Origin of the sequence: Streptomyces sp. NPDC096136, from assembly GCF_044763325.1 — a bacterium.
Classification (GTDB): domain Bacteria; phylum Actinomycetota; class Actinomycetes; order Streptomycetales; family Streptomycetaceae; genus Streptomyces.
The window spans coordinates 1-55,884 of sequence record NZ_JBIWFZ010000025.1; the positions used below are offsets into that span (position 1 = coordinate 1).

The following is a 55,884-nucleotide window of genomic DNA, read 5'->3' on the forward strand; positions in this document are numbered from 1 at the left end:
GTGTAGCTCGCGTACCCGTCCGGTACGCCGTCGGCGTCCCGGTGGAGGGCGACGTACCGCGGCGCGGGCGAGATCGGGGGCTGTCCCGCACGCAGGGACCACCAGCGGTGGGGGCGCGACAGCGCGCCGGGCTGCGCGCGGCGGTACCGGTCGTAGACCTCCTCCAGGACCTCGCCGCAGCGTCCGCTCCGCACCACCTCGACCGAACCGTCCGGCGTGCCCGTGAGCGGTTCGCCGTTCCCCCCGCGCGCCCGGGGAGCGGCGAGGGCCGCCCGGTGGCGCGGCACCGTCAGCCCTGCCGTGTACGTCGCCGGTCCGTAGCCGAACCTGCGGTAGATCAGGGCCTCGGAGGCCAGCAGCACGGAGAGGAACTCCCCGCGGGCGCGCAGCTCGGCCAGCTGATGCCGCATCAGGGAAGTGAGCGCGCCCTGCCGCCGGTGGGAGGGCAGGACGCCGACGGCGCTCACCCCGGAGACGGGGACGAGGGTCTCGCCGGGCAGGGTGAGCTCGAAGGAGTACGCGCCGGCGGTGCCGACGGGCTTCCCGTCCGCCGTCACGGCGAACAGGCACCGGTCCATCTCGAGCGCCGACCACCACTGCCCGCCGCCGTCGACCGGAGGCTGCGGATAGAACCCGAACGCGGCGAGCATCGTCTCGACGAAGGCGTCGAAGTCCTGGTCGGTCGTATGACGGATCTCCATGTGCGCCGCTGCCTCCCCCGGATGCCGGCACCGCCGCTCGGCGCTGCCCCGCCACAGTGCAGCGCCGACCCGCGGCCTGGTCAACCGAATTACGGCCAGGCCGGCATCCCGGGGGTCTCCGGCCCCGTACGGCGGGGGACGGCCTTCGCCGGCGTGGTGGACATCGGGTCGGTTCCGGTCAGGTCGCGGCTTTCCGCCCACAGACGTGCCGCGGCCGTGGTGTCGGTCAAGTGCCCCCAGAGGGGCTCGGTCCTCGGCGCACCGCGCAGTCCGAAGGCGCGGGGGCCGAGCATCTGGCCGCCGCGCACGCCCGGGTCGAGTACGGCCCGGACAGCGGGCCAGGCGGCGCTGTCCTTGCCCTGGACGACGAGGCGGAGCGGCAGGTGGCCCAGCCGTGTGCCGGTGGTGCGGACGTGGAACGGCGGGCGCGAGGGGGTGAGGGAGTCGAGTGCGCCGCCGGGATGGACCAGCACGCTCAGCGTCGTGCTGCCGGCGGCCCGCAGACGGCGGTCGAGTTCCAGGGCGAAGAGCATCTGGGCGAGCTTGGAGCGCGCATAGGCGCGTTTGGGCTGGTAGTCGTGCGTGCTGTGGAGATCGTCCAGATCCAGGCGTTCGGACTTGGCGGCGAAGCTGCCGGTGGTGACGACCCGGCTCCCCGGGGTGGCCGCGAGCAGGGGGGCCAGGTGGTGGGTCAGCGCGAAGTGTCCCAGGTGGTTGGTCGCGAACATCAGCTCGTGGCCGTCGCGGGTCGCGCGGCGCGGTGGGTGGTCGAGCGCCACGCCGGCGTTGTGGACGACCGCGTCGAGGCGGTCCAGCCCGAGCGCGTCCACGGACGCCCCGAGCGAAGCGGGATCGGCCAGGTCCAGGGGCACGCGCCGCACGTCGGCGCCGGGGACGCGCGAGACGATGGAGGCGATCGCCGCTTCGGCCTTCGCCCCGTCGCGGCTGCCGAGGACGACCGTGGCCCCGGTTCCGGCGAGCTGCTCGGCGACGAAGTACCCGATGCCCGCGTTGCCGCCGGTGACCAGGACGGTCTTCCCTTGGGCGCGAGGCAGCCGGTGGACGTCCCACCGCGGGGTCTGGGGTACGGAGGGTGCGGACGGCACGAGGGGCTCCCGGAAGGTCGCAGGGGTCTGGAGGGCGGGCGGGGCCGCACGTCCACGGCCGGCCACGCCCGGTTCCCACACTCCCGGAGGCCACCCGCAGCACGCCGACAAACCACCGTCGCCAGCGACAGCCGACCGACAGCGCCAGGGCCCGGCGGCTGCCGGACGCCGGCTGCCCGGCGGCGCCGTCATGACGCCGGCCGGTCCGGCGTCATCAGCCCCTCACTGGACCAGGTCGGTGTGCGGGTGGCCTCCGTTCGCCGGGCAGGCGTACAGCTGGAGGCGATTGACGTCCAGCACGGTGATCCCGGGCGGATTGGACCGACTGTCGTCGGACGCACCGGGGACCCGGTCCTCGTAGGGGATCCAACTCGTGCTGTTGCGGTGCCATTCGGACGAGGCGATGGTCAGCAGCGGCGCCATCGCGGTACCGCAGGCCACGCAGAACCGTGGAACGGGGTCGGTGAGCCCCCAGGCGGACCAGCCGCCGATCTTCCAGCCCGGGGCGTGGCACAGCGCGTGGTGATAGAGCTCCTGAGGGTGGGCGTCGTCGACCACGATGCCCGCCGCCCGCCAGGGCGCGGGGTCCGAGACCTGCTGCTTCAACTCCTTCGGCAGTTCCAGGAAATCGGGGTACTCGGTGACCTGCTCCGGCGCCAGCACGCACGGCTCGGGCACGTAGGAGTCCCCGTCCGCGTCGAACGGCTCGGGCGGCGCGGCCAGGACGTCGGTGACGTCCGCCGCCGTCCTCCAGGACAGCTCGATCGGAATGCTTGAGTCCGGCGCGTGCTCCGAAGGGCACCACAGAACCTGTAGCAGGTCGGTCCGCCCGGGCGGCCGCAGCAGGGGTATGTCCCGCGCGTACAACTGGGCCACGGGTACCAGGGGGTGGAGGCCGTCGTGTTCGATGCGGCAGTACCGCCAGGGTTCCTGCGCCGGCCACAGCAGGGGCCCGCCGATCGAGCTGTCGTGCACCGTGGGAGAGCCGGGACGCGGGTGCAACCGGACCGCTGGGCGGGCCAGCGGGGCCAGCGCGGGGAAGACCGCGGCGATGTCGACCGGCCGCGGCGGGGTGGTACGTGTGCCGTTCATGGCGATGATCTTGCCAACACCCTCTGACAGCGGGCCTCACCCCGCAGGACGCGCCGCGTCCGCCCCGCGTGTGGCACACCCCCTCCCGGTGCGTGGCGCACAGCGGCCCCTCCGGCCGGCCCCCTCTCCCGGTGGACGGCCGCGACCCGGCTGACCGGCGAGGATTGATATGTTCGGGCCGGGCCGTCGGGCCCGGTGGGTACTCGGGGGTGGGGCAGTGATCGAGGTCGGGCAGCGGGGCGCCTTCAGCGTGAACAGTGTCGGGTTGGAGCGCTTGCCGTTCCCGCTGGGCTTCAGCGTCCGCGAGGCCGAGGGGCTGTGGAGTGTGAGCGCCGCTGCGGCCCAGGCGGGCGAGCTGGCCGACCTCCTCGTGGCCGTGGCGAACGACGCGGTGGCGGTGGTGTCGCTGGAGACCAACTCCTATCTGGACGAGGACTGGCAGTCCCTGCGGCCCTCGCTGATCGCGGCTGAGCTCGGCGTGCCCTGCACGGTCCACTCCGTCGGATCCTGGGCGTCCGGTACGAACGGACTCGCCGAGGAGTTCCTGGTGATGGAACGCGGCCTCCTGCCCCGCTTCCTCGACGGGACCTGGTCGCCGTACGAGCTGGCTCTGGTCGACGTGCCCGTCGATGCGACCGCGGAGCAGCTCGACGAGCTCGCCCTCGTGCTCGGGACGACCGACATGGACGAGCCGCTCCTGAGCCGCCTGGGAGCCTCGCGCGTCTGGTTCTCGGGCCACGACGACTGCTACGTGTGGGTGGAGACCCGTGATCCCGCCCTGCCGGCCGCGGTCTTGGCGCGCCTGCTGACCCTGCTGGCCGGATCCGCCCTCGCCGAGCGCACCGAGGAGCCCGTCTCGCGCGTACCCGAGCCCGAGCCCTGGCTGCCCGAGCAGCTGATCGCCACCGCACCGCACTGGATCGGAGCCCTGGACGACGTCACCGAGGACCTGGTCGCCATCAGGCTGGCCGCCCTGCCGGAGCCGTGGCGGCTGGGCCTCCCGTTCCCGCAGCACGCCGACCTCACCGCGACGCTCGACCTCCGCCGCGGCTCCTGGCGGCTCACGGCCGCGCGGTAGCACGAGGAGCCACCCCGAACGGGACGCAGGGCCGGCGGACCGGCACCCCGGCGGTCCGATAATCCGTAGGGACGGGACCGGGCCCTCGGGCACAATGCCCGCGATGACCTTCACCGCCGGCGAGCTGCTCGCCGCCCTCGAGCCCCTGTCCCATGCCGACCGGCTCCGGCACACCGCCCTCACCGCCCACCGGCTCGCCCGCCGGGGGGAACTGCGGCCCCTGCTCGACGCCCTGGACGCGCTCGGCCCGTACGAGCGCCGCCTCGCCGCGCTCGCCGCCCTCGTCGGCGGCGAGGCCGGCCACCTGGCGGCCCGCCTCGCCGACCCCGATCCGGTGGTGCGGCGGTATGCCGTGCGGGCGACGCGGGGGCTGCCCGTGCCGGACGCCGCCGTCGAGGCCGCGTACGACGACGCCCCCGCCGTGGTCCGCGCCGATCTGGCCCGGCTGCTGCGCGACGGGCGCCGGTCCGGGCTCGCCGAGCGGCTGGTGCCCCGGGTGCGCACCGAGTACGGGGACCGGGACGCGGCCCGCCTGCTGCCGGGCTGCTCGCCGGAGTTCACCGCCCGGCTGCTGCCCGAGCTGGCCGGGGCGCTCGCCCCCGAGGACTGGAACACCCTGGCCGTCCGCCACCCCGCCGCCGTCCTCGACCAGGCGGAACGGGAACTGGGCGACCTCCCCGAGCAGTTGCGCGACCGCTGGTGGAAGCAGCACGCCACCGGTGTCGCCGCCGCCCTTCCGGCCGCGCCCGGCCGCGTGCTCGACCTGCTGGAGCGGCACGGACCCGGGTCCCTGCCCGGCCCGGTGCACGACCGGCTGGTCGACCTCGTGGCGGTGGACGCCGAACGCGTCGTGCGCTGGCTGTCCCACCCCGCCCGGACGCACGAGCGGTGGGAGCGGCTGCCCGGACGGGCCGTCCTGGTGCGGCTGGCGGCGGCCGGTTCTCCGTCCCTGCCCGGCCTCGCGGCCCGCTGGTTCCACCGGGGCGCCTTCCCCGAACTGCTGCGGTCACTGCCCCCGCCCCGCCGGCCCGCCTTCCTGGACGCCGTCCTCACCGCGCGGGGGCCGCGCGCCGGGCTCCGCGCGCACGAAGGGCTGCTGGCCCTGCTGCCCGCCGACGAGCGGTACGCCCGGGCCCGCGCCGCGCTCGCGGAGCTCCGGGCCGGAGGGGGTACCGCCTGGGACGTCTGGGGCATGATGTCCCTGCTGCCGCCCGCCGAGGCACGCCCCGGGCTGCTGGCGGCCCTCGGCACCGGTGACGCCGATGCCCGTGGGTCGCTCTGGATCCGGCTCGTCCTGAACGCCGACCGCACCCGCGTGCCGGGCGAGGTCGCGCAGGTCCTCGTGGCGGCCGCCGGACGGCTGGCCAACGAGCGCGATCCGGTACGCCAGGAGGCCCTCGACGCCTTCGCGGACCTGCGCCCGTCCCTGCTCCTGGCGGCCCTCCACGAGGTCGTGCCCACCGCCGGCGCCGGGGAGCGGACCGCGGCCGCCCTGCTGGAGCGGCTGTGCCGGGACGCCCTGCGGGCCCGGGACTGCTCACCGGCGACCCGGCGCACGGTCCGCAGGCTGGCCCTGAACCTGCTCGCGGCCTCCGCCGAAGCCGCCGAACTCCCCGAAGCCGCCGCACCCACCGCACCCGCCGGGGCCGCCGCACCCACCGCACCCGCCGGGGCCGCCGCACCCACCGCACCCGCCGGGGCCGCCGCACCCACCGCACCCGCCGGGGCCGACCCCGCCGACGGTGCGGGCGCCGCGCGGACCGCCCTGCGCCTCGTGGAGGCGCTGACCGCGCACACCGGCGCGGTGGACCTCGGCGACCTGGGCCGCGACCTTCCCGTGCGCGGGATCCGCGCGCTGCTCGGCGTCCTCGGGCCGTGGCTCGACCGGGCCGCCGGCCAGGGGGACTTCACGCCCCTGCTCGCGCTCACCGCCTCCTGCGGGAACCGCGCCCACCGGCTCCCGGAACTCCACGACCGCCTCGAACGGGCCCTGCACACCTGCCCGGACGGGGCCTTCGGGGCGCTCGCGGCGGCCTGGCTGGCCGCCCCCGCGACCCGGCGCGCGCGGGTGGGCGTACTGCTGGAGCGGGAGCCCTCCGCGGTCTTCGTGCCGGAGGTCCTGGCCGTCCTCGCCGCCGAACGCACCGACCTGCTGGACCCGGTGCTGACCGGCAACCCGCCCCCGGACGGACGGTTCCCGGCGGCCGGGCCCGCCCGCCCGCTGCCGCCCTTCCGCCACGCCGACCGGTGGCTGCCCCGGCAGCAGCGGGCGGCCGTCCGGCTGGCCGCCGCCGTGGTCGCCGATCCGGGCCGGGGTCTCGACGAACGGGCCGCCCTGCTCCGCGCGGTGGCCCCCGTACCGCGGTACGGGCGGGAACTGCTCCGGCGGTACGCCCCCACCGGGGCGGCCGGGACACGGCTCGAGGAGGGTGACGGGAGCGCGGCCGGCACGGTGCTGGGCATGGCGGCCCTGGACGCGGCCGCCCGCACGGACGACCCGGCCTCGGCCCTGGAGGACCTGCTCGCCCTGGCTGGGGACGACCGGGCTTCGGCCGCCTGGAGCGCGGCGGGACGCGCCGCCGCCCACGCCCGGCCCACCCGGGTCGCGGCCCTGCTCCGGTCGGTCCTGACCTGCGAGAGCGGGGTGAAGGTCACCGTACGGAAGGCCGCCGCGCGCCTCGCCGTGCACCATCTGCCCCCGGGCGCCGCCACCGCGCTGCTGACCCGGGTGGGCCGCACCCCGGGCGTCCATCCGGACGTGCTGGCAGCGGTCCTCGGCCTGGCCCCGGCGCTCCTGCCGGCCGAGGAGGTGTGGGAGCTGCTGGAATCGGCGGCCGCCGACGGACCGGAGGCGGCCCGGTCCGTGCTCCTGGACCCGGGACCGGCGGACCTGGCCCCGGCCCACCGGGCCCGGTACGGGGAGCTCGTCGCCCGGCTGCCCTTCGTCTCGCAGGAGCCGACGGCGGGACGGGCCGTGTCCCTCCTGAGCGACTGGGCGCGGTACGCGCCCGCGGCCGGTGCGGCGCTGGCGGAGGTCTACACCGACCTCTCCACATCCCGCGGCGCCACGCGGGCGGGCTACGGGCTGAGGAACCTGGCCGGGTCCGGACTGTCCCACCCGACGGGCGGCGTGCAGCCCGGCAGCCTCGTGCACGGGGTCGTGGAACGGCTCCTGGAGCTCGTCGCGGCGGGCGAACCGGAGGGCGCGGGGCCCGGCCGGGACCTGCCGGCCCGTCGCCGCCTGGAGGGCCTCGTCGGTCCGGGGCTCGGCGATCCCCGGACGTGCGCCGCCCTGGCCCGAAGGCTGGAGGTCGAACCGGCGCTGGCCTCCACCCGCACGACCCTCCTCGTCGGGGCGGTGGACCTGACGGCGGACGGACCCGAACTGCTGGGCGCACTCCACGAGTTGGCCCGCGCGGTGCGGGGACGTCCGGTCCTCGCCGCCCGGGCGGCCGAGGTGCTGGAGACGATGCACCGGTACGGCGACCCGCTGCCCGACCCCGCCGAAGCCCTCGACGCCGCCGGCCGGCTGGCGGACGGCGGCGCTCTCGCGGAGGGCCTCCTCGCCATCGCCCTCGCCAGGGCCGTCGGGGTCCGCCAGCAGTGGCCGGACGCCTGCCGCGCCGTCGTCCTGGCACTGCGCCGCCATCCGGACCGGGAGGTGCGGGAGACCGCGTACGCGACGGTGCTGGGCGGCAACTGACGGGCGAGGACGAGGTCCCGTCCGCTCGCGGATCGGACGGGACCTCGTCCTCCTTGTCGCGCGTGGCGGCCCCCCTTGCGAGGTGAATGGCGTTCACCTAGGTTGGTGAACGCCATTCACCTCGGAAGGGGCTTCGCTGTGCCCGCTGATTCGCGTCCGTCGCCGTCTCCGGCCGCCGACCGTGGCGTCATGGCCGTGCTGGCGGCCGGCGGCATCGTCACCACACTGGTGCAGACCGCCGTGGTGCCGCTGCTGCCGCAGTTGCCCCGGCTGACCGGTGCCGCGCCCGTCGATGTGGGATGGGTGGTCACCGTCACGCTGCTGACCGGTGCGGTGGCCACGCCGCTGATGGGGCGGGCCGGGGACATGTACGGGAAGCGGCGGATGCTGCTGCTCGCGCTGGGGGCGCTCGCCGCGGGGTCGCTGGTGTGCGCGTTCGCCGGCACCCTTCCGTGGCTGCTGGCGGGGCGGGCGCTGCAGGGGGTGGGTGCGGCGGTGGTGCCGCTGGCGATGAGCTTCCTGCGGGGCGTGCTGCCGCCGCAGCGGACGGGGTCCGCGGTGGCGCTGATGAGTTCGACGGTGGGCATCGGCGCGGCGCTCGGGCTGCCGCTGGCCGCGCTGCTGGTGCAGTACGCGGACTGGCACGCGATGTTCCGGGCCATGGCCGTGCTCTCGACCGCAGTGCTCGCCCTGGCGTGGCGGCTGCTGCGCGAGGAGCCGGTCCGGTCTCCGGGGCGTTTCGACCTGCCGGGGGCGTGCGGGCTGAGCGCGGGGCTGGTGCTCCTGCTGCTGGCGCTGTCCAAGGCCGGCGAGTGGGGCTGGGGCAGTGCGCGGACGCTGGGCCTGGCGGGGGCGGCGCTGCTGGTCCTGACCGGATGGACCGTCCACCAGCGCCGTGCGGCGCGGCCGCTGGTGGACGTACGGCTGGCGACGCGCCCGGCCGTGCTGCTGCCGCACCTGGCCGCGCTGCTGGCCGGATTCGCCTTCTACGCCAACTCCCTGGTCACCGCACAACTGGTCCAGGCGCCCCGGGCCACCGGCTACGGCTTGGAGCTCTCGGTGGTGGCGGCGGGCGCCTGCCTGGTGCCCAGCGGTGTGATCATGGTGTTGTGCGCCTCCCTGTCCGCCCGCCTGTCCGCCGCCCGCGGGGCGAAGGCCACCCTCACCCTGGGCACGGCGGTGATCGCGGCCGGCTACGGCCTGCGCTTCGCCGACAGCAGGCAACTGTGGGTGGTCATCGCGGGCGCGGCCGTGGTCTCGGTCGGCACGGCGCTCGCCTACTCCGCCCTGCCCCTGCTGATCATGCGGGCGGTGCCGCTGGAGCAGACCGCCGCGGCCAACGGCCTCAACGTCCTGATGCGCACCATCGGGCAGGCCCTGTGCAGCGCGGTGGTCGCCACCGTGCTCGCCCGGCACACCCGCCTGTTCGCCGGCACGGCGGGCCCGGCCGTGGCGGCGCCGACCCTGGCCGGCTACCGCACGGCCTTCGCCGCCGCAGGCGCGGTCGCGCTGCTGGCCTGCGCGGCGGCCTGCCTCATCCCGCGCGGGCCGCGACCCGCGCCGTTCCCCCTCCAGCCCCCGGAGACTGAAGAAGATGCCCGACCCGAGCTCCGCCTCCCCCCGCAGTGCCCGCCCGCGAACGACCTCCGGCAACCCGCCGGCGACGCCCGACCCGGCCCCGGGCCGGCCGGCACGACCGCGTGACGCCGACGCGCGCCGCACGGACATCTTGGCCGCCGCCCGCCGCGCCTTCGCGCGCCACGCCTACGCCGACACCACCATCGCCGCCATCGCCGCCGAGGCGGGCGTCAGCCCGGCGCTGGTGATGAAGTACTACGGCACCAAGGAGCACCTGTTCACCCAGGTCTTCACCTTCGACGCCGACGCCACGGCCCTCTTCGACGCCCCCCTGGACCGCCTCGCCCGGCACATGGTCCTGCACCTCCTCGCCGTCCAGCGCAGCCAGACCCGCGACCCGATCCTGCGCATCGCCTTCTCCCGCCACCACCTGGAGCTGGGCGGCCAGGCCCGGGCCAACTTCCGCACCCAGGTCGTCGACGCGCTCGCCGCCCGCCTCCCCGGCCCGGACGCCCCGCTGCGGGCGGAGATGGCCATCGGCGTGCTGCTCGGACTCGGCGCCCTCTACGCCACCGTCCAGGCCGACCGGCTCACCCGGCTGGACCCCGACGTGGTCGCCGACCTGTACGTCCCCCTGCTGGAGCCCCTGCTCCGCGGCGACTCCCCGGCCCCACCGGCCGAATAGCCTCATCCCGCACACGACGAACGCCGACACGCGGCTTCGCGACACCGGAGGTTTCCATGCCCAAGGGCTACTGGGTCAGCGTCTACCGCACCATCTCCGACCCCGAGAAGCTGGCCGCCTACGACGAGCTGGCGCGTCCGGCCGTCCAGGCCGCGGGCGGGCGGGTCCTCTCCCGTGGCACCCGGGTCGCCGTGTACGACGCCGGCATGGCCGAACGCACCATCCTGGTCGAGTTCGACAGCTTCGAACAGGCCGTCGCCGCACGCGAGAGCGAGGCCTACCAGGAGGCGCTGGCCGCCCTCGAGGACGGCGTCGAGCGCGACTTCCGCATCATCGAAGGCCTCGACTGACGGCGACACGGCGTGGACCGCCGGCGGCACCGGGCGGTTCACGATTGTCACGATCCCGCCACAGAGATCAATTGAATGTGTTCAAAACCCTGGGCGGCGGGCCTACTCTGGCCCCTCCGCAACAGGGGGAGGGACCCGATGTCCGAGAACGCCGCCGACCACGCCCAGCAGGCGGACCCGGGAGGACCCGCCCAGGCTCCGCCCCCGCCGCCCGCCCCCGGCCTGCCGGGACACGACCGGACGGCCTGGCTGCTGTACCAGCACCAGCTGCGCCAGCGGCAGCTCCAGGAGGAGGCCGCCGCGAGGGCGGCGAACTCCATGTGGCGGCGGATCCGCCCGGCCGACGCCGCGCCGGTCCGCACCGTCACCCTGGCCGCCGCGCTCGCCGCCGGCCTCGCCGCCGCCGTCCTCCTCGGGGACGGGGTCGGCCCCGGGCTGCTCCTCGCCGCGCTGCCCGCCATGGTGGCCGCGTACGCCTCGGCCCGCGCCGCCGGCCGCAAGGCCCGCCCCTGGAGCCTGGCCTGGGCCCTCGGCTGCGCGGCGCTGCTCGCGGTGCCGGCCCTGCGCGACTCCGCCTGGCCCTCCACGCTGGCGGTGCTGGCCGCCGTCCCCCTGGCCGCCCTGGCCCTGCACGGCACCCGCAGATGGCCCGGCGTCGTGCTCGGCCCGCTCGGCTTCCTCGACAGCGCCGTCAGCGGGGTCGCCTGGGCCTGGGCGGGCGTCCGGGCGCGCGGCGGCGGAACGGGCCGGGAGCACTGGCTGCCCGTGGCCAAGGCGGTCGTGGTGGGGGCGGCCCTGCTGCTCCTGTTCGGGGCGCTGTTCGCCTCCGCCGACGCGGCCTTCGCCGACCTGCTGGGCGGCCTGACCCCCGACGTCTCCGTGGGGGAGGGGCCCCTGCGGATCCTGCTCTTCCTGGCCGGCACCGTCCTCGCACTCGCCGCCGCCCGCACCGCCGCGGCCCCGCACCGCTGGGACCGGATGAAGTCCCGCCCGGGCACGCCGCGTTCGCGCGTGGAGTGGAGCCTGCCCCTGATCCTGCTCAACCTGCTCTTCGCCGGCTTCAACGCCGTACAGCTGGCCGTGCTGTTCGGCGGCTACGACAAGGTGCTGGAGAGCACCGGGCTCAGCCACGCCCAGTACGCGCGCCAGGGCTTCTGGCAGCTCCTGTGGGCCACCGTCCTCGTCCTCGGGGTCATCGCGCTCGCCCTGCGCTGGGCACCCCGGGGCACGGCCGCCGACCGCCGCCTGGTCCGCGCGGTGCTGGGCACGCTGTGCCTGCTGACCCTGGTGGTGGTCGCCTCCGCCGTGCGCCGGATGGACCTGTACGTCGCCGCGTACGGACTGACCAGGCTGCGGCTCTCCGTGGTCACGACGGAACTGTGGCTGGGCCTGGTGATCGTGCTGCTGATGGCGGCCGGGGTGGCCGGCGGCCGCTGGCTGGCCCGCGCGGTGGTCGCCAGCGCGGCCGCGACCGTCCTGGCCTTCGGGCTGGTCTCGCCCGACGGGATCATCGCCGAGGCGGGCGTCACCCGCTACCAGCGGGACGGCGGGATCGACGTGGTCTACCTGCGCGGGCTGTCGGCGGACGCCGTCCCCGCCCTGGACCGGCTGCCCGAACCCCAGCGCTCCTGCGCCCTGTTGGACATCCGCGACGACCTGCGCCGGGCCGCCGGGGCCCCCTGGTACGCCACGAGCCTGGGCGAGCACCGGGCCCGGAGGATCCTGCGCGAACGGCCGCTCGCGGCCGACCGGAGCGAATGCGTCCGCCGCGACGCGCACTCCGTCCGCCGCCCGTAGCCCGCCTCGTACGGATCCTGCCGCCCCGCCAACCCCTCCGGCGTCGGCGGCGATGACGGGGCCATGGCCGTGCCGGCCGCGTCGGTCAGAGCCTGCGGCGCAGAGGAGCGGACGGGGCCTCGGCCGTGTCTCGTCGCGTGCGGGCTGAACGAGCTGAGGCCGGGAGCGTTCGAGGGCGCGGACCTGGCGAGCAAGACCACCGCCTCCCACGCGCCCTGCGGCAGGAACGCGACCGGCTGCGCGTCGAGTCGGCCCGGCTGCGCGAGGACCTGGTGGGCGTGCAGGCGGAACCCGCCGCAGGCCTGGCGCTCCTCGCGCTCGGCGGTCGACGTCATGTCGAGCTGCCGGGCCTCCTGGTCGGGGTGGGGCCCGGGATGCGCTTGACCCTCACGTGACGTGATGCCGCATAGTCGCCGGTGTGGGAGAACACGAGCACCTGACCGTAGGACGTGTGGCCGAGTTGGCCGCCGTGAGTGTCCGTACCCTGCACCACTACGACGAGATCGGCCTCGTCCGCTCGTCCGCGCGGACGAGCGCGGGGTACCGGGCGTACTCGGCGGGCGACGTGGAGCGCCTGCGGGAGGTACTCGCTTTCCGGCGGCTGGGTTTCGGGCTGCGCGAGATCGCGGATCTGGTGGACGACCCTGCCACCGACGCGACGGCGCGCCTGCGCCGGCTGCGCGGCCTGCTGGTCGAACAGCGGGACCGCACCGCCGTCATGGTGACGGCCATCGACAAGGAGCTGGAGGAGTGGGCCATGGGGGTCAGGACGACGCCGGAGGACCAGTTGAAGGTGTTCGGCGCGCAGTTGTACGAAGCGATCGGATTCGCCTACCCGGCGACCCGGCGCACCGAGCCGCGGATCGCGGCGAGGATCTGGGAGGCGCTCGGGGACGCGCGGACCGTGCTGAACGTCGGGGCCGGCACCGGCTCCTACGAGCCGCCGGACCGCGACGTCACGGCCGTGGAGCCGTCCGCGGTGATGCGGGCGCAGCGCCCGGCGGGCGCGGCCCCGTGCGTGGCCGCCGGCGCGGAGCGCCTGCCGTTCGCCGACCAGTCCTTCGACGCCGCGATGGCGGTCAGCACCGTTCACCACTGGCCGGACCCCATCGCAGGGCTGCGCGAGATGCGGCGGGTGGCCCGGCGCGTGGTGGTGTTCACCTACGACGCCAGTACGACCGGCTGGCTCCAGCGGTTCTGGCTCACCCGCGACTACCTGCCCGAATTCGCCGGCCTTCTCGCCGACTGGCCGTCGCTCGCCGACATGACCCGTGCGATCGGGGGCCGCGCGGAGCCGGTGCTCGTCCCGTGGGACTGCGCCGACGGCTTCTTCGAGGCGCACTGGCGCCGACCCGAGGAGTACCTGGACGAACGGGTGCGCCGCGCGGTGTCGGTGTGGACCAGAGTCGGCCCGCAGGCCGAGCAGCGGGCGGTGGACATGCTCCGCGCCGACCTCGCCTCGGGCCGCTGGACCGAGCGCAACCGCGACCTCGTGGCGCTCGACGCGGCCGAGCTGGCCTGCGCCTTCTCGTCGCCTGAGCCTTCGCTCCGCGAGGCCCCGTACCGGGTGCGGGCTTGAGGGCCCGCCAGGAACGCCGTTCTCGCGCAGCGGGGCGTGCGTGGATGCAACCGTCCTGGGATGTTTCGCGTGTTTCCTCCCGTAGTGATGATCAACGGTGAGGAGACGATGTGAAGCGCGTGGCGAGCAGTCCGTCCCGGCGTACGGTCCTGGCTCTCGGTACGGGAGGCCTGGCCGCCCTCGGCCTCGGCGCCGCCGGCCGGGCGTCGGCGCAGGCCCGGCCGGGAGCGGGCCCGGGCACTCTGCGCCGACTGGGGGACATGGAACGGGAGCACGGCGCCCGTATCGGCGTCTACGCCCGCAATCTGGACACCGGCCGTACGGTGGTCCACCGGGCGGGGGAGCTCTTCCCGGTCTGCTCGGTGTTCAAGCCGCTGGCCGCGGCGGCCGTCCTGCGGGACCTCGACCGCGACGGCGAGTTCCTGGCCCGCCGGATCCACTACACCGCGGCCGAGGTCGAGGCGGCCGAGTGGGCCCCGGTCACCAAGGAGCACGTGGCCGACGGGATGACGGTCGAGGCCCTGTGCGGGGCCGCAGTGAGCCAGAGCGACAACCTCGCGGGCAACCTGCTCCTGCGCGAGCTCGGCGGGCCGACCGCGATCACCCGCTTCGCCCGGTCCCTCGGCGACCGCGTCACCCGGCTCGACCGCTGGGAGCCGACCCTGAACTCCGCCGAACCCTGGCGCACCGAGGACACCACCAGCCCGCGGGCCATCGGCGAGACCTACACCCGGCTGCTGCTCGGCGACGCACTGCCCCGCACGGACAGGGACCGGCTCACCGGCTGGCTGCTCGCCAACACCACCAACACCCAGCGGTTCAAGGAGGGGCTGCCCGGCTGGCGGCTGGCCGACAAGACCGGCGGCGGCAGCGCCTACGGCGTCGCCAACGACGTGGGTGTGGTCTGGAGCCCTGCCGGTGTGCCGGTGGTGATGGCGGTCCTGACGACCAGGCCGGAGGCGCCACAGGGACCGAACGACAGCAAGCTCGTCGCCGACACGGCCCGCCTGCTGGGCGAGGCCGTCCTGGGCTGATCCGCTTCGTTGCGCTCGGCGGGAGCGGGAGCGGGAGCGCAGGCCTGCCGGGAGCGCGGCCGTCCCCGGGGCACCGAGGCCGGCGGTTCTCGGTGCCCTGCGGACCGCGGGCGCGGGGCCGGGCGCGGGGCCGGGCGCGGGCGGCATGCGGCCGGAGCCGGCCCGGCCCGCCGCCCTGCGGGCCGGCGGTGGAACCCGACCATTCCATAGGCGGTTTCGGGCGGTGGCGTCATCGTCGTCGACCGAGTACACCGCCGCCTTTCAGGCGAAAGAGCGAAAGAGAGGCCCACGGCCCACTCGTCCGAGGAGGCCGGGCAATACCTGAGGGCGACAGCCCCGGAACCCCGCCCACCCCCACCTCGGGAGGAACCCATGGCACACCGCGCCGACAGCTCCACCCCGGACTTCGTCCCCCAGGCCGCCGAAGCCGTACGGGAGCACCTGGCCGCGGCCACCGGACTGCCCGCCTTCCTCGCGGGCGCCGGCACCCTGACGCTGGCCGAGCGCCGGCTCATCGTCGACCAGGCGCTGCTCATGCTGGACCAGAACTACGTCCACCTGCCGCTCAAGTCCGCCATGTACGCCGTCAACCCGGTGCAGCGCCTGCGGGTGCTGCGCCGTCGGCTGGAGCAGCAGACCGAGGAGACCGAACCCGTCGAATGGCTGTTCCATGCGGAGATGTCCGAGGTCTTCCACTCGGTGCGGGACCTCCATACCAACTACCTCCTCCCCGACCCCTACCGGGGCAAGATCGCCTTCCTGCCGTTCCTCGTGGAGCGCTACGAGGACGCCCAGGGGGAGCACTTCATGGTCACCCACGTGGCCCAGGGCTTCTCCGCCCCGGGCTTCGGGCCCGGCGTCGAGATCACGCACTGGAGCGGAATCCCCATCGCCAAGGCCGTCGACCTCAACGCCGCCCGCTTCGCCGGCAGCAACGCGGCCGCCCGCCGCAGCCGAGGGATCCAGTCGCTGACCCTGAGACCTCTGGCCATGCACCTGCCCCCGTTCGAGGAGTGGGTCACCGTCAGCTACGTCGACTCCGGTACGACTGCGACACCCCGCGAGCTGCGCGAGAGCTGGCGGATCGTGGAAAACGCCCTCCTCCCGCCGTTCGTGGGCGCGGCGGCACCGACCGGCGCCGCGCTGGCCATGGGCCTGGACCTCGACATGGACGAGGCCAACCGCGCCAAGGTGATGCTGTTCGCGCCGAAGGTCGTCGCACGGCAGAAGGCCCTCGAAGCGGGCGGGGCCGCCCCGGAGGTCAGGGCCGGCGAGATCTCCACCTCGATGCCCAAGTCGTTCCGCGCGCAGGAGGTGCAGACGGCCTCCGGAACCTTCGGCTACATCCGGATCTTCACCTTCAACGAACCCGATGTGCAGGGGTTCGTCAACGAGTTCATCGGCCTGCTCCGCCGGATGCCGGACCGCGGACTGATCCTGGACGTCCGCGACAACGGCGGCGGCGTCATCTGGAACTCCGAACTCGCCCTGCAGACCCTCACCCCCCGCCACGTCACCCCGGAGCCGACGCAGTTCATCAACACCCCGCTGAACCTGCGGATCTGCCGCAGGAACCAGCAGGAACTGGGCGCCTGGCTGCCCTCCATGGAGCAGGCCGTCGAGATCGGCAGCACCTACTCGAGCGCGGTGGCCCTCACGCCCGAGGACACCGCCAACGCGATCGGCCAGCAGTACTTCGGCCCGGTCGTCCTCATCACCAGCGCCCGCTGCTACTCGGCCACCGACATCTTCGCCGCCGGCTTCCAGGACCACCACATCGGCCCCGTCCTCGGCACCGACGAGAACACCGGAGCCGGAGGCGCCAACGTCTGGGAGCACCGGCACCTCGTCGAGCTCCTCACGGGCGACCCCGAGACACCGTACCGGCCGCTGCCGAAGGGAGCCGGCATGCGGGTGGCGATCCGCCGCAGCCTGCGGGTGGGCAGCAACTCCGGTACACCGGTGGAGGACCTCGGCATCACCCCGGACGTCCCGTACCGGATGACCCGCCGGGACCTGCTGGAAGGCAACGCCGACCTGTTCGAGCGCGCCGGGGAGGTCCTCAAGGGCCTCACGCCGCACGTCCTGGACATCACGGACGCGACGGCCGCCGCCGACGGCGGCCTGCGGCTCAAGGTCAAGGCCACCAACGTCGAACGGCTGGACGTCTACGTCGACCAACGCCCGCGTGCCTCCGTCGACCTCGCCGACGGCCAGGCCGACCTCACCGTCCCCGACGCGGCCACGGCCCACTCGGCCCGGGTGGAGGGCTTCGTCGGCGGCGAGCTCGTCGCCAGCCAGACCGCACGGCTCAATTAGCGGCGCCGCCCCGGGAGCCCTCACCGCGCCGGCTCGCCCGAGCGGCATTGCCCGGTGGCATGGCGGAGTCGGCCGCCGTCATGACATCGTGAACGCCTGTTCCGGGCGAGCGGTCACGGGGGGCTTGGATGGGTTCAACAGGGGTGCCGGTGAGCGGACGCCGCGTGCGGGACATCGTCTGCGACGTGGTGGCGCAGGTGGCGCCGAACGAGGTCGTGCTGGTGGACGGGCTGCTGGCGCTGGACGACGCCGCGGTGGTGCGGCGTCTGTCGGGCCGGGGCCGGCGGGATCCGCTCGGGTTCGGCGTGACCGAGGTGGCCGCGCTGGTCACAGCGGTGGTGTGGCTGGTGCTGGACCAGGTGGCCGCGACCCTCGTCGGCGCGGCCGTCGAGCGGGCCGGCCGGCGTTCGGGCGCCTGGTTACGGCGGCTCTCGCGCCGCCCCCCGCCGCCGGCCGTTCTGCCGCCGCTGGACCGGGCCCAACTGGCCGAGGTCCACCAGCGTGTGGTCGAGGCCGCCACCCGGCGGGGCCTCACCGCCGAACGCGCGGCAGAGCTCGCCGATGCCGTGGTCGCCGCATCCGTACTGGCGGAACCGGCCTCCGGGCCTCCGGAAGAGGGGGAGGAGGCGGACGAACCGGCCGGCGGCGAGCCGCGGTGAACGCCGCTCCCACCCGGCCGCGCATCGACGAGCGGGCCCTGGGTGCGGGTACGACCATCCGCTTCGTCATGCTGGTCGTTCTGATGCTGGCCGCCGCTGGTGCGATGATCCTGCCGGTCGAGCGGACCCTGCACGCCGACGACGGCGTCGACTGCCTGCTCGCCGCCGGGCTCGATCCGAACCGGGCCGGAGACGCGGCCGCGATGACCCGCGTGGCCACCCAGTGGATTCCGTTCTGGGCGTGCATGGACCAGTCCGCCCCTCTGCCGCCCTGGTGGCAGATCGCCGTCCTGCCGGTGCTCCTCACCGTCGCGGCCGCGCTGCTCTTCCTCCTGCTGCCGGCCTGGAAGACGCGCCGGCGGCGCCTCGTCGCCCTGCACACCCTCGACAAGGACGGTGCCGTCCTGCGGCTGGTCGAGGAGGCGGCCGGGGCCGCAGGGCTGGCCAGGGTGCCCCGGGTCGTGGTCGACCGGGCCGCTCCCACCGCCGGCGCGGTGGTCTTCGGCCGGAATCGCCGGCCGGTCATCAGCCTGCACGGCGGCCTGCTCGCCTGCCGCGACACCGACCCCGGGCACGTGCGGACCGTACTGCTGCACGAACTCGCCCACATCGCCAACCGGGACGTCACCGTGACCTACGGCACCGTCGCACTGTGGCGCGCGTTCTGCACGCTGGTCCTGCTGCCCTACCTGCTCTGGTCGGCCTTCCAGTTCAGCACCTTCGCCCCTCCCACCTGGCTGGCCACCGCTCCGTACCAGATCCGTACGTTCCTGCTCCCCCTCCTCCTGGTCGCCCTCGTCCACCTCGCACGGGCCGACGTGCTGCGCGCGCGGGAGATCCACGCGGACCTCGCAGCGGACCGCTGGGGCGCGGACCTGCACCGTTCCATCACCGCAGCCCCCGCCTCCCGGGGACTGCGCTCCGTCGCCGACTCCCTGAGGGAGCAGTGGAGCACCCACCCGCCGGCGCAGGTGCGCCGGTCCGCGCTGGCCGATCCCTCCCCGCTCTTCGGGCTCCGGCCGCTGCCCATCGTTCTGACCGGTGTGAGCGCGGTGCTGATCCACAGCCAACTCCTGACCTACCTCGGCACGTACCGGCGGCTGAGCGCCTGGACATCCCAGGGGACGGCGTTCGTTCCGGCCGTCCTGGTGTGCGGCGTGATCGGAACCGCGCTCTGGCGGTCCGTGGCCTACGCGGTGGTGACGGGCCGTCCGGCCCCCACCGGGGTGCGCCCCGGACTCTGGCTGGGCGCCGGCCTCGGTACGGGCGCTCTGTTCATCGGGTTGGGCGCCGGTGCGTCGCAGTGGTGGATCGGTGGCCTGACGGGCCTGCTGCTGATCGTGGCGGCCGGCACCGCCTTCACCGTCTGGGTCACCCGGTGCGCCCGCCTGTGGGCCGGAACCTGGCGCGGGAGGTCCCTGCGACCCGCCCTCGCGCTGTGCCTGGCCGCCGGCTTCGTCGTCGCGACGGTCTGGTTCACCTGGCAGACGACCCAGGGCGTCTACGGGTTGTTCTGGCAGACGGCGGGCGCCACCGGTTCGCGCCAGGCGGTCCTGCGGATGTTCCCCGGCGCCACGGACACGGGGCACCCCGCCATCGCAGCCACCGCCGTGGTGATACCCCTGCTCCTGACCTCGCTGAACTCACCCCTGTTCATCGCCGCCGCAGCGGCGACCTGGCTCCTACCGGCCCTGGCCCTGGCCCTGGGGCCGACCGTCGACCGCCCCCGCTGGCTGGCCCGCGCCCGGCTCGACGGCGACCCCTCCGCCGCCCGGTGGGAGACACCGCCACCGCTGCGCCGGGCACTGGGGCCGGGGCTGATCGGCGGAACGGGATGCTGGCTCGCGGTCGCGGGCGCCCTGGCGTACCTGCACGCCGGACAGGCCGGGCCGGCGCCGGGCAACGGGATCGAGGGACTGCGGTACCTGGCCTTCACGTTCGTGGCTCTCGCCGCAGTACTGACCGGCACCGCGCTGTGGGCCTGCCGCGGCCGAGACCTCCTCGTCACGTTGATCGCAACCCAGACGGCGGCGACGCTCGGCCTCGCGGGCACGGTGGTGCTGATGTCCGTCGACGGCTGCGCGGCACCCCTGAGCGTGTGGAACACCGACTGCGGCTGGCGCCCGGCGTGGAAGGCGCTTCCGGACGGAAACCTGGCCGCCTTCGTCAACGTCACGCTCCTGCTCGCCGCACTGGTCACCCTCCTGGCAACCCCCCTGCCGGCCGTGGGGTCGGCCGTCCTGCGACGGCGGACGCGGCCCGAACCCGCGGAACGCCGACGCCCGTCCGAGAGGCGCCCCGTCGTCCGGTGGTCCGCAGTGGGCCTGCCGACGGCGCTGGTGCTCGCGCTCGCCGTCGCGGCGCCGCTCACCATGGCCAAGTACCAGACCTCTCTTCCGGACTACGCCGCAGGGCAACGGAGCTTCCGGCAACTGCTCGGCGACGCGCCGCCGACCACGTCACCGCAGGCGCGGGCCCGGCAGGTCCGCGCCTGGTACCGGCACGGCGGGAAGTACCTGCTGGGCAGTGCCGTCGCGGCCGCCGACCAGCTGAGAACGGTGGAGGTCGCATTCGACGCCGACCCGGCGGCGCACGCCCCGGCGCTCGCCCGGATCCGCTCGCTGTGCGCACAGCTCGGGACGCTCGCCGCGTGGGAGGACGGGTACTACTTCCGCGTGCCGGACGCAGGGCCCCAGGCCGACTGGCACGAGTTCGGCCGGTTCGCCCGCGACGGCAGCCGCAAGTGCCTGTCAGCCGTGGACCGGCAACCCTTCGACGCCAGCGCCTTCCTCGCCCTCGCGTCCGCCAGGTTCGACCTGGACGTGGCCGGTTCCTACGCCGCCAGCGCGACGAACGGCATCACCGACATCCTGGCGGAGGCGGGCTACCAGCCCTCCTGACCTGCCGACGGCCCGGCCCACCCCCTGCCGGCCGGTTGCGAAGCCCTCCCACGGCGTAGCCCGATCGTGGGTCACCGCTGTGACCGGCTCCCGGGCCTGCGGCTCCTGCGCTACGTTCACCGCCATGGACATCCTGCGAGGGAAGATCAGCCACGGCTTCGATCTGCTGGACGCCGACGGCGACGGGGCCCTGACCGAGGCCGACCACGTCATCATGGGCGACCGGGCCGCCGACCAGCTCGGCTACGCCCGTGGCTCGGCCGAGCACATCCGCATGGTCGGCGCCTACGTCGCCGTCTGGCGCGACCTGCACGCCCCGCACGTCGGCGGGGCCAACGGCCGCATGACCAAGCGGGAATTCGTCACCAGCACCCTCACCCTGGCCGCCGACCCCGAGGCCGCGGCCACCACCGTCGGCGCGCTCGCCCGGGCGTTCTTCGCCATCGCCGACGCCGATGCCGACGGCCTGGTCAACAGGACCGAGTTCGACGCCTTCCAGCGCAGCCACTTCCCGGGGATCGGCCAGGCGGACCTGGACGAGGCGTTCGCCCACCTGGACCGCGACGGCGACGGTGCCCTCGACCCGGCCGAATTCGAGTCCGCGGTGGTCGAGTACTGGTCCAGCACCGACCCCACCGCCCCGGGCAACTGGTGGATGGGCCGGCCCGACACCCGGGGGTAGCGGCGCACCGCACGCGCCGAGTGCGGTGACAGGGAATTCTCGCGACACTCACCGAGGCCGACCCCCTCGCACCACCGGCCCGCCCGGCGCTCAGCCGGCGCAGCCGGGCACGCTGCCCGCGGGCGCGCAGTTGTCCGGGTGGTTCCCTCTGACCGGGGTGTCGTTCAGGGTGACCGTGCCGGACTCCTTGAAGATCCCGCCGCCCTCGGCGGCCCGGTTGTCGGTGACGCTGCCCCTGGTCAGGGTCGTGGAGCCGACGGCGCTGTAGACGCCGCCTCCCTGGGAGGTGCCCCCGTCGGGGGCGTCGGCGGTGTTCTTGCCGATGTGCGACCGTTCGGTCCTTGCGGTGCCGCCGGTGGCATTGCTCATCCCGCCGCCCTGGGCGGTGCCGCCGGGGGCATGGGCGGTGTTGTTCCGCACGGTGCTGTCCCGCAGGGTGATCTCACCCGTACGGCCGATGTGGATCCCACCGCCCCGCGCGGTGCCGCCGGGGGCGGTGGCCGTGTTGTCGATGACGCGGGTACGGATCAACGACACGGGGAAGTTGGTCCCGACCCCTCCGCCGACGGCGAGGCCGTGCGGGGCGCTGGCGGTGTTCCCGGCGATGGTGCTGTCGGTCACCGTCAGGGTGGTCGTCTCGCCCGGTACCGGGCCGCCCGTGGCCAGTGCGGCCAGTGCCGTGCCGCCGGCGGCTCGGGCGTGGTTGGCGCCGATGGTGCTGTGCTCGATCGTCGTGAGGGCGAAAGCGGCGTGCCCGGCGCCGAACGCGAAGCTGCCGGTGTCGTCGGTGACGGCGATGGTGTTGTCGGTGATCCGGCTGCGGTTGAGCGTCAGCGCTCCGTCGTTGGCGATCCCGCCGCCCTCGGCACTGGAAGGGGTGGCGCCGGAGTAGGTGGCGGAGTTGTGGCTGATTTCGGTGTCGTTCACGGTGGCCGTGCCGTCGCTGTCGATGCCGCCGCCCTCCGCGAAGACACCGTCGACGGCGGCGTTGGCGGTGTTGTGGACCACCCGGCCGTGGTTCACTGTCAGCCTGCCCTGGCTGTAGATGCCGCCCCCGCAGACCCCTTGACCGGTGAACAGGGGGCAGTCCGTCGCCCGGCCGCCGCTGATGGTCGTGCTGTTCAGCGTCAGGGTGCCCGTCTCGCCCACGCGGAGGATGCGGAATCTCGGGGCGGAGGGCGGACGTGTGATCGTTGCACCCTCGCCGTCGATGGTGATGTCGCTGGTGATGGCCGGCAGGCCGTCTGCGTGGCTGCCGGGGTCGGCGGTGAGGAGCTCGTACGTGCACGTGCGGGCCAGTCGGATGGTGTCCGCTTCCGGTGTGCTGTTGGCCCGGTTGATCGCCGCGACGAGGTCCGGAACCGAACACCGGACGCTGGTGGAAGGGGCGGCCTGGGCAGCCGGTCCGGGAAGCGCGAGCCCGGTCGCAGCCGCCAGGGCGGCCGCGGTCAGCAGCCGGACCGGCCGCGACCGCCGGTCACAGCGGGGAGAGGATTGCGCTCGTGGGTTCTGTTGCCGGGACATCCAGCGGCTCCTCGGTCTCGTACATCGGAAGGCGCCCCATCGCGGGGTCTTCAGTGCGGAGTACAGGAGCCAGCCGACCACGACCCCGCGCCCGCAGACTCCCTGAGATCACGAGAGCCCGCCCGTGTCCACCGGACCGGAGCAATCGGAAGGGGCCCGGTGTGTCTCATGCACCTCGCGCGCTCCACGCCTCCGCCCGCACCCCTGACACACCCCCGCGCGCCCCTTCGCCCCCCTTGATCGTCCCCGGAGCAGCGCGGTGGAGTGGTCCTCGGATGGCGGCCCGACCGGGTCTGCGGCGGTCCGACGATCGGGGATCGGCATGGCGGAAGGCGACGGGGGCACCGTGGCACCGGGCACGAACGCGGGCCCGCACGCGGGCACGAGCACCACGACGGTCCCCGCCGGCCCGGGCTGGGGGCGCGCAGTCGTGATCGGCGGTGGCTACGCGGGCCTGCTGGCGGCGCGGGTCTTGGCCGACCACTTCGCCGAGGTCCTGGTGCTGGAGCGGGACGCCGTCGACCGTACGACCGGTGCGCACCCGAGCGCGCCGCAGGCGTACCACGCGCACGCGATGCTGGCCAAGGGCGCCCAGACGCTGGAGGTGCTCTTCCCGGGCCTGCGCGCGGAGCTGGAGCAGCTCGGCGCGCCCGTCTACGACTACGGTGAGCGGATCAGCTTCCTGCTGCCCACCGGCTACGCCGTGCGTGCCACCACCGGCGTGCGGATCCAGTCCTTCACCCGGGACGAGCTGGAGCGCCGGATCCGGGGCCGGGTGCACGACCTGCCACGGGTTCAGGTGCTGGGCGAAGCCCGGGTTCTGGGTCTGGGCCGGGGCCCTGACGGACGGATCGAGGGGGTCCGGTACCGGACCGGGGAGGGCGGGGAGCAGGAGGCCACCGCCGAACTGGTGGTGGATGCCTCCGGGCGCAGCACCTCGATCGACGACTGGCTGCGCGAGGCCGGGCTGCCGGTCTCGGCGAGGAGCACGGTGAAGGCGAAGATCACCTACACCACGATGGTCTTCGACCGCACCCCCGAGGAGAAGGACTACGACCTCGCCTACCAGATGACCTTCGCCCCCACGGTGCGGCGCGGCGGCGCCATGCTCGCGGTGGAGCACGGCCGCTGGGTCTGCTCGCTGTTCGGCTACGAGCAGCACCCGCCCACCGACCCGGACGGCTTCCTGGACTACGCGCGCAGCCTGGACAACCCCCAGCTGGCCGAGCAGATCGCCCGCCGCAGCCGCCACGACGAGCTGCACCGCTACACCAACCCCGGCAGCACCTGGCGCCTGCACCACCGCAACCCCGGCTGGCCGGAGGGACTGATCGCGATCGGCGACGCGCTCTGCGTCTTCAACCCGGTCTACGGCCAGGGGCTCACCGTGCCCGCCATCGAGGCCGACGCACTCGGCTCACTGCTGCGCCGCCGCTCCAGCGGCACGGGCCTGACCGGCCTGAGCCGGGAGTACCTGCGCACGGCGGCCAGGATCATCAAGGTCCCCTGGTCCCTGTCCACCACCTCGGACCTGATGTGGAGCCCGGGCGGCCAACCACTGGCCGCACGCTTCGCGCACTGGTACAACCAGCAGGTCTTCGCGCTCGCCCGGCACGACGCCGACGTCTGGACCCGCTTCGTCAAGGTGGCCAACATGACGGCCCCGTCCTCGCTGCTGATGCAGCCCTCGGTCCTCGCCAAGATCGCCCGACGGGCCGTCACCCGCCGCCCGGAACCCGCCCGCTGACGGCGTCCCGCCCCTGCTCGGCGGGTCGGGCCTCCCGCGTGGGCGGCACCCGTGCGGGACGTGGCGTCAGCGCGCGAACTTCTCGATGGCCGCCGGGGTCACGGGGGTGAAGAAGTTGACGAGGTTGCCGTCGGGGTCGCGGAGCAGGAGCGACCGGTTGCCCCAGGGCATCGTGGTGGGCTCCGTCACGAAGTCGGTGACGCAGCCGGTCAGGTCCCGGTACACGCGGTCCACGTCCTCGACGAGGAACTCGGTGATCACGCTGCGGTTGTCCGCCGGGCGGGCGGAACCCGGGGCGAACAGGGGGACGGTGCGGGTGCCGGCGATCGCGAGGGTCGCGCCCGCGGTCCTGAGCTCGGCGAAGTCCTGGGTGGCCCATACCGCCCGGGCCCCCGTGGCCCGCTCGTAGAACGCGACGAGGCGTGCCACGTCACCGGTGATGATGCGGATCGAGACGAACTGCATGGGGATCTCCTTGGCTGTGCGGGAGGCTTGTGCGTCGCAGACTAGGAGGAATACCGGACAGAATCGGTCCTGTATGGGCACTAGGCTGCACACATGTCCCGACCGACCGCCCGCGTCCTGACCCTCCTGGAGCTGCTGCAATCGGGCGGCACCCGGACGGTGGCCGAACTCGCCGACCGGCTCGGCGTCGAAGGCCGCACCGTTCGCCGTTACGTGGACCAGCTCGTGGTCGACCTCGACGTGCCCGTGGAATCGGTGCGCGGCCGCTACGGCGGATACCGGCTCGCCCCCGGCTACCGCCTGCCCCCGCTCATGCTCGGCGACGACGAGGCGCTGGCCGTGCTGCTCGGCCTGCTGGCCGGCCGCCGGACAGGGCTGACGACGACGGAGCGCACGGCGAGCGAGACGGCGTCGGCGAAGATCCGGCGCGTGCTGCCCCGGCACGTCGCCCGCAGGCTCGACGCCCTCCTCGACACCCTCGCCTTCACCGACCGACCCGGCGACTTCGACACCCCCGACTCCGAGGTCCTGCTCACCCTCGCCGATGCGGTGCGCCACCACCGACCGGTCTCGATCCGCTACGGCGACCGCGACGGACGGCGCAGCGAACGCACCCTGCACGCGCACGGGGTCGTGGCCCACGCGGGACGCTGGTACGTCACGGGCGAGGACGCCGGGATCGGCGAGGACCGGACCTTCCGGCTCGACCGCATCACGGACGCGCGGACCCTGCCGGGCTCCTTCGAAGCGCCCGGGGCCACCGATCCCGCACAGCGCCTGCTGGAAGGGTTCGCCACGGCCGGCCACCGGCACGAGGTGACCCTGCGGATCCACGGGACCGTCGGGCAGATCCGCGCCCACCTCCCCGCCGCCGTCGCACTCCTGCGCGAGCACGAGCACGAGGCCGTCGCGGACGGGGGCCGGGCGGACGAGCGCTGGCTGCGCGTCGAGCTGCGGGCGGAACGGCTCGACTGGCTGCCTCCGGTACTCGCCGCACTCGACCGGCCCTTCGTCATCGAGCGCCCCGAGGAACTGCGCACCCTCGTCACCGCGTTCGCCGACCGCCTCACCTCCTACGCCCGGGAAACCCCAGAGGGCGCTTCGTGACCCGGTGCCCGCTCCTGTCGGCGGCTGCTACGGTCCGGCCATGACGCGCCCCGACCACGTACTCACCGTCCTGCGCCGGAATCCTGATCTGGCGAGGCTGGCTGCGGGATCCTTCGATTTCGATCTCGACCGGGCCGAGCACGGGGAGGAGGTCCGTCTGGCGAGCGGAGCCCCGCTGAGGGCCGTGGCGGGCGACGACACCGGCGGCACCTACTTCGTGTGCGCGGACGGGGCTGTGCTGTACGCGAGCTCCGAAGGCGAAGCGGGACTCATCGGCGCGGGCACGGACGAGGCTCTGGAGATCCTCGTCGGCCTGCCGGGCTGGCGCGACTACACCGATCTCGACCCCGCGGCCGATGACGAGGCGCTGGAAGCGGTGTTCGACAGGGTCGAAGGCGAGATCCGGGACTCCTACGGTTCCGAGCTGGACACCGAGCGCAGCACGCTGCTCAGCGGGCTGGGCCTGCGCCGGCTCCCGAGGCGGGAGCTGCTGCACAGGCTCCAGGAGTCCCTCCTGCGGACCGAGCCGGAGTTCCTGCTGCTGAACGCGGAGGAAGGCTGCGCCTACGCGTTGCCGGACCGCCTTCGGCGTCCGCCCCTGTGGGAGGCGGTTCTCGCCCCCGGCCGGGATGATCTGGCCCGGATGCGGGCGGACCGCGACGGCTGGGAGGCGATCGCCGGCGATCCGGTACGGCGGGCCACCGTCCTGCGCGCAGCCCAGTACGACCGCAGGCCGGGAGACCTGCGGCTCCTGCGCGTCCTCCTGCGGCAGGAAGCCCGCTGCGGCCCGACCGAGGAACTCCGCCTCGCCGCGGTCCTGGTCGCCCTGCACGGAAAGCCGGAGGACCACACGCTGCTGCGGTCCCTGCGCGAGTCCGACGCCGACGTCCACTTCCTGCTCGGCGGATTCCCCGATGCGGCCGGAGCCCTCACCCAGTGGGGCGCCGACTTCGACGAGTCGAACTACGGCCAGGACCCCCACGACGAACACGACCTCACCTGGACGGCGCTGGCCCGCCGCCAGGGGCGGACCGAACTGGCCCGCGCCGCGCTCATCCGCATCCTCGACGGCGCGGGCCCGCGCGATGAGGCCTTGCTCGGGTCTTTGGTCCACGAGCTCGAAGCCCTCGGAGACCTCGGCCAGGCGATCCGGGCGCGCCGCCTGCACGCGTCCTTGCAGGACGACGCCGGCAAGCGCGGCGCGGCCCTGGTCGACCTCGCCTCTCTGCAGCGCCGCCACGGCGAGGTGGAGGCAGCCTGGCAGTCCCTCCAACGGGCGGTCACGGTACTCGACGGCCCGCCGCCCCCGCCGCCCGCCGATCAGCTGGAGCTCGATCTCGATCTCGACCTCGACCTACCGCAACCCTCCTGTCAGACCCCCACTTGGCGCGAACTCGGCCTGGGGATGAGGGTCACCGAGGAACACTTCCTCATCACACAGGCCGCCGTGCCGCCCGGTCTGCACGAGGTGGCCCAGGCATCACTCCGGTCGGGAAGGGCCATGCTCGACGGCCACGCTCATGTCCCCGAGCCCCTGCGCCAGGCCGCAGAGGCGGCGCAGGCCCTTGCCGCACCCCGGCCCGCCTGAGAATCGACGCGCCCGTCTCGCCCTGCGAAAGGCAGTGGCTGCCGGCCACGCCGCTGTGTTTGGCTCAGGTCCATGATCGAGACACGCAGCGCTACGGTGGCGGACGCCGAGGGCGTCCTGGCCTTCTGGAAGGCAGCAGCGGAGGGCACCTCCATCACAGACGACGTCGCGGGGGTGACTCGGCTCATCGGACGAGATCCGGACGCCCTGATCCTCGCGGAGTCCGGCGGGGTCCTCGTAGGCACCCTGATAGCCGGCTGGGACGGTTGGAGAGCCTCTCTCTACCGGCTGGCCGTTCTCCCTTCCCACCGTCGGCAAGGGATCTCCAAGACGCTCCTCGAGGCCGCCGAACAGCGGTTCCGCGAGCTGGGCGGTCGGCGCGGGGACGCGATGGTGCTGGTCGAGAACAAGCAGGCTCAGGCTGCCTGGGCTGCGGCGGGGTACCGGCAGGAAGACCACTGGCGTCGATGGGTGAAGCCGCTCGGGTAGGCATGCGGGCGCCGTGTGGTGAAACCGGAGGTTTCGACGGGACCGCCGGCGCCCGTCCCGGCGCGCGGCGTCACCCTCACGCGAAGGCCGCGGCCGGCCGCGCGGCCGGGTGCAGTGCGGCGAACTCCAGGGGCGCCGACGGATCGATCGACACCTCGAGCTGCGCCGGTTCGGCTCCCGCCCGTACGAGGAGGCCGCCGACGGCCGCGAACCGCCCCGTCGTCGGTGCACAGCGTCAGCGGCGGCACCCGCAGCTCGACCCCGGCCGCCGCGCACCGCTCCTCCGCGAGCGCCCGCACCCGCGAGGTGGCCGCGACCCCGCCCACCACCACGAGCGTGCGCACGTCGCCACCGCGTGCGCCGGCAGCCGGTCGCCGGAGACGATCCCCGCCCCGGTCTCGCCACACGCCCACAGGATCAGGCCGGCGCCCGCCACGCGCGGCCACGCGTCGCCGCCGCGCTCGTCACGGTCGGGGTTCAGGGGCAGAGCCGGGCGGCCTCCTCGAGTTCGTCGGCCAGCAGGGCCGGGTCGCGGGGGCCGATGTGCGGGGCCGTCAGGGACCGTACGCGGAAGGGGTTGCCGGGGGTCAGCTCGTCGGCTTCCCGGATCATGAGGTCCTGGAGGGCCGGCGGGATCGTGCGGTCTTCGGTGAAGCGCACGAAGGTGCGCGGGACGCGCCCCCACTTGTGCGGCAGGCCGCGGCCGTCGCCGGCTCCGATGGCTGCCGACTCGTCCGGTTCGAGGATGTTGAGGATCGCCCTGACCTCGGCGTCGGAGTAGTCGGCGGCCATCGCTTCCTTGGCGATCCGGAAGAAGGACGGGTCGTTGCTGCGCCAGTTGACCCGGGTGATCCCGAGCTCCGGCGGTGTCGGGACGGGGGTCATCTTGAAGATGTAGCTCGGGGCCGCCTCCGGGGTCGCCAGCAGCTCGTTCACCGAGGCCCGTTTCGCCGGGCACAGGGCGGCGACGTACACGAGGTGCGAGATCAGCTCCGGGACGAGGTCGGCGACCGCGTTGAGGGTGACGCCGCCGAGGCTCTGGCCGGCCAGGACCACGCGGCCGTTGCGGTGAGCCCGCCGTACCACCGAGGCCACGTGTGCGGCGAAGTCGGCCAGGGTCGTCCCCGCGAGGGGAGAGGGCTCCTGCCGCAGTCGCTCCAGATCCTGGGGCGCCTGGTAGGAGAGGGGGAAGTGGGCGCCGGGCCCGTGCCCCGGCAGGTCGACGGCGACCGCGCGGTGTCCGCGCAGCCCGAGTTCGGCCACGACGGGTGACCAGCCGTAGGCGTTGCTGCCCGCTCCGTGGACGAGGACGAACGTGACCGGGGGCGTGTCCACACCAGTTAAGTTACTCATGGGTAGATCGTAGGGTGCCGATGCGGGGGCGATGCAAGCCCCAGGCCAGGCGGCCGCGCTCGTCCGCCTCTCGGAGCCGCCGGGGTGGGGCTTGATCCGGTCGCCCGGACTGGCTGAATTCGTAGCCTGGCGCGAACCGTCCTGCCTCAGGAAGATTCTCAGCGGCCACACGGGCCGGTCTGGAGAGCGGGGGAGAACCGATGAGAACAGTCCGGAGAGGTTTACGGGACAGGTGGGTCGGGGTGTGCGTGCGCGGCGCGGTCTCCATCGCGCTGACGTGCACCGGGGTCGCGATGGCCCCTGCGGCGGTGGCGCAGACCGCGGCCGCCTGCTCGACGGACACCGGGGCCACGGGCCTGGCGAGCTCGCCGGTGGCGGGCACGTTGGTGTCCGTGGAGCGTGCGGACGGCCGGATCGCGCAGCTCCAGCTCTTCTACGACGCCACCGCGACCCGGGGCCTGCCCTTCGTCTGGCATCGCGAGCAGAACGGACCCGGCGGCGCGTACGGGGGGTGGCAGCGGGTGAGCGCGGCAACCGTGGGCCCCAAGAGCTACGCCATGACGGCGATCGAGAACTCGGCGGGCAAGGTGGAACTGCTCTTCTCCACCTACGGTTCGTTCTGCCACGCGGTGCAGGACGACGGCGCTGCGGGCGGCTGGAGCGCACCGGACGGCTTCGGCCTCGCGCCGACGCCGTACCACGGCGGAGTCGTGCTGTTCAAGGAGCGGGACGGCAGCATCGACGCCTTCGCCTCCGGGGCGTACGGCGCCGGCTCGATGGAACTGCGCCACCAGCAGAACGCGGCAGCCGGCTGGGGCCCGACCCGGTCCATGGGCCAGGTGCCGGACGCCGGCGTGGGCCTGGGCCAGCCGAGCACCGTGGAACAACTGCCCGACGGCAGGCTGCACGTCGCGGCCCGCGAGTGGAACAGGGACCGCACGTGGGAGATCTGGCAATCGGCACCCGGCGGTAACTGGGGCCCCTGGCAGCTCACGGCCCCGGCCGCCGCACCGGCCCCCCGGGCCGCCGCCGGGGCCACCCCGGCGGGCAGCGCCACCGCAGGCGGGCCTGCGGCCGAAGGCTGACCGGTCGCCGACCGATGGGCCGGCGCCATGGCCCCGTGGTGCCGGCCCATCGCACGTACGGGTGGGTTACCTGCGTGGGCGGGTCGAAAAGCACGTGGCCGGTGTGTCCACCGGTCTAGGGTCGTCGCTCCCACCTGCCCTCGTCGAGGCTTCCTGTGAGGTGCCCCATGTCCGGTGCGACGTCCGACAAGCCCGCGCCCGCCCACATCGATCCGACCAAGCCCAGTATCGCCAGGGTCTACGACGCCTTCCTCAACGGGAAGGACAACTACGAGGTGGACCGCGAGGTGGTCCGGGGCGTGCAGAAGGCGGCTCCGGAGGCCGCGGACCTGGCGGTCGAGAACCGCCGGTTCCTGATCCGGGCCTGCCGCTTCCTGGCCCAGCAGACGGACGTCACGCAGTACCTGGACTGTGGTTCGGGCCTGCCGACCGCGGAGAACGTCCACCACGTGGTCCAGCGGGTCAATCCGCAGGCGCGCGTCGTCTACGTCGACAACGACCCGGTGGTCCTGGCCCACGGCCGCACCCTGCTGGAGGAGAACGAGAACACCGTCCTCGTCGCCGAGGACATCTTCGAGCCCGAGAAGCTGCTGGACAACGAGGTCGTACGGTCCGAGCTGGACTGGAACGAGCCGATCGCCCTGCTCCAGCTCGGCACACTGCACCACTACAACCGTGAGGACACGCGCACCCGCAAGGACATCATGCGCGCCTACATCGACGCACTGCCGTCCGGCTCCTACGTGGTGATCAGCCACTTCCTCAACCCCGAGGACGAGTACAGCGCGACCGCCCGGAAGATGGAGGACATGTTCCTGCACAGCATGATGGGCAGCGGCACCTTCTCCACCAAGGCCGAACTGCAGGAGCTCTTCAACGGTCTGGAGATGATCGATCCGGGATTGGTGCGGTGCGCCGACTGGTGGCCCGACGGACCGCGGCTCAAGCAGCTGAACGCCGCCCAGCGCAGCATCGCCGGCGGCATCGCGCGCAAGGCGTAGGCCACGCACCGCAAGCGGCTCGTCCGTGCTGGTCGCGCCGGCTGGTACACCCCCGCGCACACGCCCGGCCCCGGCACGGTCGCACCGCTCGTGCTGAGCGCACTGGTGTCCGTACCGCTGTACTTCGGGGAGGAACCCGGCTGGCAGGGCTACACGCTGCCCCGGCCGATGCACCGCGGCAGGATCCGCGCCCTGCTGCTCGGCCGGGCGGTCCGGGGCGCCTGGCACCGTCCCGATGGCCGCGCTCGGCGGGAGCTACCCCGGCCAGCCGGTGCTGCTGGGGAGCACGTTCGATGCCCGCGAGATGACCGCTCTGTGGGACGCCGCCCTCATGGCCCCGGCACGGGGACGCGCCCCGGTGTGGTGCCACGGCGACCTGCACAATGGGAACCTGCTGACGGCAGGGGGCGTCCTGAGCGCGGTCATCGACTTCGGCCAGCTCGGGTCCGGCGATCCGGCCTGCGACCTGACGATCGCCTTCACCCTGATGTCGGCCCGCAGCCGGCCCGTGTTCCGCGCGGCGCTGGAGGTGGACGAGGACACCTGGACGCGGGGGCGCGGCTGGGCCTTGGCCACGGGACTGCGCGCCCACACGGCGTACGCCGCCACCAGCCCCCGGGCCGCCGCGCGGACGGCCCGCCAGATCACCGCGGCACTGGCAGGCTGAAGATCCGTACAGCCGGGCGTGGTGATCAGCCGTTGAGGGGGAGGTCGTAGTGGGTCCACGGAGACCAGTTGCCGTCGTGGTCGCGGTTGCGGCCCCAGTACTCCCCCCGCTCGTCGTAGTAGAACACCCTGAAGGTCCAGGGGTCGCCGGCGTCGTAGTCGTAGGCGCGCGCCGTGCTCGACGCCCTTCCGCCCATGGACATCCATCGCGACCAGTCCCCGTCGGAGTCGGTCCAGCGGGTCCACACCGCACGGTCGGTGCCGACGATGAACTCCTGCTTCGTGCCGTTGGGGAGCTTGTAGCTGGTCACCCCGTACTCGCAGAGGTATACGCCGCCGCCGCGCGAGCAGTTGCTCGCCTCGGCAGGCGTGGCCACCACCGCGACGCTCGCGACCGCAGCGGCCGCGATCACGGCTGCCTTGAACTTTCCGACCAGCATGACTCTCTCCTCAGTACGACGTCCTGGACTGCCGAGGGGGCCGGACCGGGGCGCCGTGGGGCAGCGGTGGGGTCGTCGGCCGGCGCGGGGCAGCGCCCCTTCGGCAGACACAGTCGATCACGGTGGACGGGGACGGTCCCAGGCAATTCCACCTGCAAAAATACGGTCGGCGTGCTTCTGCCGGGCCTTGGATCTGCCGCACGTGCGTGCTGTCCTGCCGGCCGAGCTGCACCGCGCCGATCTCCCTCAGGGCCTGCTCGAACCCATTCCCGCGGACCAACCCCACGCCCTAGACTGCGACCGCTCCAGGACCTGGCGATCATCAGGAGGGCGTGCGAGATGAAACGAGCACTGATCGGCACATGCGCGGCCGTGGCGTTGGTCGTGTCCGGGGGGAGTGTCGCCACCGCTTCCGACGGCGCTCCGCCGCGCACCACGCACGGCCCCTGCCAGTACACACAGACCCCGGACGAGCCGCCGGCGCGCTCTGTTCCGCTGCCGCCCGACCCGCGGCGCACCCCCGGTCGCGGCACGGTCGACATGGCCGTTCCGACCAGCCGGGGACCGCTGCCGCTGCACTTGGACCGGGCCAAGGCGCCGTGCACGGTCCAGAGCTTCCTGCACCTGGCACGGCACGGGTTCTACGACCGCACGGTGTGCCACCGTCTGACGGCGTATCCCACGCTGAAGGTCCTGCAGTGCGGCGACCCGACCGGTACGGGTGAGGGCGGGCCCGGCTACAAGTACAAGGACGAGCTGCCGGTGGACCTGCCACCCGCACCGACCGATCCGACCGGCACGCGCCGCCTCTACGGGCGCGGCGTGCTGGCGATGGCCAACGCCGGCCCGGACACGAACGGTTCCCAGTTCTTCGTCGTCTACGGCGACTCCGCACTGCGCCCGAACTACACGGTGTTCGGCACGGTCGGCGCCGACGGCCTGAAGACACTGGACGAAGTCGCCGCCGGAGGCATCGAGCCGACCGCCGAGAACCCGGCCCCGGTCGACGGCACACCCGTGCTGCGGACCGAGCTGCTCCGCGTCCGGCCGTCCTGGCCGTACTGACGTACCGCGCGGGGACAAGGCCCCTGGACCGTCCGCTTCGACGCCAACCCGGACATCGACCGGTCCGAAAGACCCGTTCGACGCCGCTGTACGGCGAGCGCCCCTCCGGCGGGAGGGGCGCACCGGGCGTGGACCGGGGCCCGGTTTCACGGCCTCGTCCCCGTCGGACCGGTCGGCGATCCCCTCCGCATACGGGATCGGGCCGATGCCTGCGGCGACGGCGATCACCAGGGGACGACGCCGGCGTCCTCGAAGAACGAACCGGTCGGGCCGCCGTCGGGCAGGGTGGCGAGCCGGATCGCGGTGGCCGCGCCCTGTTCAGGGGTGCGGGGCCCATGGAAGCCGTTGAAGTCGGTCGCGACCAGGCCCGGGCAGGCGGCGTTGATCAGGATGTTCGTACCGGCGAACTGCCGGGCGTACTGCACGGTGAGGGCGTTGAGGAACGACTTCGACGGCGCGTAGGCCGCCATGACCGGGCCGATCTCGATGCCCGGGTCCGCCTGCCGGGCCAGGGAGCCGACGCTGCTGGAGACGTTGACGATGCGCGGCGAGGCCGAGCGCCGCAGCAGTGGCAGCATCGCGTTGGTCACCCGGACGACCCCCAGGACGTTGGTGTCCACGACCGTGCGGAGCACCTCCAGGTCGAGCACGGTCGGATCCTGCACCCACCCCGGGTCCATCTCGCCCGAGATGCCGGCATTGTTGACCAGGGCGTCCAGGCGCCCGGCCAGCCCGTCGACCAGTTCCGCGGCATCGGCGACGCTCTGGTCGTCGGTCACGTCCAGCGGTACCCCGAACGCGTCCACGCCGGCGGCGCGCAGCTCACCGACGGCGGCTTCGCGCCGGGCGGCGTCGCGGGCTCCGACGCCCACGCGGTACCCCAGGCCGCCCAGCCCGGCCGCGATCTCGTACCCGATGCCCTTGTTCGCGCCGGTCACCAGCGCGATCATCGTTTCGCTCATGCCGATGATGGTGGCTCGCGGACGGGCGGCGCGGCCAACACCGATGCGGTGTCCTGTCATACCTACCGGGTATCACCCCGTATGCTGCGGCCGTGGACACCCTGGAGACCCGCGAGTTGAGGTACTTCGTGGCCGTCGCCGAGGAACTGCACTTCGGGCGCGCCGCCGAGCGCCTCGGCATGGCCCAGCCGCCGCTGTCGCGTGCGATCCAGCAGCTCGAACGGCGCCTCGGGGTCTGCCTGTTGGAGCGCAACCGCCGTGGCGTCCGCCTGACCGGTGCCGGAGAGGTGCTGTTGTACGAGGGCAGGGCGGCCCTCGACGCGACCGCTGCCGCCGCTCGCCGCACCCGGCGCGCCGGCGGTGCCGACGGCCCTGGCGGCGCCCGCGGTCGGCTGGTCCTCGCGGTGAAGGCCGCCGCGTCCCACGCACTGCTGCGCAGGCTCCTCGACGCCTACGCGGCCGAGCCCGACAGTGCCGAGATCGAGGTGCTGCCGTGCGGCATTTCCGAGCAGGAGGAGCTACTGCGCGACGGACGCGCCGATGTCGCGCTCCTGCACACGCCGTGGAACTCCCTCGCCGGGTTCGACAGCGAGGCACTGACGGCCGAGGGGCAGGTTGCCGTCCTGCCTGCCGGGCACCCCCTCGCCGCCCGCGAGACCTTGTCCCTGGCCGAGGTCAGGGACGTCCCCGATCTGCCGCTCGCCCGCTGGCCCGCTCACGGCACCTATGCACCCGGCCCGGGCCCCGAGATCCACAACCAGACGCAACTGGCCCAGTTGATCGCCCTCGGACGCACCGTGGCGGTCGTTCCGGACTCCGCCCGCTCCTGGCTGTGGGCCGAGCACACGGCAGTCCCCCTGACCGACGCGCCTCCCGTCGTGACCCACATCGCCTGGCCCGCCCACAGCCGCTCCCTCGCCCTGGCCGGCCTGATCCGCACGGCCGCACGGCTGTGACCGGCTCCTGCCCCCGTCGGTCAGCACCCGGGACGACGCGGAACGTGTCGATTGCCCTCGACGCCCGCGTAGTCGGGAAGCCCGATGCCGTTGATCGCGCGTCCGACCAACCCGGTGAACCACTCGCCGGAGAAATCGGGGCGCGGCTCGGCGTCCGGCCCTGGGGCTTGGCGGCTTCGGGCGTTCAGTCGCCCGATCTCCCGGTTGGCCTCGACGAACGGGCGCATCCGCGCCTCGTAGCGGTCAAACCCGGTGACCGTCCGGATCACCCGCGGCGTCCAACTCCACCTCCTCGACCTCCTCGACACCGACATCGGACAAACCCGCTGGCCACAAACCTGTGACTAAGTGTCTTGGCTGGCCAGTCCGGCCACTGCAGGGGGCCACGCAGCCTGGCGGGAACCTCAGCGTCTCCGGGCCCAATCCGCCTGTGTGATGGGATGTCCAGCAACGCTCGCAGAGGGCGGGATACGGCGCAGCAACGAACAGGGGAAGGGGAGAGAGGGCTATGACGAGCGGGCACCAGACTCACGGGGCAGTCTCCGGCCTGCGGCCGTTGCGGACACGCGCCCTGACCCGTGAGGCCGGGCGGGCACGGCAACTCCTGGCCGCCGGGGAGTGGCGCCCCGCCGCGGCGGACTCCGAAGCGGCAGCGCGCGTCCTGGCCCGCCTCACGGCCCCGCTCCCGACCCGGCGGGCAGCGAGCACACGGACGCTGGCCACGGACCGGGACCGGCACCTCCAACGCATCCTGCGAACCACCCTCCACCACCTCGACGCAGGCACCATCAGCCCGCCCGCAGCCGCCCTCCTGGCCGCCGTCGCCCGCGCCTTCCTGCCTTGGCACACCACCCCGAACCCACCACCCGCGGCGGCGGCCCCGAGATACGGGACCCCGGCGGGCACGGCGGACGGCCCGGCCGTGCCACCGACAGAGGCGGGCGAGACCCTGCTCCCCGATCTGATCGCACTGTTCGCCGCGCTGGCCTCGGCGAGACCACCCAGGACCGTCCCGCTCACGCCCCCGGTCGAGCCCTGGCAGGTCCAGTACGCGGGCCGCTTCCGTCGTTACGGCAGACCCGCTTTCGGGGTGTGGACAGCCGACACCATCGGCTGCCCGGCATGCGGGGGTGAGGCCGGCCCGTGGACGGTGACCTGCGACTGGCGCCTGATCGCGCTGGGCTGCCCGTGCGGGGCGGTGACCCACAAGCACGGCCTTGCTTTCTCCGAAGTCTGGCTCCTCTTGCCGGACCTGTGACCGGGCGTCGTGGCCGACCGTCCGTAAACGACGCTCAGTTGGCCAACTCGAAACGGCGACCCGCGAAGTCCGGGGCCAGACGCTCGCCCGCGCGGGCTGCCCGGGCCCCGGATCACCTCGGCCCCTCGCCGGTCACGTCCCGCGCTCCCTCCACGCCCAGCCTGCGCTCCGCCCGCCAAGGGCCGCTCGGCCCGGGCCGCCACCCGATGCCGCCCTGGGCATCGACGGCCGCGCCGCGCACTTCGGCGCTTCGGCCGCCCGGCGTTCACCTGGTCGGGCGGCGCGGGCCGAGGGCATGGGGTCCGCTGACCTCGCATCCACGCGGACAGGGCCGTTCGCTCACGCAGCGTGGGCATCGGCCAGGGCGGCCGCCACGGCGTCCACGAGCCGGTCGGGGGCCCCCGCGCGGCGGGCCAGCACGACCCGGCTCGGCGGGTGGCCGTCGACGGGGACGAACGCGATGCCCGGGCGCGCGTGCCTGCGCGCGGCCCCGGCCGGCATCAGCCCGGTCACCCCGTCCCACACCACCGCGTGCAGGCACTCCTCGGCGGACGTCACCACCGGCCCCGGCGTGTCCTCGTCGGCGGCGAGCCAGTACGAGCGCCACCGCGCGTCCGTTCCGGCCGGCAGCCGGAAGCGCGGCCGCCCGGCAAGTTCGCTCACGTGCAGTCGCGGTCGTGCGGCGAGCGGGTCGTCCGCGGGCAGCGCCGCCACCACGGGCTCCGTCCCCAGCCGGCGTACGGTCAGCCCTGCGGCGTCGAAGGGAAGCCGGGTCAGCGCCAGGTCGACCCGCCGCTCGCGCAGCCCTCCCGTCGGATCGGTCATGGGCGCCTCGTGCAGCCGGACCCGCAGCCCGGGCCGGGTGCTGCGCAGCACGGCGAGGGCGGCGGGTCCGGCGTCCAGACCAGCGCCGGCAACGGTTCCCAGGACGACCTCGCGTACGGACTCCGCGGCGCGCACCAGCTCGCGGGCGCGCTCGGCCCGCGCCAGCAGATCGCGCGCCTCCGGGAGCAGAACCTCCCCGGCCGCGGTCAGGCGCGCCCCGGTCGGGATCCGCTCGAACAGCCGGCACGCCAGGTCCGCCTCCAGGTCGCGGATCCTGCGGCTGAGGGGCGGCTGGGCGAGATTGAGCCGCAGGGCGGCCCGGCCGAAGTGGCCCTCCTCCGCGACCGCCACGAAACAGCGCAACGCCCTCAAGTCCATGACCGGCCACGATACCGACAACGGCACCGCCCCTGCGGAACCGGTCTTGGACGCGGTGCCGGATCCGAGGTGAAGTGGAGCCGTCCCCCCACCACCCCTGTCCATCCAGGGCGATTCCGCCCGATCCTCACCCCATCACCGGGCCCCCAGCCCGTCGACTTCCGCAAGGAGCACCCATGTACGCGCACCCCGACGACCTCCACCGTGCCCGCTCCGTCGGCGCCGCCGCCGCGCCCGAGTTCGCGGCCTGGCTCGCCTTCCAGAAGGCGGTCGACCGGGAGGACGGGGCCGTGCCGCGCCGCTACCGCGAGCTGATCTCCGTCGCGGTGGCCCTCGTCACCCAGTGCGCCTATTGCCTCGACGTCCACACCGGGGCTGCCCGTCGGCACGGCGTCACCGCCGAGGAACTCGCCGAGACCGCCTTCGTCACCGCCTCCGTCCGCGCCGGCGGCACCCTCGCCCACGCCCTCCTCGCCGACCGCCTCTACGAACACCACGGTCACCATGCCCCTTCCGCCACCCCGGGGAGCGCAGCGGCGCCCACCTGCTGACGGCTTCGTCGGGCCCAAGGACCTTCAGGGCCGCACCCACAGTCGGGTGGGGGAATCCTCGCCCACCCGCCCGGGACGGGTGACCTCGTGAAAGACCGGGTGTCAGTCCGCCCGCGTACGGTCTCCGTCATGAGCGATCAAGGAAACTCCCGGTCTTCGATCCACGCATTCGCAACCTGGGAGCCCCTGCTGCGGCTCCTGCGGGCGGAGAACGCGGAGCGGCTCGCCGTCCCGGGTGGTCGGGTGGTGGGCCGTATCACCCGGAACAGTTGGAGCGTGCCCCTGCGGCAGATGTACAACGACGGTGTGCAGCGGGTGCACGACATCCTGGTGAAGGACGACATCAATGCCGTGACGTTCGTGATGGAGACGGAGACGTCGGGACGCACCCGGCTCCACCTCCTCCTATCCAGTCGGGCGGTGGAGCTCGGTGTCGGCTTCAACCCGGGGGCGCTCGTCCTGGTCGAGGACGCGCTCCCGGAGCCCTGGCGGCGCCTTCCGGAGCCGACGCCGGGCGCGGTGCCGGCGCCGTCGGCGGACCCGGCGCTGCTCGAACGGACGGTGCGCGGGCGTCTGCCCGGCGCCGTCGGCGCCACCGAGGCCGAGATCGCGGCGGCCGAGTCGCGTCTGGGCACCGCCCTGCCCGAGGAGCTCAAGGCGCTGTACCGGGTGACGCGGGCCGAGTGGGCGGACTGGAGGGGCGACTACGAGGCAGCGAGCCGCCATTCCGAAGCGGTCCGCTGCGAACTCTTCAACCTGGAAGGCCTGTACATCGCCGGGGCGGCGACCCGCGAGTGCCCCTGGTACCAGGCGGCCATGGAGGCGGTCGAGACGCCGCCCTCCGCCGCCGTGCAGGGGCTGGCCGGGTCGCCGGGCTGGATCGCGTTCGGCGACAACGGGGGCGGCGACCGGCTGGCCGTCGATCTGACGCCAGGCCCCCGCGGACACATCGGTCAGGTCGTCCTCATATCCCACGAGGAGGACATCGGCGCCCGCCTCCTCGCCGACTCCCTGACCGACCTGATGCTGGACCGGCCCGCCACGGAACCCGGCGGCGCAGAGCCCCACGCACCGGCCGCGACCTCGTTCGCGTACGACCAGGAAAGCCTGGGGAGCGCCGTGCACTCCGGCCTGGAAGCCCTGACCCTCGGCGCGCGGGGCGGCCACCCGGTCAGCCTCGCGCCGCTCATGGGGCGGCCCCGGCTGCGATCCCTCTCCGCGCAGCCCGGGACCCTCGCCGACCCCACTGAGATCGGTGGGCTCACCGGGCTCGAGTACCTGGAGCTGGGATCGCAGGAGTGGGGTGCCCTCCTCGATGCCGACGCCGTCCCGCAGGGCCTGCTGGCGGCCGCCGTCAACGGGCCCTTCGACGAGGACCCCCTGGCCGTCGCGGGCCTCGCCAACGAACTCCTCGCCCTGTGGGGGAGGCCCCGCATCACCCAGACCCTGGTCGAGGGCGACCTCGGCCCGCAGGTCTAGCGCGGGAGGGCCATCGAGGCGGTCACCGGCCGGGCCCGCGCCCGCTGGGCTCCCGCGCCCCAGTCCGCGCCTGCCGCTGACCCGGCACCGACCACTGGTCCGGCCGATCTGCCCGCTCCACCAGGACGTGCGAAGGCCGGCGCGGTGGAATCGCCGTTGCGGCCTTCGCTGCGTCTCCGAGATCGCCCTTCTCGACTGCCTCCGGCGCTGAGCACGCCGTCGACCCGCAGCGCGCGGCCCGATCTCGGCGCCGGTGCGCTCCTGTGCGGTGAGGGTGCGCCGCCTGGTCTACGTGCCGGCCGCCGATGGCCGGGCGAGCGTCGCGAAGCCGGCGCAGAGCAGGCGGACGCTCTGGGTGAACTTCTCGTCCTGGCCCGGGCGTTGCAGGAGCGGGTCCATGACCAGGGGGAACCGCCGGCACAGGTCGGTGTAGAGCTCGGCGGTGACGGGCGGCGGCGCGGCGGGCCGGCTCTGTTCCTGGAGTACGAAGCCGGTGACGTGGCTGAGCAGGGTGTCGGCGGCGATGTGGCAGCGGTCGGCGGGCAGGCCGGCGTCGAGGAGGGTGCGCAGCAGGCGTTCCATCAGGGAGAGGGCGCCCGTGCTGAGCGTGCGGGGGCTCTCGGCGAGGAGTTGGGCGCCTCCGGGGTGCTGTGCGATGGCCCGGCGCAGGGTGGTGGCCTGGGCTTCGACGCGGTCCTGCCAGGTGGCGGCGGGAGTGAGGGAGTCGAGGGCCTCGGTGCCGGCGTCGTAGCCGCGGCGGCAGACCCGGTCGGCCATCAGGGCGAGCAGTTCGTCCTTGCCGCGGACGTGGTAGTAGAGGCTGCCCGCGTGGGTGTCCAGGCGGTCGGCGACCTGGCGCATGGACAGGTTCTGGTAGCCGACCTCGGCGAATACGGCCATGCCCGCGTCGACGATGCGCTCCTTGGTGAGCTTCATGCGCCCCACCGTACAACGCATTCCAACACCGTTGGAAATCTCTGCTAGCTTTGCCCCATCAGTTTTCGAACGGTGTTGGAAACGCCGTCGCCAGGGGGGAGTCAGGTCATGGAGGCGATCGTCTTCAACGTGACCACGGCCGCGCTGATGGTCATGATGTTCAACTGCGGGCTGGGCGTGGTCGGCCGCGACACCCTGCGCGGGCGGCCGCTGCCCTGGGCGGCGATGGCCCTGACCGCCGTAGCCGTCTGCGGGGTCGCGCTCCAGCTGGTGTGGTCCGGCGCCATGGACGCGCTGGACGCCGACCCGGCGAAGTCCGGCTGGTGGCGCGAGTTCACCTCGGTGTTCATGCAGAACGGCGGCCTCTTCGGAGGTCTGTGGAACCTCGTCACCCTGGCCGCCGTCGCCGCGCTCGCCCAGTGGTACTGGGGCGGGCCCCTGACCCTCGGATTCTTCCTCGCCGGCATCGTGCTCCCCGGCCGGATCGACACCCTGCTCGGCTTCGGTGACGCCCCCAGCGCCGACCCGCGCAACTTCGCCGGCAGCTCCGGCGCCACCTACTTCCTCGGCGCCACCCTCGCCCTGGCCCTCCTCACCCGCGCCCGCCTCCCCAAGGAGACCGCCCTCGCGCTCGCCGTCCCCGCCCTGGGCCTCGCGATGTGGCTGGCGCAGGACAACGGCCACGGGCTGGTGTCCGTCTACGGATTCGCCCTCGCGGCCGCGGTCTGGGCGCTCCGCAGCCGCCTTCCCCGCCGCGCACCGGACCGCACGACGGCCTGACTCGGCACTTCGACGGCCGCTCGCGGGAACGATGGCGTCGAGTTCCCGTGGGCGGCCAGGACTTCCCCGCTGGTCGTCCGGCCGCCGCAGGCCCGGCTGACCGCCACCGTCTCCTGGACGAGGGCGGACAGGTCGTCCCGCCGCTCGGTGCGGAGGGTGGCTATGGGTAGTCGATAGTGGGTGGTGAGCAGGGCGAGGGGTGCCAGGAACGCGAGCTTGCGGCGCTTCGACCGCCACCTGCGCCGGATGCGCAGCACCTACGCCGCCCGCCGCGCCGGCCTGCTCGCCGCACTGGCCGAACACGCCCCCGGGATACAGGTCACCGGCCTCGCAGCCGGCTGCCACGCCGTCGCCCACCTGACCGCCGACGCGGACGAACATCACGTCGTCACCGCCGCCCGCGCCCGGTCCGTCGGCCAGTACGGCATGAGCACCTGCCGCACCTCACGAGCCGGCACGCCGCCGCAACTCGTCCTCGGTTTCGGCAACGTCGGAACGCGGGGCATCGCGGAGGGCATCGCGATCGTGGCGGACCTGCTCAGGGTCCAACCGCAGGACACGGCCACTGAACAACGCCCCTGTGGTTACCGCCCGGACACCCGCCCGCTCGGGCTCGCCGCGAGCGACGGCGGCGGCCGGCGCGGGGGAGCGGCACTCCGGCGCGGACGGACCTGTTCGTTACGCGGCCGGGTCGCCCAGGTCCGCGAGGATCTCCCCGACGGTGCGCTCGAAGAGCGGCTCCGCGTCGGTGAGGGCGAAGTCGAGATGGCCGAAGGCCTCCACCGCGACGGCCCCGTACAGCCGGGCCCAGCTGCTGACGAAGACGTAGATCGCCTCCAGCGGCACCGGTTCGCCGGCCAGGTGCTCGCGCACCTCCTCCAGCTGCACCGTCCAGGCCGGGTCGAGGTCGGCCGGGGCGCGGACGGCGCCGCGCCGCCAGAGTTGGACCATGAGGTCGAGGACGACGGCGCCGAAGCGCCAGCTGGACTCGTGCGCGGCGTCCTCGGGGGCCGTGCCGGCGTCCGCGACCGGCTTGGCGAACAGCAGGACGAACTCCTGCGGGTGGCCCAGGGCCCACCGGCGCAGCTCACGGCAGACCTCGCGCAGCCGCTGGCCCGGCTCACCGGCCGGCCGGCGCTCGCCCGCCGCGGCCAGGGCGGCGGCCAGCTCCTCGTACAGGTGCGAGACCAGGGCCTGGACCAGCTCCCGGTGCCCGGCGTAGTACCGGTACAGGCCCGGCGCCGTCAGGCCCATCTCCCGGGCCACCGCGCGCACGGTCACCGCCTCCGGCCCCTCCTCGACCAGCAGCCGACGCGCGATGCGCATCGAGTCGGCCAGCGCCTCCTCGCGCACACGGTGCCGGCGCCTGCCCGCCGTGGATCCCGCCGTGTCCGTCATGTCCGCCGCCCTGCCTCCCGCTTGACAAAGTTAACAGGTATCACTTTAGCTCTCCATCGAAGTTAACGCTGTAAACAATTGCTCTGGGGGGCTCATGAACCACGGGATCGTACTGACCTACACGCTCACGCCGCGCTGGCTCGCCCTGCCGCGGGCGGAGCGCAACGCGATGCGCGCCACGCACATCGAACCGCTCTTCGCCGCGTACGCGGACCGGATCACGGCCCGCTTCTTCGACGCCGAGGCCTTCAACGGGCGCATCTCCGACTTCGCCGTCCTGGAGACCGAGGACCTGGGTGCCTACTACTTCCTCATCGAGGCGCTGCGCGACACCCCGCTCATCAGCGGCGGCTACCTCGTCCTCGGCGATGTCCTCATCGGCGTCCGGGACGGCTTCCAGGCCTACGAGCGCGAGCTCGGCCCCACCGGGGCGCCTGCCGGGACCGAGTCGGGAGCGGCGTCCTCGGACCGCAGCGGTGGCCGGTGACCCTGATGCGGGCCACCACCGCGACGCCGCTGCCACGGATCGGGGACCTGCGGTGGGCGGTCGCCTTCGAAATGCCGGAGCAGGGTGGCAGAGACCGCCAGGCGCACCCGCTGACCAGCACCTAGACGATCGCGGCGGCGAACAGGGGATCAGCGGCTTCGCGATCTCCCGCAGTCCGTGCGCAACAACCCGACTCCGCCTACCCCCATGCGAAACGCAACGACACCTCACCGCAAACGACGCCTCACCGCATGGGGCACGGTCCAGGGATTGCCGTACCGGCGATACCGGCGCACGTGAATGCGAGCACGGCCCTCAGGGCCTCTCCGGCGGGTTGCGGCACCGGCCATCCGGACCTGCGTCGACGGTGGCCCACTCCCGGCAGATGTCACTCGAATGGAGTAGCCAAACGCGCCACCCGCATGGGTGAAGATCAAGCTGAGTAGTGCCCCAACCGAGGCAATCCGTGAAAGGGAAACCACATGCGCATTCGACGAACCCTCGCCGCCGTCGTCGCCACGGCAGCCTTCGCCGGACTCGGCCTCGCAGGTGCCGCCACCGCCACGGCCGCCACCCACAACGCCACCGCCACCGCCCACACCGAAAGCCTCACTCCGGGTGAGTGCGTGGACGGCGGTGGAAAGGTGGTCGGGATGAAGTGCGTCGGCGGAACGGGCGACGGGAAGATGGTCGACTAACGCCCACTAGGCGCCCCGCAGCCACGCGCCGCGGGGCGCTCCCGCACGAGCACGCTGCAACGCCGCGTTTACCCCGAGATACGTACGCCACTGACCGGGCGCTTCGCTCCGCCTCATTCCAAAGAGCTCTTCGTGGGGTCGGCCCACCGGTAGAGGATGTAGGACGTGCAGCCCACGCCGACCAGGGTGTAGAGCAGCGTGGCCAGGTGGACCTGGTCGACCGGGGTCACCCCGAAGGAGGTTCCCGTCAGACTGGCGGCGCGCATGCTGACGACCACGCTGAAGAGGGACGCGCCGAGAATCCCGAAACGTGCCCCACTACGGTGATGAAATCGGCACGTCGAAGTCCCGGATCTTGAACCCTCCAGGCTGATGGCGTGATCGTATCCGGAGTTCGCGTTGTCGGCGACGTAGGTGAACTGGGAGGCGTCGTATTCGGAGTCCTCGATCCGGATCTTCACGTCCTGCTTGTCGAACGGGTACTCGCTCAGGTCGAATTTCTGCCGGAAGGTGCCGGATACCTTCACCTGGGACCAGTATGCGTTGCCGACTTTCTCCACGGACCTGTCGCTCTGCGTGACATCTTTCGCGTTGACGAAATCCAGTCGCCGAGTGGCGCCGAGGTCGGCGGTCGGGCACACGCTCCACAGCCAGAAGTCCGCGTTGATGGTCCGTGGTGAGACGTCGAGTCCGTAGAGGTCCGTGACGTAGGCGCCGACGCGGCAGCTGGAGGGCGCGGCCGTGGCTGCGGGGGCCGACACCCCTGTGACGGCCGTGAGCACGCTCGCGTACAGCAGCAGGGTGATCAGCCTTCGGTGTACCCGGCCTGCCGGTTTTCCGGCCCGGATTGCTCTGCCGGGTCGGCGGTCGGGCATTCCCATCACCTCAAACCAGCGGAGCCCACCGAGGTGCATTCCGGGCGACACGCTGTGCGGAGCGGCTGCCGACTGCTGCTGGACCTGCGTATCTCGCCGGGCCCCGGACGCGCCCGGCCCGGGCATCCGGCACCATGGCCCGATGGCCTCCGCACCCACGAATCCCGACCGCGAGATCAGGCACTCCGCCGCACCGGGCCGCGCCCCCGCCCGGCCGGCCCGCACCCGTGCGGCGGCGGTGGCGGCCGCCGCGCTGACCGTCGGCGCGGGGCTGGGGCTCAGGGCGGTGGCGGCGGGGGAGGTGGCCAAGTACGGAGGCGACGCGCTGTACACCGTCCTGCTCCTGACGCTCGTCGTCGCGGCCGCTCCGCGGCTGTCGCCTGCGCGAGCCGCGGTGATCGCGCTCGCCGCCAGTTGGGCCGTCGAGTTCCTCCAGCTCGGTCCGGTGCCCGCGGAGCTCTCCCGGCGCAGCACCCTCGCCCGTCTCGTACTCGGCTCCACCTTCAACGCGCCCGACCTGGCCTGGTACGCGGTCGGCGCCGCCGCGGGCTGGCTGCTCCACTCCGCACTGCGGCGGGCCCGGCGCAGCACCGGGGCACGCCAGGCGGTCTCTGGGGGGCCGTCTCCGATGGGCGTCGCCCGCACCGCCAAGCACACGTAGGGCCAAGGGGGATGTGGCGGTGCGGGTTCTGTACAGCGGGGTGACCGGAGGGCGCTGGTGATCGCCTTCACGGGATGAGCGGTGAGCAGCTTTCGACCGTACGGCGATCCCGCTGTGGTTCCACGGCCTTGAGCAGGCACTCGCGGTCGTCCGCGCTGAGCAGACCGTCCGGAAGGCCGTCGTCGTCCAGCAATGCGCGCAGTTCAGAGGCGTGCGCGGCGAACGCGGCCCTGCACTGTTCGCGTTCCGGGTGATCGCGGTCGTCGCCGAACAGCCCGGCCCAGCCTTCGGCGTTCGCCACGACGGGTTGGGACAGCACGGCGACGACGACCAACAGTTCGACCACGTCGGGGCGCACCGCGATGTCGGGGAGGGCCGCCAGGCGGATGAGGAAGGGCAAGGCGGTCGCCATCGCCGCGCTCGGGTGGAAGATGTCGTCCATCAGGACGTTCCCCAGCACGTGCAGGGCCTCGGGGCCGGCGGTCTGGTCGAGGAGTCCGCGGAAGAGGACCGGGATCCCGGCGGGGCAGCCGGGAGCCTGCGACCAGTCGGCGTCGACGCAGCCCGCAAGCGCGGGGTGGTCGCGTTCGGCTTGCCCTGCCTGCGGGTACTCGCGGAGGAACCGAGCGACGGCGGCCTCTTTGGCCGCCGCATCCATGCCACACATCCCTCTGCCCCCAGACCCGGCCCACACGGTGTCGCCCCGGCGGGCGCCTGCCGGAGGAGACTCTTCCCGCAGCGGCCCTCGAACGCAAGTGCCGATCCGCTGTCGACGCCTTGCGCGCCGGGCGCCTCTCGAGCCCACCCGCGCCGGCGGCGATTCCACCCGCCGGGGAAACCCTCCAGGAGGCGGGTGATTTCGAAAAGCAGGGGGACGGTGACGAAATGAATCCGAAAACGCTCGTCGGTCTCGGACCGGCGCGCCGGCACATCCACACCTTGTTCGCCCGGGACGTTTTTTCGCAGCACGCTCCGGGAATCCTCCGGCGGATTCCGGATCAGCGGACGGGGTGGATTCCGAAGCCGGACGAGCCGTCGGAGACGAGCGCTGCCCGGCGGGCGGGGGGCGCGGCCGCCCGAATCGTCAGGCGGGCCGGGCGGTGATGGTGCAGAGGCGTTTGGTCGCCCGCGTCAGGGCCACGTACAAGTCCCTTTCCCCACCGGGGCGGGCCGTGATGATCTCCTCGGGATTCATGACGACGACCCCGTCGAATTCCAGGCCACGGGCTTCGGACGCCGGCACGATGCGTGCGTGGCGGGCGACGCCCTGGGCCGTCAGCTCGCTCACCCTGGCGTCCGCGCAGATCACTCCCAGAAGCTCGCCCGGGTGCGCGGTGCTCTGGGCGCGGAGTTCCTGGACGACGGCGGTGGCCGACCCCTCCGCAGGCGCGGTCACGGTGCGAGGGCTCTCACCGCTGCGCAGCGACCTCGTCGGCTCCTGCTCCGGAGAGATCCGCGCGAGCAGGTCCCGGACGCTCTCCAGGATCTCCTGCGTGGTCCGGTAGCTGACGGTCAGGCGGTGCAGTCTGAACCGCGGTCCGACATGGGGGCTCAACGCTTCCTTCCAGTCGCGTGCGGTCGCGACCGGGCCCGCCTGGGCGAAGTCGCCCACCAGGGTCATCGCCCTGCCCGGGCAGCGGCGGACGATCATCCGCCACTGCATGGAGGTCAGTTCCTGCGCCTCGTCGACGACGACGTGCCCGAAGGTCCGCTCGGGGGGACCGTCGACCAGGCTCGCCGCCTCGTCCAGCAACGGCACGTCCGCATCGGTCCACGGGTCGTCCGGACCACGCAGGAGCAGGGACCGCTCCCGTACGGTCAGGCCGGGCAGGCGCTCGGCGAGCGCGTCGGCGTCCGTCAGGAGCGCCTTCACGAGGTCACCGGGGACCAGCCGCGGCCACAGCACCTCGACCGCCCGGTCGACGCCGGCGTCGTCGAGGAGATCGGCTCGGATGGCCTCCAGGTCCAGCTCGTGGGCCGGACCCGAGTCGGCCGCACCTTCGACGCGGCGCCGGGCGGATCCCGTGAACCGGTCGAGGTTCAGGCCCGTCATCCTTTCGGCATCGGCGTCGATCTGCTCCAGGAGGTCGCCCATGTCCCGCTGCATCGCGTCGGTGACGGCGTCCACCAAGAGCTCCCTGAACACCCGGCGTGCGGGGTTGTGCCCCGCTGCGGCTGCCACGGCGGCGTCGCGTGCCGCGGCGACCTCCTCGGCGGACAGACGGACGACTTCCTGTCCGACCCGCACGGTGAAGTCACCGGCGGGGGCCTGGCGGACGCGCAGCAGGCCGGCCAAGGCGTCGGCGAGCGCGGAGCCGCCCTTGACGCGCGCCGTGTCGAACGGGTCCACCGCGTCCGTGGACACGCCGGCCAGCTCCCGGCAGGTCGCCAGAACGACGTCGTTCTCGCCGAGTGAGGGCAGGACCTGTGAGATGTAGTCGAGGAACCGGGTGTTCGGGCCCACCACCAGGACCCCCTCCTGTGCGGCGCGCGGGAACGCGTACAGGACGTAGGCCGCCCGGTGCAGGGCGACCACCGTCTTGCCGGTGCCGGGCCCGCCCTGCACCACGGTCACCCCGCGGTGGGCGGAGCGGACGATCTCGTCCTGCTCGGCCTGCAGGGTGGCCACGGCCGTGTTCATCCTGCCCGTACGCCGTGCGGAGAGTGCCTCGGTCAACGGCCCGTCCCCCACGACGTCCTCGTCGGTCGGGGCGGTCCCGTCCAGCAGTTCGTCGCTCACCGAGACGACCGTGCGCTCCTCGAGCCGCAGGTGCCGGCGCCGCCGCAGGCCCATCGGGTGGACCGGTGTCGCCTCGTAGAAGGGGCGCGCCGCGTGCGCGCGCCAGTCCACGAGCAGAGGCAGCTCGTCCTCCTCCGTGTGCAGTCCGATCCGCCCGATGCGCAGGGCCGTTCCATCCGTCCGGTCGATGCGCCCGAAGACCAGCCCCTTTTCGGCGCCCTCCAGCCGGCCGATTTCCCGGGCCAGACGCTCGGCGGCGATTTCCCTCTCGTATGCCTCACCGGCGCTTTCCGCCGGGGTCTTCAGCACGCTTGCGCGGTGCGTGCGAGCTTCGGAAAGCCTTTCGGTGAGCAGTTCGTAAACGGAGGACACATAATCCCGCTCCGATGCAACCGCACGCGCAGCGGGACCATTCATTTTCGACAACGGGGACTCCTTCGATCCGGCCCACACCATACGGTCGAAGATCCCTGAAAGTAAGTCTTGACTTACTTGGTGAATGATGGCCCTGTGGCTGAAGCCCCGACGGCCGAGCGGCCTGGCCGTCGCGTATTCTGCCATTCCGTTTATCGCTCATTGCGCTCCCGATGCCCCGATGCCCACCCGTCCGGTGTTCCTGGTGCTCCCGGTGCGCCCCGGTCAGGGCCGGGCCCGCGGGCTGTCGCCGGAGCATCGGGGCAGGCTCTCCCGGCCTCTGGAGACCACGGGCTCACGGCACCCTCGACGCCGGTGGCGGCCAGGGCGCGCGCATGGACAGGGGTGGCACCTTGCCGAGCCGGACCAGGTGGTGCCGGACGCCCATCACCACGACGGAGGCGGACAGGATCACCGTCCCGCCGAACCGCAGGATCGCGTCGTACGCGGCCTCAGCGGGCACCTCGGGTGTCATCGCCGTGATCGCGGAAGCCGCAGCGGCCAGTGCGATGGCGCCCAGGGTGACGAGGAACGTCAGTAGCACTCCCGACGCTTCCCCCGCTCTGGCCGCGGGCACGACCTGCTGAGTGGCGACGCTGGAGAACGTCCAGCCCAGCCCGAGTCCGAGGCCGCACCAGGCGAACACGGGAACGTAGAGCCACCAGGCGGTGGCCAGACTCAAAACGATCATGCCCGTTCCGGCGATCGCTCCCGCGAGCGCCATGACGGCAGTGGCCCGCATCCGGGGCGCGAGCCTGGCCCCCAGAGGGCCGGTGAGCGCCACCACCACGGCCGGGGCGAGGAACACGACACCCGCCATCAGGGGCGAGAGCCCTCTGACACCCTGCAGGTAGAGCGTCGCGACGAAGACGGTCACGGCATACCCCATGTCGGCGACCGAGCCCAGCGCCGTGACCAGCACATAGGGAGTGTTCCGGAAGAGCTTCAGATCGACGAGCGGGTGGCGGATCCGCTTCTCCCGCCGCACGAACAGGAAGCCGGCCAGGACCGCCACGCCGAAGAGGGCGAGCGTCAGAGCGTGGTCCCAGCCCCAGGCGCTGCCGCGCTCGACGGCCAGGGTGAGGGCCGCGAGCCCGCACACCACGGTGAGGCAGCCGATCAGGTCGAGCTGCCGGGGCGCGGTCGGGTCACGCGAGTCGGGGACGAACAGCACGGCGATGACCAGGGAGAAGGCGCTCAGTGGTGCGAGCAGCCAGAAGATGTACCGCCAGCCGGGCCCTTGGGTGAACCCGCCGCCGACGAACGGTCCCAGTGCCGTCCCGATGTTCGCCACGCCGAACACCGCGCCCAGCGCACGGGCGCGGTTCTCTTGCGTGAAGGTGTTGCTGATGACGGAAACCGACACGGGGAAGACGAAGCCGGCTCCTACGCCCTGGACGACGCGGGCGGCGACGAGCAGCACGAGCCCTGGTGCGAGCGCGCAGCCGACGGAGCCGATCACGAAGAGCGCGAGCCCGCCCAGAAGGGCCTTCCTGCGCCCGAAGACGTCTCCCACCCTGCCGCCGATGATGAAGAAGCAGCCGATGGCGAGCATGTAGGCGGACAGTGTCCACTGGGCAGCGGATTCCGACACGTGGAGCTCACGGGCAATGCCGGGAATCGCGAGGTTCAGTGCGAAGAAGTCGACCTGCACACAGAAGAGGGCCACGGCGACGGCGACGAACGCCCCCTTCCGGGCGGCCACCCCGGGGTCTGGTCTCATGCTCGTCCTCTCCGCTCACGAGCACACGCCCCGAAGGGCGCCCCAGCGCCATTGTCGTGCGCCGCAGATCTCCCCGCAGCGCGACCGAGGCGGTCATCGGGCCCGGGCCGCCGCACCCGGGGCGACCCGGACACGACGGATCGGCGGGGCTTCACCAGAGGCTGGTTCCCGCCCCGCCCTTGAACGGGCCCTGGATCTCGTCCGTGATCCAGCCGCCGTAGAAGTCGCCGGGCTGGGCCCGGACGCTCCGGCCGTCGACCGTGCACAGATCGACTCTGCCCGGATAGAACGCCAGGTGTCGGGCGATCCTCCGGTAGCCGGCCGCGGGAGCCTCATAGCTCCAGGCCGCATCGGCGACGGTGTCCCCGCCCACGACGAGCGTCCAGTAGGTGGCCAGGCCCTTCCACTCGCAGAAGGTCCCCTTCCGTGAGCGGGACAGCAGGTCGGTGCGCACATCGTCGCGCGGCACGTAGAAGACGGGGGGATGGCTCGTTTCCAGGACGCGCCGGCAACCCCGGGAGTCGGCGAGCGTCACTCCCCGATGTCGTATCACCACATGCCGGTCGTCCGGCTCCACGCTCGGTGGACGGGGGTAGTCCCATACCGACTCCGGTGGCCGCAGCCCGTGCGCGTCGCTCATCGCGTACACCTCCCTCGGTACTTCCCCGTTCGCGGCGGAGACGGATGCACCGGCCGGGCCGATCTCCACCCCCTTCTCCACCCCCGGGTCCAGGCGCGGAGAGCGGCATCGCCGCAGTCTGGAGGGCATGACAGCAACCGAGTGGATCACCGACACCGCCCTCGTCCTGATCGTCTTCCGGCAGCTGCGGGAGGGCCGCCTCGACCACAAGACCTTCCTGCTCCCGCTGGCGATCGTGGCCTTCGTGGGGTACTCGTACCTGGACTCCGTCCCCACCGCCGGCAACGACCTCGTGCTGATCGGGGCCCTGACGGCGGTGGGCGCCGCGCTCGGCGTCGCCGGGGGCATCTACACCCGCATCCGCACCCTCGACGGAGACCTCCTGATCAAGGCCGGCGCCGTGTCGGCCGTCCTCTGGATCGCCGGCATGGGAGCCCGGATGGGGTTCCAGACCTGGGTGGAGCACGGCGGCGGCGCCGACGACGTCGCCCGGTTCAGCCTCGCGCACCACATCACCAGCGGGCAGGCGTGGGTCACGGCCTTCGTCCTGATGGCACTCACCGAGGTCGTCACCCGGGTGGCCACGATCTACGTACGCAGCCGGGCGGCCCGGGCGGCCCGCACCCTGCCCGTGCCCGCCACCACGGTCTGACCGTGCCGTATCTTCGGCATGTGCCCGCGGACCCGAGCGCCCCGCACCCCGGCGACGACAGCCGCCGGGGGGCGGGCGCGCGCCCCGTACCGGGGTACGACCCGCGTGCGCACTGGGTGGTCTCCGTCGCGGTCGTCGTCGTGGGCCTCCTGACGATCCGACCCATGGGACCGAGCGGCCGGGGCCTGGCCGTCGCCCTCCTGTTCGTGGTCAACTCCGCCGCGCTGCTGGCCCGTCGGCTGCCCGAGCACAGGGTCCCGCAGCGCATCGCCCTCGTCTGGCTCTCGCTCGGGGTCGTCGCGGCGGCCGCCCTGATCGGCCTGAGCAGCAGCGGAACGGGCTACCTCTTCGCCTTCTTCCTCGCCGGACACATCGGCTACCGCCTGGACACCAGGCCCGCCCTCGTCCTGGCCGGGGTGTGCAGCCTGCTCTGCGGCGCCGTGCTGTACCTGCGCCTCGGACCGGGGCACGAGGCGCTGCCGTGGGTCTTCGGCCTCACCACCGGCGTCCCGGTCGTGATCGGCATCGTCAACCGCAGCCGGCGGCAGGCCGTCCGGGCGGCGATCGACGCTGCGGAGGCGGCCGAACGGGCCGCCCGCGCCGAGGCGCGCACCGCCGTGCTGAGTGAACGGGGCCGGATCGCCCGGGACGTGCACGACGTCCTGGCGCATTCCCTCGCCGGGATCAACATGCAGCTGGAGCTGGCGGACGCGCTGATCGACACGGGGGACCTGGAGAAGGTCCGGGAGGCCCACGCCAAGGCCCACCGCCTCGTCAAGGAGAGCCTGGAGCAGGCGCAGTGGACCGTGCACGCCCTGCGCGAGGACGTGCTGCCGCTGCGGGAGAGCCTGGCCGCGATGCTCGCTTCCTCGGGCCACCCGGGCGTCCTCGCCGTCACCGGGACCGTGCGCGAGCTGCCCGCCCCGGCGGGCCGGAACCTGCTGGGGATCGCCCAGGAGGCCCTGACCAACGCGGCCCGGCACGCTCCCGGGGGAGCCGTCGCCGTGGAGCTGGCGTTCGCGCCGGCATCGACCGCACTGAGGATCCGCAACCGCCCCGCCACCCGCCCGGCGGTCCCGGGCGCGGGCAGCGGGATGGGACTGATCGGCATGCGTGAACGCGTCGCCCTGCTGGGGGGAACGCTCACCGCGGGCCCGGTCACCGAAGGCCCGCACCAGGGCGACTGGCAAGTGGAGGCAGTGATCCCGCAATGACCGGAGACATGGCGCGGCAGCAGCCGTTGAAGGTGGTCGTCGCCGACGACCAGGCAGCCGTCCGCGAGCCCCTCGCCGCGGTCCTGGCCCTGGCCGAGGGGATCGAGGTCGTCGCGGCCGCGGCGAACGGCACCGAGGTGATGGCGGCCGTCGCCGCCGGCCCGGTGGACGTGGTGCTGATGGACCTGAGGATGCCCGTCATGGACGGCATCGAGACGACCCGCCGGCTGGCCGGGGAGCACCCGGAGGTCGCGGTGGTCGTCCTCACGACCTTCGCCGACGACGACTCGATCCTCGGCGCGCTGGGCGCGGGAGCCCGCGGCTACCTGACCAAGAACGCCGGACGCCAGGACATCACCCGCGCGATCCGGGCCGCGGCCGCCGGCCAGTCCGTACTCGACCGCGCGGTCCAGGACCGCCTCCTCGCCACCGTCAGGACCAAGGCGCCCTCGCCCGACCGGCCCCTGCCCGAGGACCTCACCCCGCGTGAACGCGAGGTCCTCGCGCTGATCGGCCGGGGCCTGCCCAACCGGGGCATCGCCGAGCGGCTCTTCATCAGCGAGGCCACCGTCAAGACCCACATCAACAACCTGTTCGCCAAGGCCGGGATCCGCGACCGCGCGGACGCCGTCCGCCGCGCCATCGCCTCGGGCCTGGCCTGACCTGTCACTCGGGAGTTGCCGATGTCCGTTCGCCGCGTCGTACCCAATGTCCGGTCGGAGGCCGTAGGGGAGAGCCGGGAGTTCTACGGTCTGCTCGGCTTCGAGGAGGTCATGGACCACGGCTGGATCATGACGCTCGCCTCCCCGTCCAGTCCGACGTCGCAGATCAGCTTCATGGCCGAGGACAGGACCGCACCCGTCACTCCCGACATGAGCGTCGAAGTGGACGACGTGGACGCGGCCTACGCGGCCGTGCTGGAGAGCGGCGCGGAGATCGTCCACCCCCTGCAGGACGAGGAATGGGGGGTGCGCCGGTTCTTCGTCCGCGACCCCAACGGCCAGGTGGTCAACGTACTGGGCCACCGCTGAAGGCCGCGCAGAGCGCGTCCCGAGGGGAGCGGCCGCCGCCCGGGAAGGCGGTGTCTGCCGGAATAGGACCCACCGCCCCCTGATTCCGGTCATTTGCGGCCGTGGGTGCCGGAGGCGTCTTGTGGCCCCCGGCGCGGCGTGAGGGAATGCCGCGACGGTGTCGCCTCCTGGACGAGGAGTGGTGAACATGTTGTCCCGATCACGCGTGGCGCGGCACGGAACGGGCGAACTGACCCGGCGGGGCGCGGTGGCGGCGGCCGCCGCCGTCCTCGCCCTGACGGGGTCGGTGATCGGCGCGGCCGGCTCCGCGCGGGCCGCCGCACCGGTCTGCGAGGGGACCAAGGTCGACACCCTGGACTTCGCGACCGGGTACACCTACCTCTACTACAACGCGGCCACCGGCCAGAACTGCGCGTACACCGTGCCCAAGAGCGGCAGCGGTACCCCGCAGCTCATCGCCGTGGGGCTGTTCCGGGCCAGCGACAACAAGGGTGCCTTCGACAGCAAGCCGGACTACAGGTACTACGCCGGACCGGTCCGTCTCGACGCCCGCGGCACCTGCGTCCTGTTCAACGGACAGGTCGCGTCCATCTCCGCCACCTCGGGCTGGGGCCACTGCGGCACCCTGGCGGCGGCTGCCCGGTGAACACTGCGCGGCGGCGCGGCGCGGACTCCTCGTGGTCATGCCGCGCCCCGCGGGACACCGTACGCGCTCTCCCTCAGGGAGTCAGCGCCCGAGTCGGGCGTCGAGCCAGGTGAGGACCTCGGGGGTGACGGGGTCGGTGATGTCCGCGAACTCCTGGTGCCTGGTGAGGAACTTGGCCACGTACGGGCAGACGGGCACGATCCGCATCCCGGCGGCGCGGACGTCGGTCAGGGCCTGTTCGACGAGGATCGCGGCGAGTCCCTGGCCGGCGTGGGCCTCGTCGATCTCGGTGTGGAAGAAGACCCGCTGGCCCTCGCGGTCGCGGTAGGCGGTCAGGCCGGCGTGTTCGCCGTCGACCAGGATCTCGTAGCGGTGGCGGGCGTCGACGCGGCGGACGACGGGGGTGGTGGTCTGGTCGCTCATGACGGGCCTTTCGGTGCGGTGTTCAGCGGTGGGTGGGGTTCTTGCGGGGGGTGATCACGGCGTTGGGCAGGGCGGGGGCCGGGAGCCGGTCGCCGGGGTAGCCGTCGACGCTGCCGAAGCGGTCGGAGGCGCGTTCCCACTCCTCCCGTGCCTCGACGATGTCCTGGTGGCTGCGGCCGATGAAGTTCCACCACATCACGATCTCCTCCTGGAAGGGCCGGCCGCCCAGCAGGACCGTTCGGGCCGGGCGGCCGGAGTCGTTGGTGAGGGTGAGGGTGGTGCGGCCGGGGGCGGCGTAGCCGAGTTCCGCGGGGCGCAGGGGAGTGGTGTCGAGGCGGACGTCGCCCTCGTCGACGAGGAGTCC

At 73.4% G+C, this 55,884-nt stretch carries 51 protein-coding genes and 3 pseudogenes (1 of these 54 only partly in view); 34 read left to right on the forward strand and 20 right to left on the reverse strand.

All coding sequences use genetic code 11. The features are described 5' to 3' along the window. From ACIRBY_RS33665 to ACIRBY_RS33675, 3 genes are all read right to left on the reverse strand, one after another. Positions 1–701 (reverse strand): GNAT family N-acetyltransferase (locus ACIRBY_RS33665; RefSeq protein WP_403907906.1); only part of this gene is annotated, 701 nt, incomplete at its 3' end. A gap of 89 nt (positions 702–790) precedes the next feature. Further along, positions 791–1,807 (reverse strand): SDR family NAD(P)-dependent oxidoreductase, encoded by a 1,017-nt coding sequence (locus ACIRBY_RS33670; RefSeq protein ID WP_403907908.1) that lies wholly within the window; start codon positions 1,805–1,807, stop codon positions 791–793. Between the two features lie 222 nt (positions 1,808–2,029). Continuing rightward, positions 2,030–2,899, reverse strand: a complete 870-nt coding sequence (locus tag ACIRBY_RS33675) for a hypothetical protein (protein ID WP_403907910.1) — start codon at positions 2,897–2,899, stop codon at positions 2,030–2,032. Positions 2,900–3,164: 265 nt separating this feature from the next. Between ACIRBY_RS33675 and ACIRBY_RS33680 the strand changes: the two genes are divergently transcribed. The 13 genes and pseudogenes from ACIRBY_RS33680 (at position 3,165) to ACIRBY_RS33740 (ending at position 21,263) form a co-directional block, all read left to right on the forward strand. After that, on the forward strand, positions 3,165–3,977 hold the full coding sequence (locus ACIRBY_RS33680; RefSeq protein WP_403907912.1) for a hypothetical protein: 813 nt from the start codon (positions 3,165–3,167) through the stop codon (positions 3,975–3,977). A gap of 103 nt (positions 3,978–4,080) precedes the next feature. Then, a complete protein-coding gene (locus tag ACIRBY_RS33685) occupies positions 4,081–7,680 on the forward strand; it encodes a hypothetical protein (RefSeq protein WP_403907914.1) in 3,600 nt (1,199 codons plus the stop codon). A 189-nt stretch (positions 7,681–7,869) separates the two neighbouring features. Further along, positions 7,870–9,384: an MFS transporter gene (locus tag ACIRBY_RS33690; protein ID WP_403907916.1), complete on the forward strand. Its 1,515-nt coding sequence runs from the start codon at positions 7,870–7,872 to the stop codon at positions 9,382–9,384. Between the two features lie 25 nt (positions 9,385–9,409). Further along, positions 9,410–9,943 carry a TetR family transcriptional regulator gene (locus tag ACIRBY_RS33695; protein ID WP_403907918.1) on the forward strand — a complete coding sequence of 178 codons (534 nt, stop codon included), beginning with the start codon at positions 9,410–9,412 and terminating at the stop codon, positions 9,941–9,943. A 56-nt stretch (positions 9,944–9,999) separates the two neighbouring features. Continuing rightward, a complete protein-coding gene (locus ACIRBY_RS33700; protein ID WP_403907920.1) occupies positions 10,000–10,293 on the forward strand; it encodes a DUF1330 domain-containing protein in 294 nt (97 codons plus the stop codon). 138 nt (positions 10,294–10,431) lie between these two features. After that, a complete protein-coding gene (locus tag ACIRBY_RS33705; protein WP_403907922.1) occupies positions 10,432–12,090 on the forward strand; it encodes a DUF4173 domain-containing protein in 1,659 nt (552 codons plus the stop codon). 137 nt (positions 12,091–12,227) lie between these two features. Then, a complete protein-coding gene (locus tag ACIRBY_RS33710) occupies positions 12,228–12,485 on the forward strand; it encodes a hypothetical protein (protein WP_403907924.1) in 258 nt (85 codons plus the stop codon). A gap of 56 nt (positions 12,486–12,541) precedes the next feature. Further along, a pseudogene (locus tag ACIRBY_RS33715) lies at positions 12,542–13,629 on the forward strand (methyltransferase domain-containing protein). 159 nt (positions 13,630–13,788) lie between these two features. Continuing rightward, positions 13,789–14,703: a class A beta-lactamase gene (gene bla / locus ACIRBY_RS33720; protein ID WP_403907926.1), complete on the forward strand. Its 915-nt coding sequence runs from the start codon at positions 13,789–13,791 to the stop codon at positions 14,701–14,703. Between the two features lie 372 nt (positions 14,704–15,075). Continuing rightward, complete coding sequence (locus ACIRBY_RS33725) at positions 15,076–17,022, forward strand: S41 family peptidase (RefSeq protein ID WP_403907928.1); 1,947 nt, start codon at positions 15,076–15,078, stop codon at positions 17,020–17,022. Positions 17,023–17,171: 149 nt separating this feature from the next. Further along, a complete protein-coding gene (locus tag ACIRBY_RS33730; RefSeq protein ID WP_403907930.1) occupies positions 17,172–17,681 on the forward strand; it encodes a hypothetical protein in 510 nt (169 codons plus the stop codon). After that, a complete protein-coding gene (locus tag ACIRBY_RS33735; protein WP_403907932.1) occupies positions 17,678–20,581 on the forward strand; it encodes a M48 family metalloprotease in 2,904 nt (967 codons plus the stop codon). The genes ACIRBY_RS33730 and ACIRBY_RS33735 overlap by 4 nt, the downstream gene beginning before the upstream one ends. Before the next feature lie 124 nt (positions 20,582–20,705). Continuing rightward, positions 20,706–21,263, forward strand: a complete 558-nt coding sequence (locus ACIRBY_RS33740) for an EF-hand domain-containing protein (protein WP_403907934.1) — start codon at positions 20,706–20,708, stop codon at positions 21,261–21,263. 90 nt (positions 21,264–21,353) lie between these two features. On the opposite strand, the gene ACIRBY_RS33745 is transcribed toward ACIRBY_RS33740, so the two are convergent. Beyond that, positions 21,354–22,787 (reverse strand): hypothetical protein, encoded by a 1,434-nt coding sequence (locus ACIRBY_RS33745; RefSeq protein WP_403907936.1) that lies wholly within the window; start codon positions 22,785–22,787, stop codon positions 21,354–21,356. A gap of 322 nt (positions 22,788–23,109) precedes the next feature. On the opposite strand from ACIRBY_RS33745, the gene ACIRBY_RS33750 reads away from it, so the two are divergent. Further along, positions 23,110–24,534, forward strand: a complete 1,425-nt coding sequence (locus ACIRBY_RS33750) for an FAD-dependent oxidoreductase (RefSeq protein WP_403907938.1) — start codon at positions 23,110–23,112, stop codon at positions 24,532–24,534. Positions 24,535–24,600: 66 nt separating this feature from the next. Here the strand turns inward: ACIRBY_RS33750 and ACIRBY_RS33755 are convergent, their stop codons facing one another. Beyond that, positions 24,601–24,999 (reverse strand): VOC family protein, encoded by a 399-nt coding sequence (locus tag ACIRBY_RS33755; RefSeq protein WP_403907940.1) that lies wholly within the window; start codon positions 24,997–24,999, stop codon positions 24,601–24,603. Between the two features lie 93 nt (positions 25,000–25,092). Here ACIRBY_RS33755 and ACIRBY_RS33760 point away from each other — a divergent pair, with 93 nt between their 5' ends. From ACIRBY_RS33760 to ACIRBY_RS33770, 3 genes are all read left to right on the forward strand, one after another. Continuing rightward, complete coding sequence (locus tag ACIRBY_RS33760; protein WP_403907942.1) at positions 25,093–26,106, forward strand: helix-turn-helix transcriptional regulator; 1,014 nt, start codon at positions 25,093–25,095, stop codon at positions 26,104–26,106. Between the two features lie 40 nt (positions 26,107–26,146). Further along, positions 26,147–27,694, forward strand: a complete 1,548-nt coding sequence (locus ACIRBY_RS33765; protein ID WP_403907944.1) for a type IV pilus biogenesis/stability protein PilW — start codon at positions 26,147–26,149, stop codon at positions 27,692–27,694. 72 nt (positions 27,695–27,766) lie between these two features. Next, entirely contained in the window at positions 27,767–28,183 is a 417-nt protein-coding gene (locus ACIRBY_RS33770; protein ID WP_403907946.1) for a GNAT family N-acetyltransferase, read from the forward strand. 76 nt (positions 28,184–28,259) lie between these two features. Here the strand turns inward: ACIRBY_RS33770 and ACIRBY_RS33775 are convergent. Together ACIRBY_RS33775 and ACIRBY_RS33780 are read right to left on the reverse strand one after the other, a co-directional pair. Continuing rightward, positions 28,260–28,533: pseudogene (locus ACIRBY_RS33775) on the reverse strand (tRNA (adenosine(37)-N6)-threonylcarbamoyltransferase complex transferase subunit TsaD); the annotation flags it as partial. 127 nt (positions 28,534–28,660) lie between these two features. After that, entirely contained in the window at positions 28,661–29,536 is an 876-nt protein-coding gene (locus tag ACIRBY_RS33780) for an alpha/beta fold hydrolase (protein ID WP_403907948.1), read from the reverse strand. A gap of 242 nt (positions 29,537–29,778) precedes the next feature. Between ACIRBY_RS33780 and ACIRBY_RS33785 the strand changes: the two genes are divergently transcribed. The 3 genes and pseudogenes from ACIRBY_RS33785 to ACIRBY_RS33795 all read left to right on the forward strand — a co-directional run. Continuing rightward, the gene (locus tag ACIRBY_RS33785; protein ID WP_403907950.1) at positions 29,779–30,621 is read left to right on the forward strand and encodes a hypothetical protein; all 843 of its coding nucleotides are present in this window, start codon (positions 29,779–29,781) and stop codon (positions 30,619–30,621) included. Positions 30,622–30,788: 167 nt separating this feature from the next. Further along, positions 30,789–31,622, forward strand: coding sequence for an SAM-dependent methyltransferase (locus ACIRBY_RS33790; RefSeq protein ID WP_403907952.1), 834 nt, complete (start codon positions 30,789–30,791; stop codon positions 31,620–31,622). 280 nt (positions 31,623–31,902) lie between these two features. Then, positions 31,903–32,289, forward strand: a pseudogene (locus ACIRBY_RS33795) (phosphotransferase); the annotation flags it as partial. A 25-nt stretch (positions 32,290–32,314) separates the two neighbouring features. Here the strand turns inward: ACIRBY_RS33795 and ACIRBY_RS33800 are convergent. Then, positions 32,315–32,728: a hypothetical protein gene (locus tag ACIRBY_RS33800; RefSeq protein ID WP_403907954.1), complete on the reverse strand. Its 414-nt coding sequence runs from the start codon at positions 32,726–32,728 to the stop codon at positions 32,315–32,317. A gap of 540 nt (positions 32,729–33,268) precedes the next feature. Between ACIRBY_RS33800 and ACIRBY_RS33805 the strand changes: the two genes are divergently transcribed. After that, positions 33,269–33,793 carry a peptidylprolyl isomerase gene (locus tag ACIRBY_RS33805; RefSeq protein WP_403907956.1) on the forward strand — a complete coding sequence of 175 codons (525 nt, stop codon included), beginning with the start codon at positions 33,269–33,271 and terminating at the stop codon, positions 33,791–33,793. A 224-nt stretch (positions 33,794–34,017) separates the two neighbouring features. Here ACIRBY_RS33805 and ACIRBY_RS33810 read toward each other — a convergent pair whose 3' ends face one another. Beyond that, the gene (locus ACIRBY_RS33810; RefSeq protein ID WP_403907958.1) at positions 34,018–34,755 is read right to left on the reverse strand and encodes an SDR family oxidoreductase; all 738 of its coding nucleotides are present in this window, start codon (positions 34,753–34,755) and stop codon (positions 34,018–34,020) included. Between the two features lie 92 nt (positions 34,756–34,847). On the opposite strand from ACIRBY_RS33810, the gene ACIRBY_RS33815 reads away from it, so the two are divergent. Then, positions 34,848–35,711, forward strand: a complete 864-nt coding sequence (locus tag ACIRBY_RS33815) for a LysR family transcriptional regulator (RefSeq protein ID WP_403907960.1) — start codon at positions 34,848–34,850, stop codon at positions 35,709–35,711. A 20-nt stretch (positions 35,712–35,731) separates the two neighbouring features. Here ACIRBY_RS33815 and ACIRBY_RS33820 read toward each other — a convergent pair whose 3' ends face one another. Continuing rightward, on the reverse strand, positions 35,732–35,980 hold the full coding sequence (locus tag ACIRBY_RS33820) for a hypothetical protein (RefSeq protein ID WP_403907962.1): 249 nt from the start codon (positions 35,978–35,980) through the stop codon (positions 35,732–35,734). A 287-nt stretch (positions 35,981–36,267) separates the two neighbouring features. Between ACIRBY_RS33820 and ACIRBY_RS33825 the strand changes: the two genes are divergently transcribed. Then, positions 36,268–36,969, forward strand: coding sequence for a hypothetical protein (locus ACIRBY_RS33825; protein WP_403907964.1), 702 nt, complete (start codon positions 36,268–36,270; stop codon positions 36,967–36,969). Positions 36,970–37,308: 339 nt separating this feature from the next. Here the strand turns inward: ACIRBY_RS33825 and ACIRBY_RS33830 are convergent, their stop codons facing one another. After that, the gene (locus ACIRBY_RS33830) at positions 37,309–38,172 is read right to left on the reverse strand and encodes a LysR substrate-binding domain-containing protein (protein ID WP_403907966.1); all 864 of its coding nucleotides are present in this window, start codon (positions 38,170–38,172) and stop codon (positions 37,309–37,311) included. A 176-nt stretch (positions 38,173–38,348) separates the two neighbouring features. On the opposite strand from ACIRBY_RS33830, the gene ACIRBY_RS33835 reads away from it, so the two are divergent. Together ACIRBY_RS33835 and ACIRBY_RS33840 are read left to right on the forward strand one after the other, a co-directional pair. Next, complete coding sequence (locus ACIRBY_RS33835; protein WP_403907968.1) at positions 38,349–38,723, forward strand: carboxymuconolactone decarboxylase family protein; 375 nt, start codon at positions 38,349–38,351, stop codon at positions 38,721–38,723. A gap of 129 nt (positions 38,724–38,852) precedes the next feature. Next, positions 38,853–40,202, forward strand: a complete 1,350-nt coding sequence (locus tag ACIRBY_RS33840; protein ID WP_403907970.1) for an SMI1/KNR4 family protein — start codon at positions 38,853–38,855, stop codon at positions 40,200–40,202. Between the two features lie 288 nt (positions 40,203–40,490). On the opposite strand, the gene ACIRBY_RS33845 is transcribed toward ACIRBY_RS33840, so the two are convergent. After that, positions 40,491–41,138, reverse strand: a complete 648-nt coding sequence (locus ACIRBY_RS33845) for a TetR/AcrR family transcriptional regulator (protein WP_403907972.1) — start codon at positions 41,136–41,138, stop codon at positions 40,491–40,493. Positions 41,139–41,246: 108 nt separating this feature from the next. Here ACIRBY_RS33845 and ACIRBY_RS33850 point away from each other — a divergent pair, with 108 nt between their 5' ends. After that, complete coding sequence (locus ACIRBY_RS33850) at positions 41,247–41,918, forward strand: hypothetical protein (RefSeq protein WP_403907974.1); 672 nt, start codon at positions 41,247–41,249, stop codon at positions 41,916–41,918. A gap of 678 nt (positions 41,919–42,596) precedes the next feature. On the opposite strand, the gene ACIRBY_RS33855 is transcribed toward ACIRBY_RS33850, so the two are convergent. After that, the gene (locus tag ACIRBY_RS33855) at positions 42,597–43,316 is read right to left on the reverse strand and encodes a TetR/AcrR family transcriptional regulator (RefSeq protein WP_403907976.1); all 720 of its coding nucleotides are present in this window, start codon (positions 43,314–43,316) and stop codon (positions 42,597–42,599) included. A 94-nt stretch (positions 43,317–43,410) separates the two neighbouring features. Here ACIRBY_RS33855 and ACIRBY_RS33860 point away from each other — a divergent pair, with 94 nt between their 5' ends. After that, entirely contained in the window at positions 43,411–43,803 is a 393-nt protein-coding gene (locus ACIRBY_RS33860; protein ID WP_403907978.1) for a darcynin family protein, read from the forward strand. A 482-nt stretch (positions 43,804–44,285) separates the two neighbouring features. Then, positions 44,286–44,501, forward strand: coding sequence for a hypothetical protein (locus ACIRBY_RS33865; protein ID WP_403907980.1), 216 nt, complete (start codon positions 44,286–44,288; stop codon positions 44,499–44,501). A gap of 113 nt (positions 44,502–44,614) precedes the next feature. Here ACIRBY_RS33865 and ACIRBY_RS33870 read toward each other — a convergent pair whose 3' ends face one another. After that, a complete protein-coding gene (locus tag ACIRBY_RS33870; protein WP_403907982.1) occupies positions 44,615–45,376 on the reverse strand; it encodes a hypothetical protein in 762 nt (253 codons plus the stop codon). A gap of 142 nt (positions 45,377–45,518) precedes the next feature. Between ACIRBY_RS33870 and ACIRBY_RS33875 the strand changes: the two genes are divergently transcribed. Further along, positions 45,519–46,037 carry a DUF2809 domain-containing protein gene (locus ACIRBY_RS33875; protein WP_403907984.1) on the forward strand — a complete coding sequence of 173 codons (519 nt, stop codon included), beginning with the start codon at positions 45,519–45,521 and terminating at the stop codon, positions 46,035–46,037. A gap of 67 nt (positions 46,038–46,104) precedes the next feature. Here ACIRBY_RS33875 and ACIRBY_RS33880 read toward each other — a convergent pair whose 3' ends face one another. The 4 genes from ACIRBY_RS33880 to ACIRBY_RS33895 form a co-directional block, all read right to left on the reverse strand. Then, the gene (locus tag ACIRBY_RS33880; RefSeq protein WP_403907986.1) at positions 46,105–46,695 is read right to left on the reverse strand and encodes a hypothetical protein; all 591 of its coding nucleotides are present in this window, start codon (positions 46,693–46,695) and stop codon (positions 46,105–46,107) included. 426 nt (positions 46,696–47,121) lie between these two features. Then, a complete protein-coding gene (locus tag ACIRBY_RS33885) occupies positions 47,122–49,086 on the reverse strand; it encodes a HelD family protein (protein WP_403907988.1) in 1,965 nt (654 codons plus the stop codon). Between the two features lie 400 nt (positions 49,087–49,486). After that, the gene (locus tag ACIRBY_RS33890; protein WP_403907990.1) at positions 49,487–50,896 is read right to left on the reverse strand and encodes an MFS transporter; all 1,410 of its coding nucleotides are present in this window, start codon (positions 50,894–50,896) and stop codon (positions 49,487–49,489) included. Positions 50,897–51,065: 169 nt separating this feature from the next. Then, positions 51,066–51,554: a DUF427 domain-containing protein gene (locus ACIRBY_RS33895; protein ID WP_403907992.1), complete on the reverse strand. Its 489-nt coding sequence runs from the start codon at positions 51,552–51,554 to the stop codon at positions 51,066–51,068. 127 nt (positions 51,555–51,681) lie between these two features. Between ACIRBY_RS33895 and ACIRBY_RS33900 the strand changes: the two genes are divergently transcribed. From ACIRBY_RS33900 to ACIRBY_RS33920, 5 genes are all read left to right on the forward strand, one after another. Beyond that, positions 51,682–52,206, forward strand: a complete 525-nt coding sequence (locus ACIRBY_RS33900) for a hypothetical protein (RefSeq protein ID WP_403907994.1) — start codon at positions 51,682–51,684, stop codon at positions 52,204–52,206. Between the two features lie 2 nt (positions 52,207–52,208). Continuing rightward, a complete protein-coding gene (locus ACIRBY_RS33905; RefSeq protein WP_403907996.1) occupies positions 52,209–53,420 on the forward strand; it encodes a sensor histidine kinase in 1,212 nt (403 codons plus the stop codon). Next, positions 53,417–54,082: a response regulator gene (locus tag ACIRBY_RS33910; RefSeq protein ID WP_403907998.1), complete on the forward strand. Its 666-nt coding sequence runs from the start codon at positions 53,417–53,419 to the stop codon at positions 54,080–54,082. The genes ACIRBY_RS33905 and ACIRBY_RS33910 overlap by 4 nt, the downstream gene beginning before the upstream one ends. 21 nt (positions 54,083–54,103) lie before the next feature. Further along, positions 54,104–54,451: a VOC family protein gene (locus ACIRBY_RS33915; protein ID WP_403908000.1), complete on the forward strand. Its 348-nt coding sequence runs from the start codon at positions 54,104–54,106 to the stop codon at positions 54,449–54,451. Between the two features lie 187 nt (positions 54,452–54,638). Next, positions 54,639–55,097: a hypothetical protein gene (locus ACIRBY_RS33920; protein WP_403908002.1), complete on the forward strand. Its 459-nt coding sequence runs from the start codon at positions 54,639–54,641 to the stop codon at positions 55,095–55,097. A gap of 81 nt (positions 55,098–55,178) precedes the next feature. Here the strand turns inward: ACIRBY_RS33920 and ACIRBY_RS33925 are convergent, their stop codons facing one another. Together ACIRBY_RS33925 and ACIRBY_RS33930 are read right to left on the reverse strand one after the other, a co-directional pair. After that, positions 55,179–55,520, reverse strand: a complete 342-nt coding sequence (locus ACIRBY_RS33925) for a GNAT family N-acetyltransferase (protein ID WP_403908004.1) — start codon at positions 55,518–55,520, stop codon at positions 55,179–55,181. Between the two features lie 22 nt (positions 55,521–55,542). Then, positions 55,543–55,884: the final stretch of a pirin family protein gene (locus tag ACIRBY_RS33930; RefSeq protein WP_403908006.1), read on the reverse strand. It continues 600 nt past the right edge of the window; 342 of the gene's 942 nt are visible here — the last part of the coding sequence; its start codon lies beyond the right edge, outside the window; it ends in the stop codon at positions 55,543–55,545.

Bases quoted from the DNA above. Each gene is read 5' to 3' on its own strand.
- ACIRBY_RS33675 (WP_403907910.1), bottom strand. From the start codon at position 2,899: ATGAACGGCACACGTACCACCCCGCCGCGGCCGGTCGACATCGCCGCG.
- ACIRBY_RS33685 (WP_403907914.1), top strand. From the start codon at position 4,081: ATGACCTTCACCGCCGGCGAGCTGCTCGCCGCCCTCGAGCCCCTGTCC.
- ACIRBY_RS33690 (WP_403907916.1), top strand. From the start codon at position 7,870: ATGGCCGTGCTGGCGGCCGGCGGCATCGTCACCACACTGGTGCAGACC.
- ACIRBY_RS33700 (WP_403907920.1), top strand. From the start codon at position 10,000: ATGCCCAAGGGCTACTGGGTCAGCGTCTACCGCACCATCTCCGACCCC.
- ACIRBY_RS33705 (WP_403907922.1), top strand. From the start codon at position 10,432: ATGTCCGAGAACGCCGCCGACCACGCCCAGCAGGCGGACCCGGGAGGA.
- ACIRBY_RS33725 (WP_403907928.1), top strand. From the start codon at position 15,076: ATGGCACACCGCGCCGACAGCTCCACCCCGGACTTCGTCCCCCAGGCC.
- ACIRBY_RS33740 (WP_403907934.1), top strand. From the start codon at position 20,706: ATGGACATCCTGCGAGGGAAGATCAGCCACGGCTTCGATCTGCTGGAC.
- ACIRBY_RS33745 (WP_403907936.1), bottom strand. From the start codon at position 22,787: ATGTCCCGGCAACAGAACCCACGAGCGCAATCCTCTCCCCGCTGTGAC.
- ACIRBY_RS33750 (WP_403907938.1), top strand. From the start codon at position 23,110: ATGGCGGAAGGCGACGGGGGCACCGTGGCACCGGGCACGAACGCGGGC.
- ACIRBY_RS33755 (WP_403907940.1), bottom strand. From the start codon at position 24,999: ATGCAGTTCGTCTCGATCCGCATCATCACCGGTGACGTGGCACGCCTC.
- ACIRBY_RS33760 (WP_403907942.1), top strand. From the start codon at position 25,093: ATGTCCCGACCGACCGCCCGCGTCCTGACCCTCCTGGAGCTGCTGCAA.
- ACIRBY_RS33765 (WP_403907944.1), top strand. From the start codon at position 26,147: ATGACGCGCCCCGACCACGTACTCACCGTCCTGCGCCGGAATCCTGAT.
- ACIRBY_RS33770 (WP_403907946.1), top strand. From the start codon at position 27,767: ATGATCGAGACACGCAGCGCTACGGTGGCGGACGCCGAGGGCGTCCTG.
- ACIRBY_RS33780 (WP_403907948.1), bottom strand. From the start codon at position 29,536: ATGAGTAACTTAACTGGTGTGGACACGCCCCCGGTCACGTTCGTCCTC.
- ACIRBY_RS33790 (WP_403907952.1), top strand. From the start codon at position 30,789: ATGTCCGGTGCGACGTCCGACAAGCCCGCGCCCGCCCACATCGATCCG.
- ACIRBY_RS33800 (WP_403907954.1), bottom strand. From the start codon at position 32,728: ATGCTGGTCGGAAAGTTCAAGGCAGCCGTGATCGCGGCCGCTGCGGTC.
- ACIRBY_RS33805 (WP_403907956.1), top strand. From the start codon at position 33,269: ATGGCCGTTCCGACCAGCCGGGGACCGCTGCCGCTGCACTTGGACCGG.
- ACIRBY_RS33810 (WP_403907958.1), bottom strand. From the start codon at position 34,755: ATGAGCGAAACGATGATCGCGCTGGTGACCGGCGCGAACAAGGGCATC.
- ACIRBY_RS33830 (WP_403907966.1), bottom strand. From the start codon at position 38,172: ATGGACTTGAGGGCGTTGCGCTGTTTCGTGGCGGTCGCGGAGGAGGGC.
- ACIRBY_RS33835 (WP_403907968.1), top strand. From the start codon at position 38,349: ATGTACGCGCACCCCGACGACCTCCACCGTGCCCGCTCCGTCGGCGCC.
- ACIRBY_RS33840 (WP_403907970.1), top strand. From the start codon at position 38,853: ATGAGCGATCAAGGAAACTCCCGGTCTTCGATCCACGCATTCGCAACC.
- ACIRBY_RS33845 (WP_403907972.1), bottom strand. From the start codon at position 41,138: ATGAAGCTCACCAAGGAGCGCATCGTCGACGCGGGCATGGCCGTATTC.
- ACIRBY_RS33850 (WP_403907974.1), top strand. From the start codon at position 41,247: ATGGAGGCGATCGTCTTCAACGTGACCACGGCCGCGCTGATGGTCATG.
- ACIRBY_RS33855 (WP_403907976.1), bottom strand. From the start codon at position 43,316: ATGACGGACACGGCGGGATCCACGGCGGGCAGGCGCCGGCACCGTGTG.
- ACIRBY_RS33860 (WP_403907978.1), top strand. From the start codon at position 43,411: ATGAACCACGGGATCGTACTGACCTACACGCTCACGCCGCGCTGGCTC.
- ACIRBY_RS33865 (WP_403907980.1), top strand. From the start codon at position 44,286: ATGCGCATTCGACGAACCCTCGCCGCCGTCGTCGCCACGGCAGCCTTC.
- ACIRBY_RS33870 (WP_403907982.1), bottom strand. From the start codon at position 45,376: ATGCCCGACCGCCGACCCGGCAGAGCAATCCGGGCCGGAAAACCGGCA.
- ACIRBY_RS33875 (WP_403907984.1), top strand. From the start codon at position 45,519: ATGGCCTCCGCACCCACGAATCCCGACCGCGAGATCAGGCACTCCGCC.
- ACIRBY_RS33880 (WP_403907986.1), bottom strand. From the start codon at position 46,695: ATGGATGCGGCGGCCAAAGAGGCCGCCGTCGCTCGGTTCCTCCGCGAG.
- ACIRBY_RS33895 (WP_403907992.1), bottom strand. From the start codon at position 51,554: ATGAGCGACGCGCACGGGCTGCGGCCACCGGAGTCGGTATGGGACTAC.
- ACIRBY_RS33900 (WP_403907994.1), top strand. From the start codon at position 51,682: ATGACAGCAACCGAGTGGATCACCGACACCGCCCTCGTCCTGATCGTC.
- ACIRBY_RS33910 (WP_403907998.1), top strand. From the start codon at position 53,417: ATGACCGGAGACATGGCGCGGCAGCAGCCGTTGAAGGTGGTCGTCGCC.
- ACIRBY_RS33915 (WP_403908000.1), top strand. From the start codon at position 54,104: ATGTCCGTTCGCCGCGTCGTACCCAATGTCCGGTCGGAGGCCGTAGGG.
- ACIRBY_RS33920 (WP_403908002.1), top strand. From the start codon at position 54,639: ATGTTGTCCCGATCACGCGTGGCGCGGCACGGAACGGGCGAACTGACC.
- ACIRBY_RS33925 (WP_403908004.1), bottom strand. From the start codon at position 55,520: ATGAGCGACCAGACCACCACCCCCGTCGTCCGCCGCGTCGACGCCCGC.